A 56,511-nucleotide genomic window follows, 5' to 3' on the forward strand; every position below is an offset into this window, starting at 1 on the left:
GAAGGTGGTCGTCGACTGCGGTAACGGCGCGGCCGGCGTGATCGCCCCGCAACTGATCGAAGCGCTGAACTGCGAAGTCATCCCGCTGTTCTGCGAAGTGGACGGCAACTTCCCGAACCACCACCCGGACCCGGGCAAGCCTGAAAACCTCGTGGACCTGATCGCCAAGGTCAAGGAAACCAACGCTGACATCGGCCTGGCCTTCGACGGCGATGGCGACCGCGTCGGCGTGGTGACCAACACCGGCAGCATCGTCTACCCGGACCGCCTGCTGATGCTGTTCGCCCGCGACGTCGTGGCGCGCAACCCGGGCGCCGAGATCATCTTCGACGTCAAATGCACCCGTCGCCTGATTCCGCTGATCAAGGAATACGGTGGCCGGTCGTTAATGTGGAAGACCGGTCACTCGTTGATCAAAAAGAAAATGAAACAATCCGGCGCCCTGCTGGCTGGTGAAATGAGCGGGCACATCTTCTTCAAGGAGCGCTGGTTCGGTTTCGACGACGGCATTTACAGCGCCGCGCGGTTGCTGGAAATCCTCAGCAAGGAAAAATCCTCGGCCGAAGAGTTGTTCGCGACCTTCCCGAACGATATTTCTACGCCGGAAATCAATATCCATGTGACCGAAGAGAGCAAATTCAGCATCATTGATGCATTGCACGATGCGCAGTGGGGCGAAGGCGCCGACCTGACCACCATTGACGGCGTGCGAGTCGACTATGCCAAAGGCTGGGGCCTGGTACGCGCATCCAACACCACACCGGTGCTGGTGCTGCGTTTCGAGGCCGATGACGAGGCTGAATTGCAACGCATCAAGGACGTTTTCCACGCCCAGCTGAAGCGTGTTGCACCTGATCTCCAACTACCGTTCTGATTCACCCGGAGCCCTGAATGACCCTCGAACGCGAAGCCGCCGCCAACACCGCCAAGGTCCTGTCCGAAGCGCTGCCTTACATCCGCCGTTATGTCGGCAAGACACTGGTGATCAAATACGGCGGCAACGCGATGGAAAGCGAGGAGCTGAAAACCGGCTTCGCCCGCGACATCGTGCTGATGAAGGCCGTGGGCATCAACCCGGTGGTGGTTCACGGTGGCGGCCCGCAAATCGGTGACCTGCTCAAGCGCCTGTCGATCGAGAGCCATTTCGTCGACGGTATGCGCGTCACCGACGCGGCGACCATGGACGTGGTGGAAATGGTCCTCGGCGGCCAGGTCAACAAGGACATCGTCAACCTGATCAACCGTCATGGCGGCAGCGCCATCGGCCTGACCGGTAAAGACGCCGAGCTGATTCGCGCGAAGAAGCTCACCGTTACCCGCCAGACGCCGGAAATGACCACCCCGGAAATCATCGACATCGGCCACGTGGGCGAAGTGGTCGGGATCAATACCGACCTGCTGAACCTGCTGGTCAAGGGTGATTTCATCCCGGTGATCGCGCCCATCGGCGTCGGCGCCAACGGCGAGTCGTACAACATCAACGCTGACCTGGTGGCCGGTAAAGTCGCCGAAGCGTTGAAAGCCGAGAAGCTGATGCTGTTGACCAATATCGCCGGCCTGATGGACAAATCGGGCACGGTCCTGACCGGCCTGACAACCCAGCAAGTCGACGACCTGATCGCCGACGGCACCATCTACGGCGGCATGCTGCCGAAGATCCGTTGCGCACTGGAAGCGGTCCAGGGCGGCGTGGGCAGCTCGCTGATCATCGACGGTCGCGTTCCAAACGCGATCCTGCTGGAAATCTTCACCGATACCGGCGTGGGCACCTTGATCAGCAATCGCAAGCGTCCTTAATCGCTAGCGCATACAAAAAGACCCCGCTCGGCCTGGCTGAGCGGGGTCTTTTTACTTGTGTCGCTTTCCCTGTGGGAGCGAGCTTGTTCGCGATAGCTATTTATCAGCCGACATAGCCGTCGACTGACACTCCGTCATCGCGAGCAGGCTCGCTCCCACAGGGGAATGCAGTTACACGCCGAACTGGGCGCGGTACGCTTCCACGGCTGGCAGATGCTGTTTGAGCTGCGGGTCATCCGCCAGGAATTCCAGCACCTGGTTCAGCGAAACGATGCTGATGACCGGGATGCCGAAGTCACGCTCGACTTCCTGGATCGCCGACAACTCGCCATTGCCACGCTCCTGACGGTTCAGGGCGATCAGCACGCCGGCGGCCTTGGCGCCGTCCTGGGAGGCGATGATCTGCATCACCTCACGGATCGCGGTGCCAGCGGTGATCACGTCGTCGATGATCAGAACGTCGCCGGTCAGCGGTGCGCCAACCAGGCTGCCGCCTTCGCCGTGGGCCTTGGCTTCCTTGCGGTTGAAGCACCATGGCAGGTCACGATTGTGATGCTCGGCCAGGGCCACGGCGGTGGTCGCCGCCAAAGGAATGCCCTTGTAGGCCGGGCCAAACAGCACGTCGAAGGCAATGCCGCTCTCGGCAATGGCAGCGGCGTAGAAGCGACCCAGCTGCGCCAGGGCCGAACCCGAGTTGAACAGGCCCGCGTTGAAGAAGTATGGACTGGTGCGTCCGGACTTCAGGGTGAACTCACCGAAGCGCAAAACGCCGCGATCGATGGCAAAACGGATGAAATCGCGCTGATACGCTTGCATGAAAAAACCCCAAATACCACGGATTTAGCTAATTAGCTTGACGCCGTGTATCATACACGCACGCGATTTTTGGGGCCATTTATGCGGATCATCAGTGTGAACGTCAATGGTATTCAGGCTGCAGTCGAGCGTGGTTTGCTCAGTTGGCTGCAGGCACAGAATGCCGACGTCATCTGCCTGCAGGACACCCGCGCCTCCGCCTTTGAACTGGACGATCCAGCCTTCCAACTGGATGGATACTTCCTTTATGCCTGCGATGCCGAAGTTCCCGCCCAAGGTGGCGTGGCTTTGTATTCGCGGCTGCAACCGAAGGCTGTCATCAGCGGTCTCGGTTTCGAGACGGCCGACCGCTACGGGCGCTACCTGCAAGCCGATTTCGACAAGGTCAGCATCGCGACCTTGCTGCTCCCTTCGGGGCAGAACGGCGATGAAGACTTGAACCAGAAGTTCAAGCTAATGGACGACTTCGCCCGTTATCTGGATAAACAGCGACGCAAGCGTCGCGAGTACATTTATTGTGGCTCGCTGTACGTGGCGCAACAGAAGCTGGATATCAAGAACTGGCGCGACAGCCAGCAATCTCCGGGCTTCCTGGCACCTGAACGTGCCTGGATGGACGAGATTGTCGGCAACATGGGTTATGTCGACGCCCTGCGTGAAGTCAGCCGTGAAGGCGACCAGTACAGCTGGTGGCCGGACAACGAACAGGCGGAGATGCTCAACCTCGGTTGGCGCTTCGACTATCAGTTGCTGACCCCTGGCCTGCGCCGCTTCGTACGTAGCGCACGCCTGCCACGCCAGCCGCGGTTCTCGCAACACGCGCCGCTGATCGTGGACTACGACTGGACGCTGACCATTTAAGCGTCGTTTCGCAGACACAAAAAAGCCGACAGCAATGTCGGCTTTTTTGTGGGTACTTGTTTTTGCTTTTCTGTGGGAGCGAGCTTGCTCGCGATGACGATGTATCAGATACCGATGCAGTGGCTGTCAGAACGCTATCGCGAGCAGGCTCGCTCCTACAGGGGATCTTCGTTGATCGTTATTTGATCAACCGCCAGGTGAACGGGTACCGGTAAGGCTGCCCTTCATTGGCCTTCACCCCGGCGATGATCGTCAGCACCAGCGCACCGATCGCGACCAAGCCAAACAGGAAGAACCCGATTATCACCACCATCAGCAGGAAACAGATAGCCGAGGCGATCGCCACGGTTAACTGAAAGTTCAGTGCTTCCTTACCCTGAGCATCGATGAACGGGTCCATCTCGCGCTTCATCTGCCAGAGAATCAGCGGGCCGATGATCGTGCCAAACGGAATCCAGATCCCCAACAAGGCGGACAAGTGACAAAACATCGCCCACTGGCGAACCTCACGACTCGGCGCAGGCAGCGGCAATTGCTCATCACTCATAACGCCCTCCTTGTGTAGTGCAGTCCGGTCAGTCGGCCAGTGCGGCCTTTTGCAGTTCGAAGATCTCGCTCATGCCTTTCTTCGCCAGTTCCAGCATGGCGTTCAGCTCTTCTGGCTGGAACGGCGCGCCTTCGGCAGTGCCCTGGACTTCGATGAAACCGCCAGCGCTGGTCATCACCACGTTCAGGTCGGTCTCGGCGGCCGAGTCTTCCAGGTAGTCGAGGTCGAGCACAGGCTCACCCTTGTACATGCCCACGGAAACCGCAGCGATCATCTGCTTGACCGGGTCGCCGCCCTTCAGGCCGCCACGCTTCTTGATGACTTTCAAGGCGTCGATTAGCGCAACCATGGAGCCGGTGATCGAAGCCGTGCGGGTGCCACCGTCAGCCTGGATCACATCGCAGTCGACGTACAGAGTGACATCGCCCAGCTTGGACATGTCCAGCGCAGCGCGCAGGGAGCGACCGATCAGACGCTGGATTTCCAGGGTGCGACCGCCTTGCTTGCCACGGCTGGCTTCACGCTGGTTACGCTCGCCGGTAGCGCGCGGCAGCATGCCGTACTCGGCGGTCAGCCAGCCCTGGCCCTGACCTTTCAGGAAACGCGGTACGCCCGGTTCAACGCTGACGGTGCAGATGACCTTGGTATCGCCGAACTCGACCAGCACAGAACCCTCGGCGTGTTTGGTGTAGTTGCGGGTGATGCGGATCGAGCGGAGCTGATCGGCAGCGCGACCACTTGGACGTATCATAGGGAGTACCTGTACTGGGGACGGAAAACTGCGGAGCATTATAGAGCCGACGGCCGCCACTGGGCACTTCTAAAAAATTCCGCCGACGACCGAGGGCTCTGTACCGCGCGTCGATGCAGGCCTGCCGTGTTTTGTCACACCGTGTGTTTGGGCGCATCCGCGCCACTGCGCTACAATCCTGCGCCTTTGCTGCCAGTCGGCTTTAATTCATTGATATCGGATTCCCGGAACCTCGGTTCTGTGCCGATCCGCCTTGCGAGGTACCTCCATGGTGCACAGCATGACCGCCTTCGCCCGCGTCGAGAAAGCCGGCGTCCAGGGCACCCTGAGCTGGGAACTGCGGTCGGTCAACAGCCGCTACCTGGAACCGCACCTGCGTCTGCCTGAGTCCTTTCGCGACCTTGAGGGCGCCGTTCGTGAGGCCCTGCGCCAGGGCGTATCCCGGGGCAAGCTTGAATGCACCCTGCGTTTCACCGAAGAAAATACAGGCAAAGCACTGCAAATCGATCAGGAGCGCGCAGCGCAACTGGTCGCCGCCGCCGAGACCATCGCCAGCCTGATCAAGAGCCCGGCAGCGCTGAACCCGCTGGAAGTCCTGGCCTGGCCCGGCGTACTGGTAGGTGACGCCACCGATCCGCAAGCCTTGAACGCCGAGGCGCTGGCACTGTTCAACCAAAGCCTCAAGGAACTGAAAGCCGGCCGCGAGCGCGAAGGCGCCGAACTGGCGCGGCTGATCAACGAACGCCTGAGCTCCATTGAAGAAGACGTGGTGACCCTGCGCGAACTGGTCCCGCAAATGCTCGCCACCCAGCGCCAGAAAGTCCTCGACCGCTTCGCCGACATGAAGGCCGAGATGGACCCGCAGCGCCTGGAGCAGGAAATGGTCATGCTCGCGCAAAAAAGCGACGTCGCCGAAGAACTGGATCGCCTGAGCACTCACATCATCGAAGTTCGCCGGGTGCTCAAATCCGGCGGCGCCGCCGGTCGGCGCCTGGACTTCCTGATGCAGGAACTCAACCGCGAAGCCAATACACTGGGCTCCAAAGCCTTCGACCCGCGCAGTACCCAGGCGGCGGTCAACCTCAAGGTGTTGATCGAGCAGATGCGCGAACAAGTGCAGAATATTGAGTAAGGCTACCCCCGACATGACACACAGCACCGGCACCCTGTACATCATTTCCGCCCCTTCGGGCGCGGGCAAAAGCAGCCTGGTCAAGGCCCTGACCGACGCCAATCCGGAGATCCGCGTCTCGGTCTCCCATACCACCCGCGCCATGCGCCCGGGCGAAGTGGATGGCGTGAACTACAACTTCGTCGCGCGCGAACAGTTCGTGAAGATGATCGAACACGGGGATTTCCTCGAGCGCGCCGAAGTCTTCGGCAATCTCTACGGCACTTCGCAAAGCCACCTGCAGCAGACCCTGGACGAAGGCCACGACCTGATTCTGGAAATCGACTGGCAAGGTGCCGAGCAAGTGCGCAAGCTGATGCCTCAGGCCCGTTCGATCTTCATTCTGCCGCCGTCATTGCAGGCCCTGCACCAGCGCCTGACCAATCGCGGCCAGGACAGTGACGAAGTAATCGACGGCCGGATGCGCGAAGCCGTGAGCGAAATGAGCCACTATGTCGACTACGACTACCTGATCATCAACGACGATTTCGCCCACGCGCTGCACGATCTGAAGGCGATTTTCCGCGCCAATCAGCTGATTCAAAAGCGTCAGCAGCAGCGTCACGGCAAATTGCTGGCTGAATTGCTCGGTTAATCAGCTCTTCCCAAAACCGCTGCAAGGGCTTTACATTGGCACTTGTAGCGCGTTGAAGGGCTTGGTCAAAAAATCAGCGCTTCCCTAAACGCTGGTGATTTTTTAAACTGTCGAGTCCGCTCGCCCATCCGGGCAGCGCGCATATTGCATTTGCTACGAGGAAGACCATGGCCCGCGTAACCGTTGAAGACTGCCTAGAACACGTGGATAACCGCTTTGAGCTGGTCATGCTCTCTACCAAGCGTGCCCGTCAACTGGCCACCGGCGGCAAAGAGCCGAAAGTAGCATGGGAAAACGACAAGCCTACCGTCGTCGCCCTGCGCGAAATCGCTGAAGGCCTGATCGACTACGCAGCTATCGCCGAAGCCGAAATCGTTGAAGATGAACCGCTTTTTGCTGCATTCGAGGACGAGTCCAACGAGGCCGTCTAAGCCTATGCCTGGTCGACGTAGCACGGCGCGGGATAAAAGCTTACGGCAGGAGACATCATGCCGAGCATAGACGCCCTCGCCGATCGCTTATCGACCTACCTCGGCAAAGACCAGGTCAACCTGGTCCGCCGAGCGTATTTCTACGCCGAACAAGCCCACGACGGCCAACGCCGCCGTAGCGGTGAGGCGTACGTCACGCATCCTCTTGCCGTGGCCAATATTCTTGCCGACATGCACATGGACCATCAGAGCCTGATGGCCGCCATGCTGCATGACGTGATCGAAGACACCGGTATCGCCAAGGAAGCGCTGCAAGCGCAGTTCGGCGAAACCGTGGCCGAACTGGTCGATGGGGTCAGCAAACTGACCCAGATGAACTTCGAGACCAAAGCTGAAGCCCAGGCCGAAAACTTCCAGAAAATGGCCATGGCCATGGCGCGCGATATTCGCGTGATCCTGGTCAAGCTGGCCGACCGCCTGCACAACATGCGCACGCTGGAAGTGCTATCCGGCGAAAAACGCCGGCGCATCGCCAAGGAAACCCTGGAAATCTATGCGCCCATCGCCAACCGGCTGGGCATGCACGCCATCCGCATAGAGTTCGAAGACCTCGGCTTCAAGGCCATGCACCCGATGCGTTCCGCGCGGATCTACCAGGCGGTCAAGCGCGCCCGGGGCAATCGCAAGGAAATCGTCAACAAGATCGAAGAATCCTTAAGCCACTGCCTGGCCATCGATGGCATCCAGGGCGAGGTCAGCGGCCGCCAGAAACACCTCTACGGCATCTACAAGAAAATGCGCGGCAAGCGTCGGGCCTTCAACGAGATCATGGACGTCTACGCGTTCCGGATCATCGTCGACAAGGTCGATACCTGCTACCGCGTGCTGGGTGCTGTACATAACTTGTATAAACCGCTGCCGGGGCGCTTCAAGGATTACATCGCGATCCCCAAGGCCAACGGCTATCAGTCGCTGCACACCACGCTGTTCGGCATGCACGGTGTTCCGATCGAGATCCAGATCCGCACCCGTGAAATGGAAGAGATGGCCAACAACGGCATCGCCGCCCATTGGCTGTACAAATCCAGCGGCGATGAGCAGCCCAAAGGCACCCATGCCCGCGCCCGCCAGTGGGTCAAGGGCGTGCTGGAAATGCAGCAACGTGCTGGCAACTCGCTGGAATTCATCGAAAGCGTGAAGATCGACCTGTTCCCGGACGAGGTCTACGTGTTCACGCCCAAAGGCCGGATCATGGAGCTGCCCAAGGGTTCCACGGCGGTCGACTTCGCTTACGCGGTACACACCGACGTGGGCAACAGCTGCATCGCCTGCCGGATCAATCGTCGTCTCGCGCCGCTGTCCGAACCGCTGCAAAGCGGCTCCACGGTCGAGATCGTCAGCGCCCCCGGCGCGCGGCCGAACCCGGCCTGGCTCAACTTCGTGGTCACCGGCAAGGCGCGCACGCACATTCGCCATGCGCTGAAACTGCAACGCCGCTCCGAATCCATCAGCCTCGGCGAGCGCTTGCTGAACAAGGTCCTCAACGGCTTTGACAGCTCGCTGGAGAAAATTCCGGCCGAACGCGTCAAGGCCATGCTCGTCGAGTACCGTCTCGAACTGATCGAGGATTTGCTCGAAGACATCGGCCTGGGCAATCGCATGGCCTATGTAGTGGCCCGTCGACTGCTGGGCGAAGGCGAACAGCTGCCAAGCGCGGAAGGCCCGCTGGCGATTCGCGGCACCGAAGGTCTGGTGCTCAGCTACGCCAAGTGTTGCACGCCGATCCCGGGCGACCCGATTGTCGGCCACCTGTCCGCCGGCAAAGGCATGGTCGTGCACCTGGACAACTGCCGCAATATCAGCGAAATCCGCCACAACCCGGAAAAATGCATCCAGCTCTCGTGGGCCAAGGATGTCACCGGCGAATTCAACGTCGAGCTGCGCGTCGAGCTGGAACACCAGCGCGGCCTGATCGCCCTGCTGGCCAGCAGCGTCAACGCCGCCGACGGCAACATCGAGAAAATCAGCATGGACGAACGCGACGGTCGCATCAGCGTGGTCCAGTTGGTGGTCAGCGTGCACGACCGCGTGCACCTGGCCCGCGTGATCAAGAAACTGCGCGCCTTGACCGGGGTGATTCGCATCACCCGCATGCGCGCCTAAGCCCCTAATTACAAGGAGTCCTACATGACCAAGACTGTTATCACCAGCGACAAGGCCCCGGCCGCCATCGGTACTTACTCCCAGGCGATCAAGGCTGGCAACACCGTTTACATGTCGGGTCAGATTCCCCTGGACCCAAAAACCATGGAACTGGTCGAAGGCTTCGAAGCCCAGACCGTCCAGGTGTTCGAGAACCTCAAGGCCGTGGCTGAAGCCGCCGGCGGTTCGTTCAAGGACATCGTCAAGCTGAACATCTTCCTCACCGACCTGAGCCACTTCGCCAAGGTCAACGAGATCATGGGCAAGTACTTCGACCAGCCTTACCCTGCCCGCGCCGCCATCGGCGTAGCAGCCCTGCCAAAGGGTTCGCAGGTTGAAATGGATGCCATCCTGGTCATCGAGTAATGCGTACGGCGCAGCCTCGAGCTGCGCCGACTGCTCTGCTGTAAAGAATGCCTGAAAGGATTCCACCCATGCGCAACGCGCTTGCTCTCTCGCTGCTCGCCCTGTTTCTGGGCGGATGTGCCAGCAACCCTGCCGACCGCGACATCAGCGGCACCTGGATCAACCAGGTAGCGATCGATGCTGCCGCCAAAGGCGTCCCCTTGCGTGAAGCGCTCCAGGCCTATGGCCCGAACCTGGAATGGGACATCAACACCAAAGCCGGTCAGGCCCGCTACACCAACGGTTTTGAAAATGTCGACGGCAAGCTGCTGGGTGAACAGTCCGGTGCCTGGAGAGTCGACTTTTATGGCAGCTCGGCCAGCGAGCTGAAGCGTGACGGCAAGCAACTGAGCCAGTCCGCCAGCGACAATGAGCCTGAGCAAGTCTTCGACCGCGTACAGATCCAGGTACCGGATGGCGCACCGATGGGCGCCAGCTTCGAACGTGCGCTGTATTCCGCCTACATGGGCGGCGGCTGGACAATCGTAAACGGCCCGGGCGAAGGCAACACAGTTCAATTCCAGCCCGACGGCCAGGTGACCGGCCTGCCAGGCAGCGATCGCTATGCGTTGTGCCTGGCCGGTGATTGCGCCTCCATGAGTGGCGGCAATGACAACATGTGGCTGCAGCTCAATGGCCAGGGCAACGCCTGGATCTTTGCGCGCAAGGGCAAGGAGCTGGAGATTTTCCAGACCGTGAACACGGCACAGGCGGACGAGATGCCCTCGTTCACCCCGGGTGAGCGCAAGTGGTTGCTCGAGAAGCAGTAAGCAACGCATTACCCCTGTAGGAGCGAGCCTGCTCGCGATGGCGCAATGACAGTCAACTATGATGTTGAATGTTACGACCTCATCGCGAGCAGGCTCGCTCCTACAGTTGCTTTTGGGTGACTGTGAGTCAGCAGCGCCCTTCAATGATCGCCGCATACCCCTCGCGAAAACTCGGGTATTTCGGCGTCCAGCCCAATGCCTTGGCCCGCGCATTACTGCACCGCTTGCTGCCAGTGCGACGCACGCTGTCGTCATCGGCCCATTCAGTCACACCCAGATACTCACGCAACCAGCCCACCACATCGGCCAGCGCTGCCGGTGCGTCATCGACACCGATGTAGACATCATCCAGCGCCACGCCACGCCGATCCGCCTCAAGCAGGCACGCCATCAACCCGGCTGCGTCATCGGCATGAATCCGATTGGCATACAACGGCGGATCGGTTGCCACGCGATACCCCCGACGAACCTGAGTCAGCAACCACTCACGGCCCGGACCATAAATGCCGGTCAGACGCACGATGCTCGCCGGAATGCCGCTTTTGAGGGCGAGTTGCTCGGCTTCGAGCATCACACGTCCGGAATAGCCCGCCGCCACGGCGGGTGAAGACTCGTCGACCCATTCGCCATTCTGCTGACCGTAAACACTGCTGCTGGAAACGAACAACAGGCGATTAGGCACCTGCCCGTAGTCGTTCAGCCACTCCAGCACATGCTCCAGCCCCTGGACATACGCAGCGCGGTAACCGGCTTCGTCGTGATCGCTGGCCGCGGCGCAATACACCAGGTAGTCCACGGCGCCGATTGGCCAGGTAGCCGGGCAGTCTTTGTTGAACAGATCACCGGCTACGCCGATGACGCCCTTGGGCAGGCGTGAAACGTCGCGTCGCAGGCCATGGACTTCCCAACCCACCGCCAGCAATTGCGTCGCCAGGCGGCTGCCGACATCACCGCAGCCGGCGATCAAAACAGTAGGCGCAGACATCAGATAACTCCCATCGGAAAGCCACAGACTAGCGCCGGCAATAGACAGGCGGCTAGCAATGCAGGAAAAAAAGAGACGCTATTACTTTTGTTAACAAGAATTAATTGCAATAATACGGACCACTTTTGTTCTCGGCCTTTCGAGGCCTGGAAGAACATCACCCGTTTATTCTCTCAGGTCCGGCCAGCATGACACGCAATCAATTCTCCGCTCCGCCAACCAAACGACCTCGCGCCTGGAGCGCGGTGGCCGCCCTGTTCCTCAGCCTGATGCTCGCGCCAGTCGCCGCTTTCGCCGATGCCCAGGTGCCAGCCACACCAGCCGCCACCGCGCCGGCTCCAGCAGATCACGTCGCACCGGCCGTTACTCCGGCCCAGGCAGCACCGGTAGAAACATTGGGTGAAGACGTCCCTGAAGTCCTCGAAGCCGACAACACCCTGGGCATGGCCCACGACCTGTCGCCGTGGGGCATGTACAAGAATGCCGACATCATTGTGAAAATCGTGATGATCGGCCTGGCCATCGCCTCGATCATCACCTGGACCATCTGGATCGCCAAGGGTCTTGAGCTGATGGGCGCCAAGCGTCGTCTGCGCGGTGAAATTGCCCAGCTGAAAAAGTCCGCCTCCCTCAAGGAAGCCAGCGCCACCGCGGCAAAGGAAGGTACTCTCGCCAACCTGCTGGTGCATGATGCTCTCGAAGAGATGCGCCTGTCGGTCAACAGCCGTGAGAAAGAAGGCATCAAGGAACGCGTCAGCTTCCGTCTTGAGCGCCTGGTCGCCGCCTGCGGTCGCAACATGAGCAGCGGTACCGGCGTGCTGGCCACCATCGGCTCCACCGCGCCGTTCGTCGGCCTGTTTGGTACCGTGTGGGGCATCATGAACAGCTTCATCGGCATCGCCAAGACCCAGACCACCAACCTCGCCGTCGTCGCTCCCGGCATCGCCGAAGCCCTGCTGGCTACCGCGCTGGGCCTGGTTGCAGCGATCCCTGCAGTCGTGATCTACAACGTCTTTGCCCGCTCCATCGCCGGTTACAAGGCTCAGGTGTCCGATGCGTCGGCACAGGTCCTGCTGCTGGTCAGCCGCGACCTCGACCACCAGCCTGAGCGCAGCTCGCAACCGCACATGGTGAAAGTGGGGTAATCGGCCATGGGCCTGCATTTGAAAGAAGGGGCAGACGACGATCTGTCCGAAAACCACGAAATCAACGTTACGCCGTTCATCGACGTGATGTTGGTGCTGTTGATCATCTTCATGGTGGCAGCCCCGCTGGCCACCGTGGACATCAAGGTCGACCTTCCCGCCTCCACCGCCAAGCCGGCGCCGCGACCAGAGAAACCGGTGTTCCTCAGCGTCAAGGCTGACCAGCGCCTGTTTCTCGGTGAAGACGAGGTGAAGGCCGAAGCACTCGGCGCCACCCTCGACGCCAGGACCCAGGGCAAGAAAGACACGACAATCTTCTTCCAGGCCGACAAAGGCGTGGATTACGGCGACCTGATGAGCGTGATGGACAACCTGCGTTCTGCCGGTTACCTGAAGGTAGGTCTGGTCGGACTCGAGACGGCAGCCAAGAAATGATCACGACGCGCCATAAGCTGACGCGTTACAGCGGTAGCCTGGCCGTGGTGCTGGGCGTTCACGCGCTGGCCATCGCGCTGGCGCTGAACTGGTCCACCCGTCCGCCCATCGAATTGCCTCCCCAGGCAATGCTGGTCGAACTGGCTCCGATTCCAGCCCCGCCACCGCCTGCTCCGCCGAAGGTCGTCACTCCGCCGCAGCCACCGGCTCCGGTTGAAGAACTGCCGATACCCAAGCTCGCTGAAGCGCCGAAAGCTGAAATTGCCGTGCCCAAGCCCGTCAAGCCAAAGCCCAAGCCGCAGCCGCCCAAGCCGGTAGAGAAGAAACCCGAGCCGCCGAAGGAAAAACCGGCCGAAGAAAAGCCGGCCGAAACCCAGCAGACCCAGACACCGACGGAGAAATCCGCCCAGCCTGCGCCGGGCCCATCGCCGGCTCAAATGGCGGCCAAGGCCAGCTGGCAAGGCACGCTGTTGGCACACCTGCAGAAGTACAAGAAGTACCCCGCAAGTGCCCAGGCGCGGGGCAAGGAAGGCATGAACCGTCTGCGTTTCGTCGTGGATGCCGAAGGCAATGTGTTGTCGTTTGAGCTGGTAGGCGCCTCGGGCACTGCCGATCTGGACCGGGCCACCCTGGAAATGATCCGCCGCGCCCAACCGCTGCCCAAACCACCGGCCGATATGCTGACCAATGGCTCCATCGAAATCGTTGCACCGTTTGTGTATTCACTGGAAAAACGCCGCCGTTGAAAACCGCTGAACCACTGTAGGAGCGAGCTTGCTCGCGAATGAGGCGAACGATAACGCTTGAAGCCTGACACCCCGGGGCGATCTCAGGTTTTTCGCGAGCAAGCTCGCTCCTACGTCTGATAACGTGCGTCTATCGATTGCAGCCGGTATGCTTGGCCCGCAACTACATGGACGCTTGCTATGACCCTCACAGAATTACGCTACATCGTCACCCTCGCCCAAGAGCAGCACTTCGGCCACGCGGCCGAGCGTTGCCACGTCAGCCAGCCGACCCTGTCGGTGGGCGTGAAAAAGCTTGAAGACGAACTCGGTGTGCTGATTTTCGAGCGCAGCAAAAGCGCCGTGCGCCTGACCCCGGTCGGCGAAGGCATCGTCGCCCAGGCGCAGAAAGTGCTGGAACAAGCCCAGGGCATCCGCGAATTGGCCCAGGCTGGCAAGAACCAACTGACCGCCCCGCTGAAAGTCGGCGCGATTTACACCGTCGGCCCGTACCTGTTTCCACACCTGATTCCACAACTGCACCGGGTCGCCCCGCAGATGCCGTTGTACATCGAAGAAAACTTCACCCACGTGCTGCGCGACAAACTGCGCAACGGCGAGCTCGACGCGATCATCATCGCCCTGCCGTTCAATGAAGCCGACGTGCTGACCCTGCAACTCTACGACGAGCCGTTCTACGTATTGATGCCGGCGCAGCACCCGTGGACGCAAAAAGAATCCATCGACGCCAGCCTGCTCAACGACAAGAGCCTGCTGCTGCTCGGCGAAGGTCACTGCTTCCGCGATCAGGTACTGGAAGCCTGCCCGACCCTGACCAAAGGCAACGACGGCGCCAAGCACACCACGGTGGAATCCAGCTCCCTGGAAACCATTCGCCACATGGTCGCCTCGGGCCTCGGGATTTCGATCCTGCCGTTGTCGGCGGTCGACAGCCATCACTACGCCCCCGGCGTGATTGAAGTGCGTCCGTTGTCGGCACCCGTACCGTTCCGCACCGTGGCCATTGCCTGGCGCGCCAGCTTCCCGCGCCCGAAAGCGATTGAAATCCTCGCTGACTCCATTCGCCTGTGCTCGGTGGCCAAGCCAGCGGCGCAAGTCGCTGCGGGCTAAGTAACGGTCATGAGCGAGTTGTCGCAAGTGTCGGTGACGGCACTCAAGGGTGTCGGTGAAGCCATGGCCGAGAAGCTGGCCAAGGTCGGCCTGGAGAACCTCCAGGACGTGCTGTTTCACCTGCCCCTGCGTTATCAGGACCGCACTCGCGTGGTGCCGATCGGCGCACTGCGGCCCGGGCAAGATGCGGTCATCGAAGGCACCGTCAGCGGTGCCGATGTGGTCATGGGCCGGCGGCGCAGCCTGGTGGTGCGGTTGCAGGATGGCACCGGGGGCTTGAGCCTGCGGTTCTACCATTTCAGCAACGCGCAGAAAGAAGGCCTCAAACGCGGCACGCGGATTCGCTGCTACGGCGAGGCGCGGCCTGGTGCTTCGGGGCTGGAGATCTACCACCCGGAATACCGCGCCATCACCGGCGACGAACCGCCGCCGGTGGATGAAACCCTGACCCCGGTCTACCCGCTCACCGAAGGCCTGACCCAACAGCGCTTGCGCCAGTTGTGCATGCAGACCCTCACCCTGCTCGGCCCCAGCAGCCTGCCCGACTGGCTACCGAACGAACTGGCCCGGGATTACCAATTGGCGCCGCTGGCCGATGCTATCCGCTACCTGCACAACCCGCCCGCCGATGCCGACGTCGATGAACTGGCCCTCGGTCACCACTGGGCGCAGCACCGTCTGGCTTTCGAAGAACTGCTGACCCATCAACTGTCGCAACAACGCCTGCGCGAAAGCATGCGCGCCCTGCGTGCGCCCGCGATGCCCAAAGCCACACAATTGCCGGCCAAATACCTGGCCAACCTCGGATTCAGTCCGACCGGTGCCCAGCAGCGGGTCGGCAATGAAATCGCCTACGACCTCAGCCAGCACGAACCGATGCTGCGGCTGATCCAGGGCGACGTCGGCGCCGGTAAAACCGTGGTCGCCGCCCTTGCCGCGCTGCAAGCGCTGGAGGCCGGTTATCAGGTTGCGCTGATGGCACCCACCGAAATTCTCGCCGAACAGCACTTCATCACCTTCAAGCGCTGGCTCGAACCGCTGGGCATTGAAGTCGCCTGGCTGGCCGGCAAGCTCAAGGGCAAGAACCGCGTAGCCGCACTGGAGCAAATCGCCAGCGGCACGCCGATGGTGGTCGGCACCCACGCGCTGTTCCAGGACGAAGTGCAATTCAAGAACCTGGCGCTGGTGATCATCGACGAACAGCACCGTTTCGGCGTGCAACAGCGGTTGGCGTTGCGGCAGAAAGGCGTCGGCGGGCGCATGTGCCCGCACCAGTTGATCATGACCGCCACGCCGATTCCGCGCACGCTGGCCATGAGCGCCTACGCCGACCTCGACACCTCGATCCTCGACGAACTGCCCCCCGGCCGAACCCCGGTCAACACCGTGCTGATCACCGACACCCGGCGGGTCGAAGTCATCGAACGGGTGCGCAGCGCTTGCGCCGAAGGGCGCCAGGCCTATTGGGTGTGCACGCTGATCGAAGAGTCGGAAGAGCTGACCTGCCAGGCAGCGGAAACCACTTTTGAGGACCTCACTGCCGCCCTCGGCGAGTTGAAAGTCGGGTTGATCCACGGCCGCATGAAGCCTGCGGAAAAAGCTGCGGTGATGGCCGAATTCAAGGCCGGCAACCTGCAACTACTGGTCGCGACCACGGTGATCGAAGTCGGCGTGGACGTGCCCAATGCCAGCCTGATGATCATCGAAAACCCCGAGCGCCTGGGCCTGGCGCAACTGCACCAGTTGCGCGGCCGTGTCGGCCGGGGCAGCGCCGTCAGCCATTGCGTACTGCTCTACCATCCGCCGCTGTCGCAGATCGGCCGCCAGCGCCTGGGCATCATGCGCGAAACCAACGATGGTTTCGTCATCGCCGAAAGGGATCTGGAACTGCGCGGCCCCGGCGAAATGCTCGGCACCCGGCAGACTGGCTTGCTGCAATTCAAGGTCGCCGACCTGATGCGCGATGCCGATCTGCTGCCCGCCGTGCGGGATGCCGCCCAGGCATTGCTCGAACGCTGGCCGACCCACGTCAGCCCACTGCTCGACCGATGGCTGCGTCATGGCCAACAATACGGCCAGGTGTGACAACCGTCACGGTTTCTGAGGCGTGGTCCCAAGCAAGCTGGTTATACTCCTGCAATTGTTTAAGCACGGATACAGACCATGACCGAAGTTGCCTTCGCACCCGACACCCCGCACGCTCCGTCGGTTATTCGGCTGATGCTGGGCAAGTTAGCCATTGCCTACGAAGAAGTGCTGGACCGTCACGGCCTCAATGCCGCGCGCAAAGTGCAGGCCGTTCTGCTGGAAGACAACGTTGGCGTACTGATGGTGCTGTTCCCGCAGAGCCAATTGCTGGACCTCAATCGCCTCACTGAACTCACTGGTCGCCGCCTCGCCGCCGTACCCATCGAACGCCTGAAAAAAATGCTCGGCAAGCACAACCTCAGCTTGCTGCCGGGCCTGCCGGCGCTGACCAGTTCGCCGTGCCTGTACGACGAAAGCCTGCTGCGCGAGCCGAAGTTGCTGATCAACTCCGGTGAGCCGGGCGTGCTGCTGGAAATTTCCAGCGAAGACTTCAAGGCGACCATGCTGACCAAGGCCAGCGCCGCCAACTTCGGCGAAAATCTGACCAGCATCCGTCCCAACCTCGACCGCCCCGATGACGACCGCGAGGAAATTACCCAGGCCGTCCAGGCGTTCACCGCGCGACGCATCCAGCAGCGTCTGGAAGCGACCATCGAGATTCCGCCGCTGGCCGAAACCGCGCAAAAAATCATCAAGCTGCGCGTCGACCCCAACGCCACCATCGACGACATCACCGGCGTGGTCGAAACCGACCCGGCGCTGGCCGCACAAGTCGTGAGCTGGGCGGCATCGCCCTACTACGCCTCGCCGGGCAAGATCCGCTCCGTGGAAGACGCCATCGTGCGGGTGCTGGGCTTTGACCTGGTGATCAACCTGGCGCTGGGCCTGGCCCTGGGCAAAACCCTGAGCCTGCCCAAGGACCACCCACAACACTCCACCCCGTACTGGCAACAATCGATCTACACCGCCGCCGTCATCGAAGGCCTGACCCGCGCCATGCCGCGCGCCCAGCGTCCGGAAGCCGGCCTGACCTACCTGGCCGGCCTGCTGCACAACTTCGGTTACCTGCTGCTGGCCCACGTCTTCCCGCCGCACTTCTCACTGATCTGCCGCCACCTGGAGGTCAACCCGCACCTGTGCCACAGCTTCGTGGAACAACACCTGCTGGGCATCAGCCGCGAACAGATCGGCTCATGGCTGATGCGCTACTGGGACATGCCTGAAGAACTGGCCACCGCCCTGCGCTTCCAGCACGATCCGCACTACGACGGCGACTTCGCCGAATACCCGAACCTGGTGTGCCTGTCGGTGCGTCTGCTGCGCAGCCGAGGCATCGGCTCCGGCCCCGACGAAGACATCCCCGACGCCCTGCTCGAACGCCTTGGCCTGAGCCGCGAAAAGGCTAATGACGTGGTCAGTAAGGTACTTGAAGCGGAAGTGCTGCTGCGTGAACTGGCGTCGCAATTCACTCAGTCATAAAAAACGGCTCCCACACTCGGTCAAGTGTGGGAGCCGGTTTGCTCGCGAAGAGTCCCAGTAAACTTACTGACGCATTCAAGCCAGATAACGCAGCACCCAACCACCATCAGCCTCACTAAACCCACAGACTACGACTCGACCGTCTTGCGTTATTGCCATATCAGAAAAGTGATTGTTTTCAAGGCTTCCTGGCTCATCTTTATAAAAGTTCCAACCTTTACCATTAAACATCGGGTCCAGGGTTCCATCAGGCAGGAAGCGGGCTATCGGCACCCGAAGATTTATTGCATTAAAATCTAATCCAAGCGTACCACTGACGACGATGGCTCCATCCTCTTGAATTTGGCAGCGCCGCCAACGCGTTTCCTCACTATTCAGATTGGTTAACAACGGCTTCCCTTTATTGAAAATCTGATTGAAAGATCCGCTGGCATTCAGTACAAGAATCATCCCTGCATCAACACGATTTTCTCTATAAAAACCTCCAATAACAATCCTTCCATCACTGGCTCTGACGGTCATTCTGAGTCCGAAGACCCTATAAGGAAATTTCCTGAGGATCAAAGCGCGTCCTTCATTGAAATCTCTATCGACACTTCCGTCCTGGTTATAGCGCATCAGATACAGATTACTAGCTCCCGGGTCTCCTCTCTCGTCATATTCAGCAAGTACCAAAATTTTGCCGCATTCCAATTGCGTCGAGTCCTGAAGAGTATTGTGCTCATACTCAAAGCCCACAGGCTTGATGGGTACATAACCAGTACCGTTTAAAGTTTTATCCAGCGTGCCATCTGGATTCAAGCGCCAAACAGCAGGTGCGCTCGGATTGGGCCAATCGAGCCCTCTGCCGCTGAAGATAATTTTCCCCATCAACCGGTCAATCGCACAGCCCTCCTCGCTACCTGCCATATGGGTACTTTCTTCACTGTTTTGATTTCTTGTAACTTGCACAGCCGCCGGGACTGGAACTGAAAGTACCTCAGGAGATTCGTACATGACGACCCGTATGCCCCCCACTCCAAACGACTCATCCAGCGCGCCATCCGGACGCTGCCGAGAAGTGACTCTTCCCCCTTCAATCGGATAAGTTATAAACCATCCACCATCCATGGCCGGAAGGATGCGAAGAGCTAGATCGAAGTATAGCGGCAGCTCTACAACCCCCTCGTCACCAAACTTGTGATCAAGTGTTCCATCCACATTCAATCTGACGGTTTTTAATTGAAAGCTTTCCGGTTCTGATGTAACAACGATCACTTTGCCCTGAGGTAACGGCAAAACGCCTGTGGGTCTTGCTATGAATACTCTACCGTTGCTGCCAAATGATGGATCGAGTGTTCCTTCGTTTGCTATTGCATTCAAGTCATTCATGGTGGCATTACTCTGGGTGATTGAGTGTCCGCGAAGGACGCCACCTCAATGAAGCTCCGCAAAACATCAAGAATCACCTGTCAATAATGACAGTTTGACAGTCATCAGAAGCCAAAGAAGTGACCTGTTAAGCCACCCTGAGCAGGAGCAACTACTTTTTTCGAGGCTTCAAATACTTGGTCAACCCCTGGAACCAGATCACCAACGCCGGGTTGCCCTTGATCTGAATCGACTTGTCCTGAATCCCCGTCATGAACGCCAGTTGCTTGTTCTTCGCCTGCATCGTAGCAAAGCCGTACGCAGCGTCTTTAAAGGCAATCGCAAACGCGGGCTCGGCATGCACACCCGATTGGCTGGTGATGCGCTGGTCCTTCACGCGGAAATGCCGCGCCACTTTCCCGTCCAGGGTCTGCAACTGAAACACCAGGTCCTTGTCACCCAACTGCTGTTGAAACGCCGGATTGGTCCGGCTGGCCTTACCCATCAACAAACCCAGCATCCACAGCAGAAAACGAAATTTCATGCGTACAGCCTCAGAAGAAAAATGAACGGCTGGGCAGTTTAACGGCTTCAGGCAATAACACCAGTATCGGCTTGCGTTAGAAGAAGATCAGAACCATTACCCTCACGATGACCACCAAGTCACAATTATCAAAACTTCCCTCCAGACCACTCCAGACGCCACTCCTACACCAAACGAAACACATTCTGTAGGAGCTGCCGGAGGCTGCGATTTTTTGATCTTCAACCCTGCAAACCTATCGGACATTTCCTTCAATACGCTGGGCTATACATGAACTAGGCGTATTTGGACGGCACCGATAACCTCTCCCAGTCACTGCAAAGTTGGTGACTCGGACGTGCAAGTCCGGACTCGTCATGCAATCGGTTATGGCTATTCACCGGGTGTTTTTTTATCCTCGCGAATCGTTATGGCGGCTGTGTGTGGGAGTCCTTCGGGTCTGCCGGCAACCGAGTCCGGTCTTGCACACCTATACACAGCTGCCACCTTTTTCGAAGCAAGCGAAACTGCGTGAGCTCCATAACTCGGTGATTCAAATGTTCAAACCAACACCTAACCCGCCAGAAGATCCGGCCACATCCCCCTACGAATCCCTCGATTCAAAAAAACTCCACGAAGCCGCCGAACGCGCCCTCGATCACTATCTCGCCCCAAAACAAACACCAACGAAACGCAGCGGCCAACTCTTCAGTGTCTGCCCGGACATCAATACCGAAGCACTCCTGGCCAACGCCTCGGAAGATCTGCTGTCCATCAGCGCCATCGCCGCTGACCTGGCCGATGATGTAGACGGCTCGCGCCGCTCAGTAGCCCTGGCGATCAGTCGCGTGGCTGAGGGGGCGCACTTGCTGGTAGAGCGAGCACTGGATCATCTGGATGAGCCGCAAATGGCGGCGATTCTCGCCAAACAGCAAAGCGGGCTCGGCTGATTCGCCACCCACAAAAAATGGGCACCCAACCCTGGTTGGCGTGCCCATTTTTTATTCCACTCCCCCGCTACGCGGGAGGTGAAAGCGGATTACGGATTAACGCTGTCTTTCAACGATTTGCCTGGCTTGAACGCTACGGTGTTGCTGGCCTTGATTTTGACGGGCTCACCGGTTTGCGGGTTTTTGCCGGTGCGGGCACCGCGATGGCGTTGCAGGAAGGTGCCGAAGCCCACCAGCGTCACGCTGTCTTTGCGGTGCAGGGCACCGGTGATTTCTTCAAGAACGGCGTTGAGAACGCGGTTGGCTTGCTCTTTGGTGAGGTCTGCCTTTTCAGCAATGGCTGCGGCGAGGTCTGGTTTACGCATGTGAGTGAAGCCCCTTTGACGGTTTGTTGTTGTTATGTCCGTGCTGCCCTCTATGGAGCAGCGCCAAAAGCGCCGCAGATGCTCTACTCTGCGGCAGACGGGAGTGAGGATGGCACGCAGTGAGGCCCCGCGCCAGTATCGGCGCGGCCATTGTTAGGGCAAAAGGGGGGTGATTCCGACAGAACGACCGGTATTTATGCCAACAGGGCCGGAAGCTCTTTGTTCAGGGCCAGTTTTTCCATCACGGCGGCACCGGTGAGGGCGTAACCGAGCAGCTTGCCCGCGGCATCGCGACACAAAACCTTGATGTCGGCGCCCTGCCCTTCGACTGTCCAGATGCCCTCAGCGCCCCGTGGCGGCGGGGACACCACCAGCGGGCAGACCGGGGTTTTGACGGTAATCGGCATCGGCCCATAGGTGACGGCGGTCGGGTTGCCGGCCAGGGTTTGCGCCAGCGCCCTCGCACAGCTCATCAGGGGCATCACGTACAGCAGGTTCAGCCCGTCGACCTCGGCGCAGTCGCCCAGGGCGTAGATGTTGGCGTGGGAGGTCTTCAGGTGCCGATCGACCATGATGCCGCGGCTGACCTGCAAACCGGCCGCTGCCGCCAGGTCGACGCGCGGGCGCAGGCCAATGGCTGAGACCACCACGTCGCACGGGATCACCTGGCCATCGGACAGGTGCGCTTCCAGGCCGTCAGCCACGCGTTGCAGGCGGTTGAGTACCGGGCCGAGATGGAAGCGCGCGCCGAGGCTTTCGAGGCCTGCCTGCACCGCAGCGGCGGCCGCCGGGTGCAGCAGGGTCGGCATGACTTGTTCGCACGGCGCAACCAGCTGCACTTCGTAGCCGCCCAGGGTCAGGTCGTTGGCAAACTCGCAGCCGATCAGGCCGGCGCCGAGCAGCAGCACGCGGCGCTTGCCGGTCGCCGCCGCACGGAAGCGTGCGTAGTCTTCCAGGTCGTTGATCGGGAATACGCAGTCCGCCGCATCGCCTTCAATGGGCACCCGCACGGTTTCGGCGCCCCAGGCCAGGATCAGGTCGCGGTAGATCACCGCTTCTTCACCGATCCACAGGCGCTTGTGGCCCGGGTCGATGCCGCTGATGCGCGTGTGGGTGCGTATTTCGGCCTTGAGCTGTTCGGCCATGGCGCCGGGTTCGGCCATGCTCAGGCCGTCGGCATCCTTGTTTTTGCCAAAGCCAGTGGAGAGCATCGGCTTGGAGTAGGAGCGCCCGTCATCGGCGGTAATCAACAGCAGCGGGGTTTCGCTATCGAGTTTGCGAAACTCGCGGGCCACGTTATAGCCCGCCAGGCCGGTGCCAATGATGACGACAGGTGCGTTCATTCCTTACTCCTCAATTATTCAGGCAGCGATTTCGATCATTTCAAAATCCATTTTGCCCACACCGCAGTCCGGGCACAGCCAGTCTGCCGGGACGTCTTCCCAACGGGTGCCCGGCGCAATGCCGTCATCCGGCCAACCGTCGGCTTCGTTGTAGATCAGGCCGCAGACAATACATTGCCACTTTTTCATCAGGTACTTCCTCAGGGTTCAGGCGTTTTGCCGGCCGGACGGTCGATGGTTGCAGCACTGCCGTCCAACTCAGCGCGTTTTGTACTGATCGGGGCCGTCGGATGCAAGCCTGTTCGGCGCAACGGCAGGCCATTTCAATCGATATCGGCGGCTGACATGTTAAGCTCGCCGCCTCATTTGCTGCCAATAATGACTCATTGTGCATCACACAGAATCCCCCTCTCCAGCTCCTCTCTGGCTCTCGCGCAGCGAACTGACGCCCCTCCCCGATGCCACCACCCTCGACTGGCTATTCGATGAAGGCTCGCTGACCAGACGTCTGATTCATCTGTCGAATGACGCCTTCAGCGTCTCGCCGATGTTCGAAGGCTGGCAGCCCCTGCGTGCCGACGAATGCGCCGCACTGGACCTGGCCGATGGCAGTGAGGGCTGGGTGCGCGAGGTGTATTTGCGCGGTCATGGCCAGGCGTGGGTATTTGCGCGCAGCGTGGCGTCACGCAGTGCCTTGCAAGGCGACGGCTTGCACATGGACGAACTGGGCAGCCGCTCGCTGGGCGAATTGCTGTTTTGCGATCAGGCCTTCCAGCGCCGGGCCATCGAGGTTTGCCATTATCCTCAAGCGTGGCTGCCCGCCGAAGTGCAATCGCCTGGGCTGTGGGGCCGCCGTTCGCGCTTTGATCGCGGTGCGCTGAGCGTGCTGGTGGCCGAAATTTTCCTGCCTTCCCTGTGGGACGCCGCCTGCGCCCAATCGGAGAACCGTTGATGTACCAGAGCCTGCTCAAGTCCTTGAACCGCTTGAACCCTCGGGCCTGGGATTTCATTCAGCTGACCCGCATGGACAAGCCGATCGGCATTTACCTGCTGCTCTGGCCAACGCTGTGGGCGCTGTGGATTGCCGGCAAGGGTTCGCCGTCCCTGGCCAACATTGTGATTTTCGTCCTCGGCGTGGTGCTGACCCGCGCCGGCGGCTGCGTGATCAACGACTGGGCGGACCGCAAGGTCGATGGTCATGTGAAGCGTACCGAGCAGCGACCGCTGGTGAGCGGCAAGATCAGCTCCAAAGAGGCGCTGGTGTTCTTCGCATTGCTGATGGGCGTGAGTTTCCTGCTGGTGCTGTGCACCAATGCCGCGACCATATGGCTGTCGTTTGGCGGTCTGGCGCTGGCATTCAGTTACCCGTTCATGAAGCGCTACACCTATTACCCGCAAGTGGTGCTGGGCGCCGCATTTTCGTGGGGGATGCCGATGGCGTTCACTGCGGAAACCGGTGAATTGCCGGCTGTCGCGTGGTTGCTGTGGATCGCCAACCTGATGTGGACCGTGGGTTACGACACGTATTACGCGATGACCGACCGCGATGACGACCTGAAGATCGGCGTGAAATCCACGGCAATCCTGTTCGGCGACGCAGACCGGGTGATCATCCTGACCCTGCAAGGGCTGGCACTGGGCTGCCTGCTGCTGGCGGGGTCGAAGTTCGACCTTGGTGGCTGGTTCCACCTCGGATTACTGGTGGCGGCGGGCTGCTTTGCCTGGGAATTCTGGTACACCCGCGGCAAAGACCGGATGCGTTGCTTCAAGGCGTTTTTGCACAATCACTGGGCGGGATTGGCGATTTTCATCGGGATTGTGCTGGATTACGCGTTGCGTTGACCGATAAAAAGATCGCAGCCCTGGGTAGCTGTACCCTAAGGCTGCGATCTTTTTGCGGTATTACATATGCTCGCGAACAACGTGCCAGACGTCTTTCTTCTTGTCACCCGTCATGTCTCCAGGTTTTTTGTCGTCCTCGTAGTAGTACAGCGGCTTGCCGTCATAGGCCCATTGCATCTTGCCATCGTCACGCTTGATGACTGTCCATTTACCTTCGGCCTTGGCACCCGCCGGCGCCATCATTGGCGGCCAGTATTTGGCGCAGTCGCCGTTGCACATCGACTTGCCGCCCGTGTCCTTGTCGAAGGTGTACAGAGTCATCCCTTTGTGGTCGGTCATCATGCCGTCCTTCATCATCGCCGGTTCAGCGGCGAAGGCCATCGAAGGCAATGCCAGGGCAGCAGCCAACAGCAAGGCCTTGAGGGATTGCGAGTGTAGATTCATTTGAAGCCTTCCTTTGTGGTTGTCAGGATTCGGACTTAAAGCTTAGCCCAGGATCCAGCCAATCGCCGGTCGACTAAAATACTGTCACACGACTGCAATAATTCCGTTATCTAATGCGGCGCAAGACAGTTAAATGACAAGAGGAATAACGGCATGGTTGGCAGGAGCATTCTGATCGTCGACGACGAAGCGCCTATTCGCGAAATGATCGCCGTTGCGTTGGAAATGGCCGGCTATGACTGCCTGGAGGCTGAAAACTCCCAGCAGGCCCACGCCATTATCGTCGACCGCAAACCAGACCTGATCCTGCTCGACTGGATGTTGCCCGGCACTTCCGGCATCGAGCTGGCCCGTCGCCTCAAGCGTGATGAACTGACCGGGGACATCCCGATCATCATGCTCACCGCCAAGGGTGAAGAGGACAACAAGATCCAGGGTCTGGAAGTCGGCGCCGACGACTACATCACCAAGCCGTTTTCCCCCCGCGAGCTGGTCGCACGCCTGAAGGCCGTTCTGCGCCGTGCCGGTCCGAGCGATGGCGAAGCGCCAATCGAAGTCGGCGGCCTGCTGCTGGACCCGATCAGCCACCGCGTGACCATCGACGGCCGTCCCGCCGAGATGGGCCCGACCGAATACCGCCTGCTGCAATTCTTCATGACCCACCAGGAGCGCGCCTACACGCGTGGCCAGTTGCTGGATCAGGTCTGGGGCGGCAACGTCTACGTCGAAGAGCGTACTGTTGACGTGCACATTCGGCGCCTGCGCAAAGCCCTCGGCGATGCTTACGAAAATCTGGTACAAACCGTGCGCGGCACCGGTTACCGCTTTTCTACCAAAGCCTGACCCGGACCTTCACCGCCCGACAAGCTGACAAGGACGCGCGTCAAGTGAACCAAAACTGGCATGGCACCCTGATTCGCCACATGCTGCTACTGGTCACCGCCTGCCTGGTGATCGGCCTGATCACCGGCTATTACGGCTGGAGCCTCGCCGCGGGCCTGGGTCTTTACCTGGCCTGGACCCTCAAGCAATTGCTGCGTCTGCACGAGTGGTTGCGCCTGCACAAACCCGATGAAGCACCACCCGACGGCTATGGCCTGTGGGGCGAGGTGTTCGACAGCATCTACCACTTGCAACGCCGTGACCAACGAGTACGTGGGCGCCTGCAAGCGGTGATCGACCGGGTTCAGGAATCCACCGCGGCGCTGAAAGACGCAGTGATCATGCTCGACACCGATGGCAACCTGGAATGGTGGAACCGCGCCGCCGAAACCCTGCTGGGCCTCAAGACCCCGCAGGACAGCGGTCAACCGGTGACCAACCTGGTGCGCCATCCGCGCTTCAAGGAATACTTCGAGCAGGACAGCTACGCCGAGCCGCTGGAAATTCCTTCGCCGACCAACGACCGCGTGCGCATCCAGCTATACATCACCCGTTATGGCAACAACGAACACTTGATGCTGGTGCGCGATGTGACGCGCATCCATCAGCTTGAGCAAATGCGCAAAGACTTCATCGCCAACGTTTCCCATGAACTGCGCACGCCGTTGACGGTGATCTGCGGTTACCTGGAAACCTTGCTCGACAACGTCGACGAAGTGAACCCGCGCTGGGGCCGTGCCTTGCAGCAGATGCAGCAACAAGGCGGACGCATGCAGACCCTGCTCAATGATCTGTTGTTGCTGGCCAAGCTGGAAGCCACCGATTATCCGTCGGACAACCAGCCAGTGCCGATCGACGGCTTGCTGCAATCGATCAAGAGCGACGCGCAGCAGTTGTCCGGTCAGAAAAACCAGAAAATCACCCTGGAAGCCGATCCGACGATTCTGCTCAAGGGCAGCGAAGCGGAGTTGCGCAGCGCGTTTTCCAACCTGGTGTTCAACGCGGTGAAATACACCCCGGCCGAAGGCAATATCCGCATTCGCTGGTGGAGCGATGACCAGGGGGCGCACCTGAGCGTGCAGGATTCCGGGATCGGCATCGATGCCAAACACCTGCCGCGCCTGACCGAACGTTTCTATCGCGTCGACTCCAGCCGCAACTCCAACACCGGGGGCACCGGCTTGGGGCTGGCGATCGTCAAACACGTCCTGTTACGACATCGGGCACGGATGGAAATCAGCAGCGTACCGGGCCACGGCAGCACCTTCACCTGCCACTTTGCCCCGGCCCAGGTCACCAAATCCCGGGTTATCAGCACCGCTGACTGATACCGGTCAGCACGCGCCACTAGGCAACTGGCCAGTCAGCCGCTACATTGGCTGACTTGCGCCTGCCTTTCAGGCGCGGTTTTTTACTTCCCTCTCGAATATACGGAACCCGCAAAACTCCATCATGGACCCTTCCCCTGGTTTGACCCTCGCTACCATTTTCGCCGACTTCGGCATGATTCTTTTTGCTCTGATCCTGGTTTTGCTCAACGGATTTTTCGTTGCGGCGGAATTTGCCATGGTCAAGCTGCGCTCGACCCGGGTCGAGGCCATCGCTGACAAAAACGGCTGGCGCGGGCACATCCTGCGTACCGTGCACAGTCAGCTCGATGCCTATCTCTCGGCCTGTCAGCTCGGTATCACCCTCGCCTCCCTGGGCCTGGGCTGGGTCGGTGAACCTGCGTTTGCGCACCTTCTGGCGCCTGTACTGAGTGCCGTGGGCGTAGATTCCGCTGAAGTGGTCAAGGCTGTTTCATTCTTCACCGCGTTCTTCATCATTTCCTACCTCCACATCGTGGTCGGCGAACTGGCTCCCAAATCCTGGGCGATCCGCAAACCCGAGTTGCTGTCGCTGTGGACCGCCGTGCCGCTGTACCTGTTCTACTGGGCCATGTACCCGGCCATCTACCTGCTCAACGCCAGCGCCAACCAGATCCTGCGCATCGCAGGCCAAGGTGAGCCCGGCCCGCATCACGAGCACCACTACAGCCGTGAAGAACTGAAGCTGATCCTGCACTCCAGCCGTGGCCAGGACCCGAGTGACCAAGGCATGCGCGTGCTGGCCTCGGCGGTGGAAATGGGTGAACTGGAAGTGGTCGACTGGGCCAACTCCCGCGAAGACCTGGTGACACTGGAGTTCAATGCGCCACTCAAGCAGATCCTGGCAATGTTTCGTCGCCACAAGTTCAGCCGCTACCCGGTGTACGACAGCGAACGTCAGGAGTTCGTCGGCCTGCTGCACATCAAGGATCTGCTGTTGGAACTGGCGGCGCTGGACCACATTCCCGAGTCGTTCAACCTGGCCGAACTGACTCGCCCGCTGGAGCGCGTGTCGCGGCACATGCCGCTGTCGCAGTTGCTGGAACAGTTCCGCAAGGGCGGCTCGCACTTCGCCGTGGTCGAAGAGGCCGATGGCAACATCATCGGCTACCTGACCATGGAAGACGTGCTGGAAGTGCTGGTGGGCGACATCCAGGACGAACACCGCAAGGCCGAGCGCGGGATCCTCGCGTATCAGCCGGGCAAGCTGCTGGTGCGGGGCGATACGCCGCTGTTCAAGGTTGAACGACTGCTGGGCATCGACCTCGACCACGTCGAAGCCGAAACCCTTGCCGGGCTGGTCTACGAGAGCCTCAAGCGCGTTCCCGAAGAGGAAGAAGTGCTGGAAGTCGAAGGCCTGCGGATCATCATCAAGAAGATGAAAGGGCCGAAGATCGTCCTGGCCAAGGTGTTGATGCTGGACTGATCGAGATATCCGGATTCGAGTCGATACCATCGCGAGCAAGCTCGCTCCCACACTGGAATGCATTTCAACAGTGGGAGCGGGCTTGCCCGCGATGGCGTCAGACCAGACAACGCCTCACTGCTTACCCAACGCAAAGTTGGGCAGCGCGCTGACCGGCTGGTTGAACTGGTATGGAATCGACACCAGTCCCAGCCCGGTATTGCGCTGCACCACGAAGTGCAAATGCGGCCCGGTGCTGTTGCCGGTGTTGCCGGACAACGCCAACGCACTGCCGACCGTTACCCGCTGACCTTCCCGAACGCAGACCGAGCCTTTCTTCAGGTGCAGGTAAACACTCATGGTCCCGTCATCGTGTAGCACCCGTACGAAATTACCGGATGCATCGGTGCCGCGTCCGCTCTGCCTGTTTTCGGTTTTCACCACCACCCCGCCTCGCGCGGCAATGATCGGTGTGCCCTCAGGCATCGCGATGTCTATGGCGTAACGGCTCTTGGGCCCGAAGTGGCTGTAGGGGCCATTGGCGCCCTGACTGATCCGGAACGGCCCGCCACGCCAGGGCAACGGATACCGATAGCCCACCGTGGGCCCTGAGGGGTCGCCCAGGGAGTATTTGAACTTTGGAACATACGCGAGGGGCCTTCCACCTTTAGTCGCCGTAAGCTGCGCCAGGCGAACGCTGCTGCGCAGCGGTATCACGCGCCGAATCGTCCCTCCCGGCACACCGTTGGCGTTCTTCACCCCGGCAAAACTCAATTCGACTTCTACCGGCGCATACAGGTCATTGCGTACGTACACGCTGTGCACGCCGTTCTTCTTCATGATGACGAGGCGCACCTGACGCTCAAGGTGCTCGACCATGCCATCGCGAAAAACGAACACATGGGCGCCTTTGCTGGGGCGGTCGCTGTAGGAAACCACGCCATAGGCATCTTTGGATTTGTAGATGGTCATGGCCATGGCCGAAGTGGCGACCATGAGCAGGCCACATAAAAGCATCAGGCGCGTGAACATGAGCAAGGATTCTGTCGAGTGAGATCTGGGATTGAGCCTAGCAGCTGCAATGGACCCGGGTAGTCGGCAGATGTTTCAGAAAAGGTGTTCAGCAGATGTGCGGTATCAGTGATGACCCCTTCGCGAGCAGGCTCGCTCCCACAAGGAAACGCATTCCAATGTGGGAGCGAGCCTGCTCGCGAAAGCGGACTGTCAGGCGACGCGCCTCAAGCGCCAGGAATGAAGTGCTTCTGCGCCGTACCCCGCGCAATCAGGCGCGAAATGTAATCGAGCTTCTGCGCATCCTGGTCGACAAAGCGGAAGGTCAGCTGCAGCCAGTCGCTGTCGGGCTTCGGTTCGTGGGCCACGACGGCGTGCAGGTAACCGTTGAGGCGGGCGATCTCGGCGTTATCGCCCTGCTCCAGATCCAGCACGGCGCTGTCGAGGATCTGCGGCAGGGTCTCGGTACGCTTGATCACCAACAGGGCTTCCTTGAGGCTCAAGGCCTTGATCACGCATTGTGCGATACCGTTCGGCAAACGCAGTTGACCCTGGCCACGGCCACTGGTGGGTGCCGAAGAGGCCGCAGGCGCCTTGACCGGCGGGCTGCTGAGCAAGCCTTTGGACGGTGCGGGTGCGGCCGTTGGCGTGACGACGGGCGCCTTGCCGCCAGTCAGGGCGGCGAGGGAGTCGTTAGCGAATGCAGGGCTGGTCTTGGTCGCGGCCACGTTGATCAAGGCGTCGAGTTTGCCGACCTTGTGCAGCGCCTGCTTGACCTTGGTGATCAACTGTTCGTTGGTGAACGGCTTGCTGACGTAACCGGAAACACCGGCCTGGATCGCCTGGACAACGTTCTCCTTGTCACCACGGCTGGTCACCATCACGAAAGGCATGGCCTTGAGGCTGTCTTGCTCGCGGCACCAGGTCAACAGTTCCAGGCCGGACATTTCCGGCATTTCCCAGTCGCACAGGACCAGGTCGAAGGCTTCCTTGGCCAGCATGGCCTGAGCCTTTCTGCCGTTGATCGCATCTTCGATCCGCATGCCCGGGAAATAATTGCGCAGGCACTTTTTCACCAGGTCACGAATGAACGACGCGTCGTCCACGACCAACACACTGACCTTACTCATCCAAAACCCCTTTTAAAAATCCCGGCCAGCATACCGCCTTGCTGATGGCACATTGCCAAAAATCTTTCAGTCACGCCGGACTTTTCGTTCGCGGGGTGCTGCTTTTCGAATTCGTGAAGCGCAAACAAAAACGCCCGGCCAAAAGGCCGGGCGCTTTACTTGGGCAACCTTACTTATCGTCAGTTTTGCCCGGAACATTAGCGCTTTCGCCGGTTGTTCCTTCGACTTCTTCCTTCATGCGCTTAAGACCCAGGTGCCGCACGTCGGTGCCGCGTACCAGATAGATCACCAGCTCCGAGATATTGCGCGCGTGGTCGCCGATACGCTCCAGCGAACGCAGCACCCAGATAATGCTCAGAACCCGCGAAATGGAACGCGGATCTTCCATCATGTAAGTGGCCAGCTCACGCAGCGCGGTCTTGTATTCGCGGTCGATGATCTTGTCGTACTGCGCCACCGACAAGGCCAGTTCGGCGTCGAAACGGGCAAAGGCATCCAGTGCGTCGCGAACCATGTTGCGTACCTGGTCACCGATATGGCGCACTTCGACGTAACCGCGCGGCGCTTCGCCTTCTTCGCACAGCTGGATAGCGCGACGGGCGATCTTGGTCGCTTCGTCACCGATGCGCTCCAGGTCGATCACTGACTTGGAAATGCTGATGATCAGGCGCAGGTCGGACGCTGCCGGTTGACGACGGGCCAGAATGCGCAGGCATTCTTCGTCAATGTTGCGTTCCATCTGGTTGATCTGGTCGTCGATCTCGCGCACCTGCTGGGCCAGGCCGGAGTCGGCCTCGATCAGCGCGGTCACCGCGTCGTTGACCTGCTTCTCCACCAGCCCGCCCATGGCCAGGAGGTGACTGCGCACTTCCTCGAGCTCGGCGTTGAATTGCGCGGAAATGTGGTGGGTAAGGCCTTCTTTACTAATCATCTTTTTCGCTCCGCGAAAGTTGCAAGCTTCAAGCTGCAAGCTTCAAGCAGTTATGTACAAGTCCTGGAATCGCACCGGTTCTTTCTTGCCGCTTGCAGCTTGTAGCTCGCGGCGGCCTCAACTAGCCGTACCGACCCGTGATGTAGTCTTCGGTCTGCTTCTTCGCCGGATTGGTGAACAGGGTGTCGGTGTCGCCGAACTCAACCAGCTTGCCCATGTACATGAACGCCGTGTAGTCGGAAACCCGCGCGGCCTGTTGCATGTTGTGGGTCACGATGACGATGGTGAACTTGGATTTCAGTTCGTAGATCAGCTCTTCGACTTTCAGGGTGGAGATCGGGTCGAGTGCCGAGCACGGTTCGTCGAGCAGCAGTACTTCCGGCTCAACGGCGATGGTGCGGGCGATCACCAGACGCTGCTGCTGACCACCGGACAGGCCCAGTGCCGACTCGTGCAGACGGTCCTTGACCTCGTCCCACAGCGCCGCGCCTTTCAACGCCCACTCAACGGCTTCGTCGAGCACGCGCTTCTTGTTGATGCCCTGGATGCGCAGGCCGTAGACCACGTTTTCGTAGATGGTTTTCGGGAACGGGTTGGGCTTCTGGAACACCATGCCGACGCGACGACGCAGCTCGGCCACGTCTTCGCCCTTGCGGTAGATGTTGTTGCCGTACAGGTTGATCTCGCCTTCAACACGGCACCCGTCAACCAGGTCGTTCATGCGGTTGAAGGTACGCAACAGCGTCGACTTGCCACAGCCGGACGGGCCGATGAAGGCGGTCACGCGCTGTTTCGGGATGTTCATGCTGACGTCGAACAGCGCTTGTTTATCGCCGTAGAACAGGCTCAGGCCCGGCACTTCGATGGCTACGGTTTCCTGTTCGAGATTCAGGCTCTGTTTGTCGCGACCCAGGGCCGACATGTTGATGCCGTGGGTATGTGCTTCGTGCTGCATGGGAGGCTCCCTGTGCTAACAAATTCGGTTCGTTTTCCGCTGGCCTTGGCCTGCGGTTACACAATTCTTACTGTAGGAGCGAGCTTGCTCGCGATGGTCGTTCAGACACAGAAAATGTGTCGGATGTACCTTCTTCGCGAGCGGGCTCGCTCCCACAAGGTCCGCGCCGACCAATTAACTATCCAGCGCCTTGTACTTCTCGCGCAGGTGGTTACGGATGTACACCGCCGACAGGTTCAATGTCGCGATCACCAGCACCAGCAGCAGCGCCGTGGCGTACACCAGCGGTCGTGCGGCTTCGACGTTCGGGCTCTGGAAGCCGACGTCATAGATGTGGAAGCCCAGGTGCATGATCTTCTGGTCCAGGTGCAGGTACGGGTAGTTACCGTCCACCGGCAGCGACGGCGCCAGTTTCACTACACCCACCAGCATCAGCGGCGCCACTTCACCCGCGGCGCGGGCCACGGCGAGGATCATGCCGGTCATCATCGCCGGGCTGGCCATCGGCAGCACGATCTTCCACAAGGTTTCAGCCTTGGTCGCGCCGAGGGCCAACGAGCCTTCACGCACGGTGCGAGGAATCCGCGCCAGGCCTTCTTCAGTGGCCACGATCACCACCGGCACCGCCAGCAGCGCCAGGGTCAGCGAAGCCCAGAGCAGACCCGGTGTACCGAAGGTCGGTGCCGGCAGTGCTTCCGGGAAGAACAGACGGTCGAGCGAGCCACCCAGCACGTAGACGAAGAAACCCAGGCCGAACACGCCGTAAACAATGGCCGGAACGCCCGCCAGGTTGTTCACCGCGATGCGGATCACCCGGGTCAGCGCGTTCTGCTTGGCGTATTCACGCAGGTACACCGCCGCCAGCACGCCGAACGGGGTCACGATCATCGCCATGATCAGGGTCATCATCACGGTGCCGAAGATGGCCGGGAAGATCCCGCCTTCGGTGTTCGCTTCACGCGGGTCGTCGCTCAGGAACTCCCAGACCTTGCTGAAGTAGAAACCGATCTTGGTGGTCGTGCTCATGGCGTTCGGCTGATAGGCGTGAACCACTTTGCCGATGCCGATCTCGACTTCCTTACCGTTCGCATCGCGGGCGGTCAGGCTGTCGCGGTTGAACTGCGCATGAAGATCGCTCAGGCGCGCTTCAACTTCCTGATAACGAGCATTGAGTTCGGCGCGCTCCGATTCCATGTCTGCTTGTGCAGTGGCGTCGAGCTTGCCATCCAGCTCCAGTTTGCGACTGTGCAAACGGATGCGCTCGAGACCGGCATTGATCGCGCCGATGTCGGTCTTTTCCAGGTTCTTGAGCTGTGCAGCCAGCTTGTTGACACGGTCGACACGGGCCTGCAACTCAGGCCATGCGGCTTCGCCTTCAGCGACAACCTTGCCATCCTGTTTGACGTTGACCAGGTAACCGTAGAAGTTGCCCCACTCACGGCGCTCGATGGCCATCAGCTCAGGCGGCGTCGTCTGCTTGGTCAGCCACTCGCCGACGATCCAGGTGAAGTCATTGCCGTTCAGGTCACGGTTGCCGACCTTGATCAGCTCGCGGGTCATGAACTCCGGGCCTTCGTCAGGCACCGGCAGGCCGGCGCTCTTCAGACGGGCACGTGGCACTTCTTCCTTCTGTACGATTTCGCCGATCACCAGGTGATTGGCCTGGCCCGGTACGTCGTAACTGGCATGCACCAGATCCGCCGGCCAGAAGTGACCCAGGCCGCGCACGGCAATCACTGCCAGCAGGCCAATGGTCATGATGACCGCGATGGACACCGCGCCACCGCTGATCCAGACGCCGGGGGCGCCGCTCTTGAACCATCCTTTCAAGGAGTTCTGTTTCACAGACTTCTACCTTTGCTTAAAGCGACGAGTATTTCTTGCGCAGACGCTGACGAATCAGTTCTGCGAGGGTGTTCATGACGAAGGTGAACAACAGCAGTACCAACGCCGAGAGGAACAGCACGCGATAGTGGCTGCCGCCGACTTCCGATTCGGGCATTTCCACTGCAACGTTGGCTGCCAGGGTGCGCAGGCCTTCGAACAGGTTCATTTCCATGACCGGGGTGTTACCGGTGGCCATCAACACGATCATGGTTTCACCGACCGCACGGCCCATGCCGATCATCAGCGCCGAGAAGATGCCTGGGCTCGCGGTGAGGATCACCACGCGGGTCATGGTCTGCCACGGCGTGGCACCGAGAGCCAGGGAGCCCAGGGTCAGGCCGCGAGGCACGCTGAACACGGCGTCTTCGGCGATGGAGTAGATGTTCGGGATGACCGCGAAGCCCATGGCCAGACCGACCACCAGAGCGTTGCGCTGGTCGTAGGTGATACCCAGGTCGTGGGAGATCCACATGCGCATGTCGCCGCCGAAGAACCAGTTCTCCATGAACGGGCTCATGTACAGCGAGAGCCAGCCCACAAACAGGATCACCGGGATCAGCAGCGCACTTTCCCACCCGTCCGGAACTTTCAGGCGGATCGACTCAGGCAGGCGGCTGAAAGTGAAACCGGCGACCAGGATGCCGATCGGCAGCAACATCAGCAGGCTGAAGATGCCCGGCAAATGCCCTTCCACATACGGCGCGAGGAACAGGCCGGCGAAGAAACCGAGGATCACCGTCGGCATCGCTTCCATCAACTCGATCACCGGCTTGACCTTGCGGCGCATGCCTGGGGCCATGAAGTACGCGGTGTAGATCGCAGCGGCGACGGCCAGTGGAGCGGCTAGCAGCATGGCGTAGAACGCGGCTTTCAGGGTACCGAAGGTCAGCGGCGACAGGCTTAGCTTGGGTTCGAAGTCAGTGTTGGCGGCGGTCGATTGCCAGACGTATTTAGGCTCGTCGTAGTTCTCGTACCAGACCTTGCTCCACAGCGCGCTCCACGAGACTTCCGGGTGCGGGTTATCGAGCAGCAACGGGTGCAACTTGCCGCCGGCCTCCACGATCACGCGGTTGGCACGAGGCGACAGCCCGAAAATGCCCTGGCCTTCAGCGACCGGCTCCACCAGCAAGGTGCGGTGGGCGGTGCTGTGGAACACGCCGAGCTGGCCGGAAGCGTCGAGGGCAATGAAGCCCTTGCGGCGTTCTTCGGCAGTGATTTCAACGATAGGCGTGGTGCCCATCTGGAAGGTGCGGATCTGCTTCAGGCGTTGTTCGCCATCCGGATCGCGGGCCATGAACCACTGGGCCAGGCCACCCTTGGAGTCACCGATGATCAGCGAGATACCGCCCACAAGTTGGGTGCTGGCGGTGACTTGCGCTTCACCGTCTTCAAGCAGTTTGTAGCGACCGTTGAGGCTCTTGTCGCGCAGGCTGAATACGTCGGCCTGGGCACGCCCGTTGACCACGTAAAGCCACTGCTGACGCGGGTCGACGAAGATGTTCTTCACCGGCTCGGTCATTTGCGGCAGTTCGATGCGCTTCTGCTCGTTGGTGACTTCGCCGGTCATCATGTTCTCTTCGCTGGTCAGCGACAGGACATTGAGTTGCGAACCGGTGGAGCCGACCAGCATCAGGGTCGAATCGTTGGCGTTGAGACTGACATGCTCAAGCGCACCGCCGGCTTCGTTCAGGGCGATTGGCGCTTCGCCATACGGGTACTCGACGGCTGGGGTGATGGTTTTCTTGCCCTCCGGGTAACTGACTTTATAGGTGTGACGGAACACCAGCGCCTGGCCGTTGGACAGGCCCACCGCCACCAGCGGGTGACCTGGCTGGTCTTCTCCGATGGAGGTCACGGTGGTGTCGGCCGGGATCGACAGATCGACGCGCTTCAATTCAGCGCCACTGTCGATGTCGAAGAACAATGCCTGGCCCTTGTCGGAAACCCGCATCGCAACCTGGTTCTGCTCTTCCAGGGAGATCATCAGCGGCTTGCCGGCGTCCTGCATCCAGGCTGGCGTGATGGCGTCCCTGGACGTCAGGCTGGCACCCTGGAACAGGGGCGCGACGACGTAGGCAAGGAAGAAGAAGATCAAGGTGATCGCGCCCAGAACAGCGAGGCCGCCAACGAGGACGTACCAGCGGGTCAGGCGATCTTTGAGCGCGCGAATGCGGCGCTTGCGTTGTAGCTCAGGCGTATTGAAATCAATTCGCTTGGGGGGATTAGTAGTCATGTTGGAATTGGCCAGATCATTCATGCGCACACCCTAGCGATCCTGTATGACAGAAAGATGACAATGCAGTGACGCAACAAATCCGCCGCTGACGGTAACCAGCAGTGGATAGAGAATTAGAGGTGTATGGGGGCGGCTCCTGCCGCCCCCATGTGAGTCCAGAGGGGTCACTCTAGACTCAATTTGTTACTTTTTTGCGACTTCAGCGCCGCCTTCCGCCAGACCCAGGTCAGCCAGAGCTTTGGCAGCTACTTTGGCTGGCAGTGGGATGTAACCGTCTTTCACTACGACTTCCTGACCCTGTTTCGACAGAACCAGTTTCACGAACTCGGCTTCCAGCGGGGCCAGAGGCTTGTTCGGGGCCTTGTTGACGTACACGTACAGGAAGCGGGACAGCGGGTACTTGCCGTTCAGGGCGTTTTCTTCAGTGTCTTCGACGAAGTCCTGGCTGCCTTTCTTGGCCAGGGCAACGGTTTTCACGCTAGCGGTCTTGTAACCGATGCCCGAGTAACCGATACCGTTCAGCGAGGAGCTGATCGACTGCACGACCGAAGCCGAACCTGGCTGCTCGTTCACGTTAGGCTTGTAGTCGCCTTTGCACAGGGCTTCTTCCTTGAAGTAGCCGTAGGTGCCGGATACCGAGTTACGACCGAACAGTTGAACCGGCTTGTTGGCCAGGTCGCCGGTCACGCCCAGGTCACCCCAGGTCTTGACTTCGGTTTTAGCGCCGCACAGACGAGTGGACGAGAAGATCGCGTCAACTTGCTCCATGGTCAGGTGCTGGATCGGGTTGTCCTTGTGTACGAATACCGCCAGGGCGTCCACTGCAACCGGGATAGCGGTTGGCTTGTAGCCGTACTTCTGCTCGAAGGCAGCCAGTTCGGTGTCCTTCATCTTGCGGCTCATCGGGCCCAGGTTGGAGGTGCCTTCAGTCAGCGCAGGTGGCGCAGTGGCGGAGCCAGCGGCCTGAATCTGGATGTTTACGTTCGGGTATTCTTTTTTGTAGTTCTCAGCCCAGAGGGTCATGAGGTTGGCCAGGGTATCGGAGCCGACGCTGGACAGGTTGCCCGACACACCAGTGGTCTTGGTGTAGCTCGGGATAGCAGGGTCAACAGCGGCAACCGCGTTGGCAGTCGCAACGCCAGCAGCGACAAAAGTCATTGCCGCCATCAAACGCTTCAGTTTCATGCCTTACTCCTAGCAGATAGGGTGTGTTATTCGGGGCCAAGTATCAGCAGGCCGTGTGAACACTCTATGGCTGAAATATGACAATTGGATGAAAGGCCAGTATTCGGGTTTTTACTGGATGATTCACGGCGCCCTCAGTCGCTAGCAGGCTAGCTCCCACAGTTGAAACGCATTCCAATGTGGGAGCTAGCCTGCTAGCGATGTGGCCTTTATAGACGATGTAAAAAGTCGAGATTAACGACCCTTCTTCCAGAGATATGCCCCCACCAGAATCCCGACCCCACACAGCACCGCCACATAATAAGCAGGCCCCATCGCACTCTCCTTGAGCAACAGGCTGACGATCATCGGCGTCAGGCCACCGAAAATCGCGTAGGCGACGTTGTAGGAGAACGACAGGCCGCTGAAACGCACCACCGGCGGGAAGGCCTTGACCATCACATACGGCACCGCACCGATGGTGCCGACCAGCAGACCGGTCAGGGCATACATCGGGAACAACCAGTCGGGATGATCGGCCAGGCTGTGATAGAAGGTCCAGGAGCTGGCAAGCAGCGCGGTACAGCCGATCACGAAGACTCGTCCCGCACCGAAGCGGTCGGCCAGTGCGCCGGCAATGATGCATCCAAAACTCAGGAACACGATCGCCACGCTGTTGGCCTGCAGGGACGTGGTTGGCGAGAAGTGATAGACCGTCTGCAACACCGTCGGGGTCATCAGGATCAACACCACGATGGCGGCCGACAGCAACCAGGTCAGCAGCATCGAAATGGCAATCGCGCCACGATGGTCACGCAGCACCGCACGCAACGGCACTTCTTCGGCCAGGGCCTTGCGCTGTTGCAGTTCGGCAAACACCGGAGTTTCGTGCAGCCAGCGACGCAGGTACACCGAGAACAGACCGAACACGCCTCCGAGCAGGAACGGAATCCGCCAGGCGTAATCCGCAACTTCCACCGGGGTATAGAGGCTGTTGATCGCCGTGGCAACCAGCGAGCCGAGCAGGATGCCCGCCGTGAGGCCACTGGTCAGGGTGCCGCAGGCGTAGCCGACATGCCGCTGCGGAACGTGCTCGGAAACGAAGACCCATGCCCCCGGCACTTCACCACCAATGGCCGCGCCCTGGATCACCCGCATCAGCAACAGCAGAATCGGCGCCCACATGCCGATCTGCGCGTAAGTCGGCAGCAAACCCATGATCAAGGTCGGCACCGCCATCATGAAAATACTCAGGGTGAACATTTTCTTGCGACCCAACAGGTCGCCGAAGTGCGCCATCACGATGCCGCCCAACGGCCGCGCCAGGTAGCCGGCGGCGAAGATACCGAAGGTCTGCATCAGGCGTAGCCACTCAGGCATGTCCGCCGGGAAGAACAGCTTGCCCACCACCGTGGCGAAGAACACGAAGATGATGAAATCGTAGAACTCCAGCGCGCCGCCCAAGGCAGACAGCGATAGAGTCTTGTAGTCGTTGCGGGTCAGCGGACGTGCGGGTTGGTCTGGCTGCGCGATGCTCGAGGGCGCTGTGGTCATGGCAAGGGCTTCTCTTATAGTCGGATCTGCAACCTCAACAACGCTGGCTGAGGTTTGGGCAGGTCCGGCACGATAGCAAATTGTTCGAAAAAGCACATAGAGGTGCGTTTTTGACAGTCAAAATGAGAACCGGACGGTCGTCGCGGAGTCTACCGACCGATATACTCAAAGCCTGCTCCGGTTTTTGAGGGGTTGCTGTGCGAAAGCGCCTGTCAGGTTCATAGGCGATTTCGCAGAGTTTCCCTTTAGGCGCCTGATGGAAAACGTGACGAACGTAGTATGTTCGGTGCTGAATCGTTTTTCCCGAAGACGGCTACCACCAGCAATACCAACGAAGAGTCACGGGTCAGAGGCACCCCCGGAATGATAGAGCTCGAACAAGAAGATCCGATCCCGCAAGGCGACCTGGCCCTGCAAATCACCGCGCTTCCTCGCGAAACCAACGGCTTTGGCGATATTTTCGGCGGCTGGCTGGTGGCGCAGATGGATTTGGCGGGCACCGCGATGGCCAGCAAGGTCGCCGGAGGGCGCGTTGCCACCGTTGCAATCGACCGTATGGCGTTTCTGGTTCCGGTGGCGGTGGGCGCTCAGCTCTCCTTTTATACCCAGGCCCTGGAAATCGGCCGCAGCTCGATCAAGATGATGGTCGAGGTCTGGAGCGACGATCCACTGTCCAGCGAGTGGCGTAAAGTGACCGAAGCGGTGTTTGTGTTCGTTGCCATCGACGGCAGCGGTCGCACCCGTTCGGTTCCGCCCCGGGCTCGCTGAAAGAGCTTCCAAACCTGGTAGCCGTTTTGCGGTCGATAGTCGTCCACGTTACTGATCGAGAGCTGTCCCATGAGCATGCCCAATGTTGAAGCCGTAAAACTGGATGAACTGAACTGCTGGCGCATCCGCCACGGTCAGGCCGAATTACTGGTGGCCCAGCAAGGCGCGCACATCCTCAGCTATCAATTGGCCGGCCAGCCGCCGCTGATCTGGCTCAACGACGAGGCTGTGTTCAAGACCGGCAAGAGCATCCGTGCCGGCGTGCCGGTGTGCTGGCCATGGTTCGGCAACTTTGCGCGCAACCCGCAAAGCGTTCAGGCGATGCGCACCAGCAATGAAGCGCCGTCGGCTCACGGCTTCGTGCGAGCGATGGATTGGGAGTTGGGCGGCATCGAAGCGGAAGGCGAAAGCCTGAAGGTCGAATTCCTCCTGCCCTACCCCGAAGGCGGCTTTCCCGGCTGGCCGCACCAGGTGGATCTGACGCTGAGCATTCGCCTCGACGAGCAATTGCACATCCATCTGATCAGCCACAACCGGGGCACTGAAACCGTCAGCATCAGCCAGGCGCTGCACAGCTATTTTGCCGTCAGCGATGTGCGTGAGGTGCATGTCGAAGGCGTGGATGGCTTGAGCTACATCGAAACCCTGGAAGACTGGAAAACCAGGCAACAACTCGGTGATCTGTGCTTTATTGGGGAGACCGATCGCATCTATCTCGATGCCCCGCCACTGTTGAGCATCGTCGACCCGACCTGGGAGCGACGCATCGAACTGACCAGCAGCGGATCACGTACGGCGGTGATCTGGAACCCGTGGATCGACCGCGCCGCCGCGTTCAGCGACATGGCCGACGATGGCTGGCAGCGCATGCTATGCATCGAGACGGCGAACGTGATGGGCGATGTGGTGAACCTGAAACCAGGTGCCAGCCATATGCTGGGCGTGAGCGTCGGTAGCAAGCCGCTCTAAGCAACACCACAAAACCAATGTGGGAGCGAGCTTGCTCGCGATGAGGTCACCACATCCAACATCATCGTTGGCTGTCAGGCCGCTATCGCGAGCAGGCTCGCTCCCACATTTGGATCTCCTTACAGATCCGACTCTTCCACCACACGTACCTTCTGCGCATCCAGCGCATACGCCGCATCGGCCAGGTCATTGCTGACCTTCTCGACTTTCAGCGTGCCGGTGACCCACAGCGGCGAGTAGATATCGTTCAACTTCAGGCCCTTTGGATAGCGCACCAGCACCAACTGGTTGGGCGGCGGCGGTGGCACATGGATGCACGCGCCCGGATACGGCACCAGGAAGAACAACGTACTGCGGCCCTTGGCATCGGACTCCAGCGGCACGGGGTACCCGCCAATGCGGATGTTCTTGTCGTTCATCGACGCAACGGTCTTGGTCGAATACATCACCGCTGGCAAGCCTTTGGCCTGCTTCATCCCACCCTTGTCGGTGAAAGTGCCGTTGGCTTCAGGGGAGTTGTGGTCGATTTCAGGCATGGCCTCGAGGGCCTTCTGGTCCGACTTGGGCATCAATTCGAGCCAATCGGTTTCCGGCAATTCGCCGGCATGGGCAAAGCCCGAACCCAGTAAAACAAGAGTCAGTAAAAGACGGCGCATGAAGGTGCTCGGTAAAGGGAAGAACAGGGAACACCAAGCATTCTAGCCCTCCCGGCCGGTTTGGCGGAGAGGGCTTGTCGCCTGGATCAGTTCTTTTTGACCAGTCCGTAGATCACCAGCAACACAACGGCGCCCACCAGCGCACCGATGAAGCCTGCGCCTTGGCCAGCCTGATAGATGCCCAGAGCTTGACCGCCGTAAGTGGCCGCCAGCGAACCGCCGATACCGAGCAGGATGGTCATGATCCAGCCCATGCTGTCATCGCCCGGTTTCAGAAACCGCGCCAGCAGGCCGACAATCAAGCCGATAAAGATGGTTCCGATGATTCCCATGGCATTTCCCTCTGATTGAATTGGCTGAGTCCTAGCCAAAGCCTAGTCAGACTTTGGCATCCTGCCATGAGAGAACGGCGGTCCCTGAATGGTTCCGCCGCTGCCACATGAAACTATTCGGCGATCAGCGCTTCGACCTTGAGGATCTGCGCGGTGAGCGTTTCGCGATCCGCGCATCGCAGGTTGGCGTGACCGACCTTGCGGCCGACCTTGAAGGCCTTGCCGTAGTGATGCAGATGGCAATCGGCGATGGCCACGACCTTCTCGGTGTCCGGCACCTTGCCGATGAAGTTGAGCATCGCGCTTTCGCCGACCTTGGCGGTCGAGCCCAACGGCAGACCGGCAACGGCTCGCAAGTGGTTTTCGAATTGGCTGCACTCGGCGCCTTCGGTAGTCCAGTGCCCTGAGTTGTGCACCCGGGGGGCAATTTCGTTGGCCTTGAGGCCACCGTCGACTTCAAAGAACTCGAACGCCATCACGCCGACGTAATCCAGCTGCTTGAGCACACGGCTGGAGTAGTCTTCGGCCAAGGCTTGCAACGGGTGATCGCTACTGGCCACGGACAGTTTGAGGATGCCGCTTTCGTGGGTGTTGTGCACCAGCGGATAGAACCGGGTCTCACCGTCGCGGGCACGCACGGCGATCAGCGAAACTTCACCGGTGAACGGCACGAAACCTTCCAGCAGGCAGGCCACGCTGCCCAGTTCGGCAAAGGTGCCAACCACATCTTCAGGAGTGCGCAGGACTTTCTGGCCCTTGCCGTCATAACCCAGGGTACGGGTCTTCAGCACCGCCGGCAGACCGATGGAAGCCACGGCGGCGTCGAGATCAGCCTGAGACTGAATGTCGGCGAACGCTGGCGTAGGAATTCCCAGGTCCTTGAACATGCTCTTCTCGAACCAGCGATCGCGGGCGATGCGCAGCGCTTCGGCACTCGGATAGACCGGGACGAATTGCGACAGGAAAGCCACGGTCTCGGCCGGCACGCTTTCGAACTCGAAGGTCACCAGATCGACTTCATCGGCCAGCTGACGCAGGTGATCCTGATCGCCGTAATCGGCCCGCAGGTGTTCGCCCAAAGCGGCTGCGCAAGCATCCGGCGCCGGGTCCAGGAAAGCGAAGTTCATGCCCAGCGGAGTGCCCGCCAGCGCCAACATGCGACCCAACTGGCCGCCACCGATTACACCGATCTTCATCGTCAACAACCTCAGGCGATGCGTGGGTCTGGATTTTCCAGGACGCTGTCTGTCTGCTCAGCACGGAAGGTTTTCAGCACCGCGTGGAACTGCGGGTGCTTGGCGCCAAGGATACTCGCCGACAGCAGCGCTGCGTTGATCGCGCCCGCCTTGCCGATGGCCAGGGTGGCGACCGGAATGCCTGCTGGCATCTGCACAATGGAAAGCAGCGAATCAACACCTGACAGCATTGCCGATTGTACGGGTACGCCCAGCACCGGCAGGTGGGTCTTGGCCGCACACATGCCAGGCAAGTGGGCCGCGCCACCGGCACCGGCGATGATCACCTCGATGCCACGCGCCTCGGCTTCTTCGGCGTACTGGAACAGCAGGTCCGGGGTGCGGTGGGCAGAAACCACTTTCACCTCGTAGGGGATGCCGAGCTTTTCCAGCATATCGGCGGTGTGGCTAAGGGTGGACCAATCGGACTTGGAGCCCATGATCACGCCAACCAGTGCACTCATCGTCGTGCCTCTTCTCTCTGGGCGCCCGCAGGCGCGTCAAAAAACAACAAGCCACGCAGGATGCGTGGCTTGATTGTACGAATTATGGCCGGTCGTAACCGGCCGAAGGCCGCGCAGTATACCTCAATGAGGCAGATAAACAGCCCCTGTTGCGACCATCTGTCATTCACCTCAAAGCGGCGTATTTATTGACTCAAAGGTCAGCCGACATACCTCCTCTGGAAGAAGACGATTCAGCCAGCCGAACGCGCAACTTTCCACATTTCTAAAAGATCTTAAACCCACGTCTTATAATAGTCAGCACTGCGCAATAGAAAGAAATAAACGTTCACTCGAAAATACATCACAGCACCGCTAATTTAATCATCGCAAGCCTATTTAAATCCAGGCATACATACCAACCAGCAAAAGCTGAATGCCTATCAATATTGAGCGCACCTTGAAAGGAGCTCAATTACCGAACAGCAAAACAAAAAAAGCCATCACCACTTAAACTTTCAAGAGAACTACCATGCCAAAACGTCAAATCATGTTGACCGTCTTCGTCCATGAAGACCTGACCGGCTACAACGAAGACAAGCTCTACCTCGATCATTTTGACTGGATAGCAGATACAATTGCACGGATTTCTGCCCGTACAATGGACGTCACATTTGTCCCCCCATCAGATGCCCCATTTATAAGCAACCTCGACTATAAAACCGAGGACCTGGCCAATCTGTTAAATACACTACAGGATAAAATCCTGGAGTACGTCGAGTCACTCCAGCCCGATGACTACCTTCACAAATTTTTGCTATTAACGCGTGACGACATCAACGATAAAACCTTGGGAGTTGCCTATGCCCCGGGTATTGCAGGAGTCGCTTCGACTACATATAAAGTCACCGCCGCTCACGAGATTGGTCATATGTTCAATGCGAACCATGAAGATGCCGAAGAAAGTGTCTCTACTTACTATGGCCCCGCTAAATCTACCATGTACGCTACTGCAGATGGACCTATTGCGTTCCGCTTCAGCAAAACAAACGAGGAGAACATCCGTCGCTACCTCAATCAAGCCGATTGATTCTGAATAACACTTCCTTCGGCATATCAACCGCTGAGGCCAAAGCCTCTTGGAGGCTCTTCAATGCCACGTCCATTGTTGCTACTTGTTTTCATCCACAAAGACCTTTCTGACTACAAGACCAATGAACTTTATGAGAACCACTTCAACTGGCTATCAGAGGAATTCGAAACACTATCCGGACGGCCATTTGCGATCATCTTCATACCTCCCTCAGATGCGCCAACGCTTAGTGACCACTCTTATAAAATTGATACGCCTGAACAAGCGCTTCATGACTGGTATCTAAAAGTCGAGGAACAAAAAATGACCTACACCTATGGCAGCTACGACGATCACACTCGAAAGTTCCTTCTGCTGACACGCGACAACCTCAACAGCTCTACTGCCGGAATTGCCAGCCCCAAGGGCTATTGTGCAATTTCATCTATTCGCGGCAACCAGACTCCCGCCCATGAAGCGGGTCACATGTTCGGTGCAACACATGAGGACTATGAGGTTTATTACAACGGCTGGTGGGACGAAACCATCATGGCGCCGGGTACAGGTTTTTCCGCGCTCAGGGGGGACGCCAAGCGCTTCAGCGACAAAAACAGGGAAAACATCCGTAATTATCTCGAAGAGTACGCTTGAGACGCTTTGAATCACGGCAAAGAGTGAAAACAGAAATGGCTTTCACTCTTTACTCTCCTTCAGCTACTTGAGCCCGCCGCCCCACCCTCCAGCTTGCGCCACAACAACCGCACGTTGGCCTTGCGCACCAGCGCACAGCGGTACAGACGAATCTCCAGCGGCACATGCCACTGCGGCCCGCCGCAGACCACCAGCTCACCCCGCGCCAGCTCGGCACGCACACTCAGTTGCGGCACCCAGGCGATGCCCAGGCCTTCCAGAGCCATGCTTTTCAGGCTGTCGGCCATGGCGGTTTCGTAGATGGTGGTGAAGCGTAGCGCCCGTTGACGAAGCAGCATGTTCACCGAACGGCCGAGAAACGCACCGGCGCTGTACGCCAGTAGCGGCACGCTCCCTTCACCTTCCAGATCGAACAGGGGTTTACCGTCCGCGTCGGCGGCGCAGACCGGCAGCATCTCGGTGTGGCCAAGGTGCAACGAAGGGAAGATTTCCGGGTCCATCTGCATGGCGGCGTCCGGGTCGTAGAACGCCAGCATCAGATCGCAGCCGCCTTCGCGCAAGGCATGCACCGCGTCACCGACGTTGGTCGCCACCAGCCGCGTGGCGATGTTCAGGCCTTCGTTGCGTAACTGCGCGATCCAGCGCGGAAAGAAACCGAGCGCAAGGGAGTGCGCGGCAGCGACCTGCATCACTTCACCCTGCCCGCCTTCCAGGTGATGTAGATGGCGCAGCACTTCGCCCAGTTGCTCGACCACGGTGCGTGCGGTAACCAGAAACAATTGCCCTGCCGCCGTCAGCTCCACCGGCGTGCGTGAACGGTTGACCAGGGTCAGCCCCAACGCCGCCTCCAGGCTGCGGATTCGCCGGCTGAACGCGGGCTGCGTCACGAAGCGCCGCTCGGCGGCCTGGGAGAAACTGCGGGTGGCGGCCAAGGCACTGAAGTCCTCCAGCCATTTGCTTTCCAGATTCATCACGTCCTCCCGGACACGCACCAATTTAGGTCACACGTTCGCCATCAAGCCAGCGTCACACGGGCATTATGCCGAATATGCATAGCCTAGTGTTTAACAGCATTGGCCCAAAATTCTCCACAGGCCTAGCATTCGCAGCGTTCCGGCACAGACCGGGTTCATATTGAGATGATTTCTATCATGTCCTCCGCTGCATCATTCCGCACAGAAAATGACCTGCTTGGCGCCCTCGAAGTACCGGCTCAAGCGTATTACGGTATCCAGACCCTGCGAGCGGTGAATAACTTCCGCCTTTCGGGCGTTCCGATTTCGCACTACCCGAAACTGGTTGTCGGTCTGGCCATGGTTAAACAGGCCGCTGCTGACGCCAACCGTGAGCTGGGTCACCTGAGCGAAGCCAAGCACGCTGCCATCAGTGAAGCCTGTGCACGCTTGATCCGCGGCGACTTCCACGAAGAGTTCGTGGTGGACATGATTCAAGGCGGCGCTGGCACTTCGACCAACATGAATGCCAACGAAGTCATCGCCAACATCGCGCTGGAGGCCATGGGTCACCAGAAAGGCGAGTACCAGTACCTGCACCCGAACGATGACGTGAACATGGCGCAGTCGACCAACGACGCTTACCCGACGGCAATCCGTCTGGGGCTGTTGCTGGGTCACGACGCTCTGCTGGCCAGTCTCGACAGCCTGATTCAGGCGTTCGCGAACAAGGGTCAGGAATTCAACCACGTCCTGAAGATGGGTCGTACCCAACTGCAAGACGCCGTGCCGATGACCCTGGGTCAGGAATTCCGTGCGTTCGCCACCACCATGGGCGAAGACCTGGCCCGCCTGAAGACGCTGGCCCCGGAACTGCTGACTGAAGTGAACCTGGGCGGCACCGCGATCGGTACCGGTATCAACGCCGACCCGCGTTATCAGGCTCTGGCTGTTCAGCGTCTGGCAGTGATCAGCGGCCAACCGCTGGTACCGGCCGCCGACCTGATCGAAGCCACCTCCGACATGGGCGCCTTCGTGTTGTTCTCCGGCATGCTCAAGCGTACCGCGGTCAAACTGTCGAAAATTTGTAACGATCTGCGCCTGCTGTCCAGCGGCCCGCGTACCGGCATCAACGAGATCAACCTGCCGGCGCGGCAGCCAGGCAGTTCGATCATGCCAGGCAAAGTCAACCCGGTAATTCCGGAAGCGGTCAACCAGGTGGCGTTCCAGATCATCGGTAACGACCTGGCCCTGACCATCGCGGCCGAAGGCGGCCAGCTGCAACTGAACGTGATGGAGCCGCTGATCGCCTTCAAGATCTTCGACTCGATCCGCCTGCTGCAACGCGCCATGGACATGCTGCGCGAGCACTGCATCGTCGGCATCACCGCCAACGAAGCCCGCTGCCGCGAACTGGTCGAGCACTCGATCGGCCTGGTCACCGCACTGAACCCGTACATCGGCTACAAGAATGCCACCCGCATCGCCGGCATCGCCCTTGAAAGCGGCCGCGGCGTGCTGGAACTGGTGCGCGAAGAAGGTCTGCTCGACGAAGCCATGCTTGCCGACATCCTGCGCCCGGAAAACATGATTGCTCCGCGCCTGGTGCCTCTGAAGGCATAACCCGACGCGTTACTTGTAGCACCGCTCACCAGGTCGAGGGACTAGACACCTCTCACCTTTTGAGGGCTTGGGGATTTAGTCCCCAGGCCCTTTTTTTTAACTGTTTTGTAGGAGCGAGCTTGCTCGCGAAGATGTTTAACGATAACGCGTAAACCTGATGGCCAACGGCGCCCTTGAGTTTTTCGCGAGCGAGCTCGCTCCTACAGGAGCCCGGCGCCGGTAACGTCGGGTGTTTCAAAGGCTTCGCTTCACCGAATGGACCACAACCGTGCAGACGGACGGCACTGTCATCGGTATAGTGCCGCCCCTCTTCGTGTGAGCGGTCGTCGGTAGCGAGGCCACAACCCATGCGAAACCCGAACTAATAACAAACCCGCGATATGAAACCGGGACGAACGTCGAACCGCCCATTGTGCCGTGCGCCAAGGGATGTAACTCGATGTGTCTATCCGGCCAGCATTTGCCTACACAAAAAACAGCGAGGAATAATCCATGCTCGAAGTCATCAACGACTTCCTCTCAGGGAAAGTACTGATCGTGCTCATTGTCGGGCTCGGTAGCTACTTCACGATCCGCTCGCGTTTCGTTCAATTGCGTCACTTCTTCCACATGTTCGCGGTGTTCCGCGACAGCCTCAAAAGCAGCGCCGGACAACTGAGTTCGTTCCAGGCCCTGATGCTCAGCCTCGCCGGCCGCGTCGGTGCGGGCAACATCGCCGGTGTCGGCATTGCCGTGACCCTCGGTGGCCCCGGCGCCGTGTTCTGGATGTGGGTGACCGCGCTGGTCGGCATGTCCAGCAGCTTCTTCGAATGCTCCCTCGGCCAGCTCTACAAGCGCTGCGACTCCGAAGGCCAGTTCCGTGGTGGCCCGTCCTATTACATCCAGCACGGCCTGCAAAAACGCTGGTTGGGCATGCTGATGGCATTCCTGCTGCTGGTGACGTTCGGCTTCGCCTTCAACGGCCTGCAAGCCCACGCCGTGACGCACTCGCTGAACAACGCGTTCGGCCTCGACACCACTTACACCGGTATCGGTCTGGCGGTGCTTTTGGGCCTGGTGTTCATCGGCGGGATCAAGCGCATCGCCAAGGTCGCCGACTTGTTGGTGCCGGTGAAAACCCTGGTGTACATCGGCGTGACCCTCTACGTGATCGTGCTGCAGTTCGACCATGTGCCGGGCATGCTGATGACTATCGTCAAGAGCGCCTTCGGTCTGGACCAGGCCTTCGGCGGCCTGATCGGCAGCGCTATCGTCATGGGCGTGAAGCGGGGCGTGTTCGCCAACGAAGCCGGCCTGGGCAGTGCGCCGAACGTGGCGGCGGTCGCGGCGGTCGAGCACCCGGTGGCACAAGGTGTGGTTCAGGCGTTCAGCGTGTTCCTCGATACCTTCGTGATCTGCACTTGCACCGCGCTGCTGATCCTGCTCTCCGGCTTCTACACCCCGGGCTTCGAGGGTGACGGCATTGCCCTGACCCAGAACTCGCTGGCCGCCGTGGTTGGTGACTGGGGCCGGATGTTCATCTCCGTGGCCCTGGCGTTGTTCGTGTTCACCTCGATCCTCTACAACTACTACCTGGGCGAGAACAACCTGCGCTTTTTGATCGGTGAAAACCGCAAGGCGCTGATGGGCTATCGCGCGCTGGTACTGGTGTTGATTTTCTGGGGCGCCATCGAAAACCTCGGCACCGTATTTGCCTTCGCCGACATCACCATGACCATGCTCGCGTTCGTCAACCTGATCGCGCTGTTCCTGCTGTTCAAGGTCGGCATGCGCATCCTGCGTGACTACGATGACCAGCGCGCCGCTGGCATCACCACACCGGTATTCGATTCGAGCAAATTCCCGGATCTGGATCTGGATCGCCAGGCATGGCCGGCCAATCCGCCAGCCGCTCAGGCTGAAGCGACGCTAAAGGCCGCGACCGCAGCGCAACACTGATCGGTTAAAGTGCGGAAATCCCATGTGGGAGCGAGCCTGCTCGCGAATGCGGACTGACATTCAATATTGATGTCGACTGACACACCGCTATCGCGAGCAGGCTCGCTCCCACAAGGAAGTCATCGATTTCGGAGATTCCCATGAATTCCTCGACCTATCCTGCCGCCCAACACGTCATGGTGCTCTACACCGGCGGCACCATCGGCATGCAGGCCAGCGCCAACGGCCTGGCCCCGGCGTCCGGTTTCGAAGCGCGAATGCGCGACTACCTGCACAGCCAGCCCGAGCTGGTTGTGCCGCAATGGCGCTTTCGCGAGATGTCGCCGCTGATCGACAGCGCCAACATGACCCCGACGTACTGGCAGCAGTTGCGTGAAGCGGTGGTCGATGCGGTGGATGTTCAAGGCTGCGACAGCGTGCTGATCCTGCATGGTACCGACACCCTGGCCTACAGCGCGGCCGCCATGAGTTTTCAATTGTTGGGCCTGCACGCCCGCGTATGCTTCACCGGCTCGATGCTGCCGGCCGGCGTCACCGATAGCGATGCCTGGGAAAACCTCGGCGGCGCGCTGGTCGCACTGGGCCAGGGCCTGGCGCCGGGTGTGCATCTGTACTTCCATGGCGAACTGCTGGACCCGACCCGCTGCGCGAAGGTGCGCAGTTTTGGTCGGCATCCTTTCAAGCGCCTGGAGCGTCAGGGCGGTGGAGTGAAAGTGCCTTCGCTGCCAACACAGTTGAATTACAACCAGCCCAAACAATTGACGAACGTCGCGGTGCTGCCGCTCTTCCCCGGCATCAGCGCCGAGGTGCTGGATGGTTTGCTCGACAGCGGCATTCAGGGCCTGGTGCTGGAGTGCTACGGCAGCGGCACCGGCCCGAGCGACAACCCCGGGTTTCTCGCCAGCCTTGGCCATGCGCGGGACAAAGGCGTGGTCGTGGTAGCGGTCACGCAATGCCACGAAGGCGGGGTTGAACTGGACGTCTATGAAGCCGGCAGTCGTTTGCGCGGTGTGGGCGTATTGTCCGGTGGCGGCATGACCCGTGAAGCAGCGTTCGGCAAGTTGCATGGGTTGTTGGGTACAGGGCTTGATACGGATGAAGTCCGTCGGCTCGTCGAACTCGACCTGTGCGGCGAGCTGAGCTGAGCCCCCTTGTAGGAGCGAGCCTGCTCGCGATAGCGGTCTACCATTCACATTGATGTGACTGATCCACCGTCATCGCGAGCAGGCTCGCTCCCACAGGGACATCACCCGGCATACAACTTGCTGCGCTCCAGCCATCCCCAGGCTGGAAGTCCTCATGCTCCACTCCCACCTCACCACGCTCAACGCGGTCTCCCTGGTACTCGATGCCTTCAAGGCACAAGGCTTGTCCAGCGAAGCGCTGCTGGCCGGAAGCGGCATCAGTGCGGCGGATCTGAACCGTGCCGACACGCGCATCACCACCAACCAGGAAATGCAGGTCTGCGCCAACGCCGTTGCCCTCAAGCGTGACATTGGCCTGGAACTGGGCCGACGGATGCACGTTTCCTGCTATGGCATGCTCGGTTACGCCCTGCTCACCAGTGCCACCTTCGGTGACGCTTTGCGTCTGGCGATACGCTATCCGGCGCTGCTGGGAACACTTTTCGAACTGAGCCTGGAAGACGATGGCGAGCGCATCTGGTTCGCCGCCGCCGATTATCGCGAGAGCCCGGCCATGGCGGTGTTCAATGCCGAGTTCTGCCTGGTGTCGCTGAAAGTCACCTGCGACGACCTGCTCGGCCATCCCCTGCCCTTGCTCGGCGCGCGCTTCGAACATGCCGCGCCCGACTACGAAGCGACCTACGCCGAACACTTCAACTGCCCAGTGCACTTCGGCGCGCGGAACAACGCCTTCGCCTTCGACAAACGCTGGCTCGACCAGCCGCTGCCGCTGGCCGATGTCATCACCCATCAAGCCATCGCCGAACGCTGCCGCAAACAGAACATCGAGTTCACCGGGCGCCAGGCCTGGCTGGGGCGGATCCGCCAATTGCTCAGCGCCCAACTGAATGCCGCGCCCGGGCTGGAAGGGCTGGCCGAGCAAATGAACTGTTCGGCGCGGACCTTGCGCCGCCATCTCAAGGACATGGGTTGCAGCTACCAGGAACTGCTCGACGAGCTGCGCTTCGAGCAGGCCAAGCAAATGCTGTGCGAGGATCAATTGCCGATCTACCAGATTGCCGAAGCCTTGGGTTTCAGCGAAACGGCGAGTTTCCGTCATGCGTTTGTGCGCTGGAGTGGTGTGGCGCCCAGCCAATTCCGGCCACACGGATAATCCTGTGGGAGCAAGGGGCGAATTTCGGTCAGATGTTTTGGCCATATCAATCCCCTTTTGGCCTTTCCTGCCGTTCTCCGATTCGCCGTGCGCCGCAACACTGGGGGCAACCGAATCAGCCCTGCGGAGAACAAGAAATGCTGACGATCTACTCGGACGATCACCACCTGCACCACGGCCGCTGCGAACTCATCGACGGCCAGCTCAAGCCCTGCTTCGAGATGCCTTCACGCGCCGACCACGTGCTGCAACGGGTGAAAAACCAGAACCTGGGGCCTGTAGAAGCACCCAAGGATTTCGGCCTGGCACCGATTGCGCGCATCCATAGCCGCGACTACCTCGATTTCTTCAAAGGTGCCTGGGCACGCTGGACCGAATTCAACACCGACGGTGACCTGCTGCCGTATACCTGGCCTGCACGCACCTTGCGCCCGATCAAACCGACCAGCCTCCACGGCCAACTCGGCTATTACAGCTTCGACGGCGGCGCCCCGATCACCGCCGGCACTTGGCAGGCGGCGTACAGCGCAGCACAAGTTGCCCTCACCGCCCAAACTGAAATCCAGCGTGGCGCCCGCTCTGCTTTCGCCTTGTGCCGTCCACCGGGACACCACGCCGCCAGCGATTTGATGGGGGGTTATTGCTACCTCAACAACGCCGCCATCGCCGCCCAGGCGTTCCTCGATCAAGGCCACAAAAAGGTCGCGATCCTCGACGTCGATTACCATCACGGTAACGGCACCCAGTCGATTTTCTACGAACGCAGCGACGTGCTGTTCACCTCTATCCACGGTCATCCGGAAGCCGAGTTCCCGTTCTTCCTCGGCTATGAAGATGAGCACGGCGAAGGCGCTGGCGAAGGGTTCAACTTCAACTACCCGCTGGCCGCAGGCTCAGGCTGGGACACCTGGAGCGCAGCGCTGGAACAAGCCTGCAAAGAGATCGAAAGCTACGGCGCGGACATCATCGTCGTGTCCCTGGGCGTCGATACCTTCAAGGACGATCCGATCTCGCAATTCAAGCTCGACAGTCCGGACTACCTGGCCATGGGCAAGCGCATCGCCGGCCTCGGCGTACCGACGCTGTTCGTGATGGAAGGCGGTTATGCCGTCGAAGAAATCGGCATCAATGCCGTGAACGTTCTCGAAGGTTTTGAAAGCGCTTGTTGAGGAAGTAGAAAAATGAAAAGTCTTAAGCGTTTCATCGTGCCGACGCTGTGTGCCTCGGTGCTCAGCGTTGCCGCCCACGCCGAAGAGCGAACGTTGCGCGTCTACAACTGGTTCGACTACATCACCCCCAAGGCCCTGGAAGACTTCAAGGCCCAGAACTCCCAGACCAAACTGGTCTATGACATCTTCGACACCAACGAAGCACTGGAAGCCAAGCTGTTGACCGGCAACTCCGGCTACGACGTGGTGGTGCCGTCCAACGTGTTCCTCGCCAAGCAAATCGAAGCCGGAGTATTCCAGCCTCTGGACCGCAGCAAGCTGCCGAACTGGAACCACCTCGATCCCAAGCTGATGAAATTGATCGAAGCCAACGATCCGGGCAACAAGTTCGCTGTGCCGTACATGTACGGGACCATCCTGATCGGGTTCAACCCGGACAAGGTCAAGGCCGCCCTGGGCGCCGACGCTCCGGTAGACAGCTGGGACCTGATCTTCAAGGAAGAGAACATCAGCAAGCTCAAGCAGTGCGGCGTCGCCCTGCTCGACTCACCCTCAGAGATCCTGCCACTGGCCCTGCAACACCTCGGCCTGGACCCCAACAGCAAGAAGCCTGCGGACTACGCCAAGGCTGAAGCACTGCTGATGAAGATCCGCCCGTACATCACCTACTTCCACTCGTCCAAGTACATGGCCGATATCGCCAACGGTGACATCTGCGTCGCGGTCGGTTACTCCGGCAGCTTCTCGCAAGCCGCCAACCGCGCCAAGGAAGCCAAGAACGGTGTGGTCGTCGACATGCGTTTGCCGAAGGAAGGCGCGCCGATCTGGTTCGACATGCTGGCGATTCCGAAGGGGGCGAAAAACCCCGAAGACGCCTACACCTTCATCAACTACCTGCTGCAGCCGCAAGTAATTGCACCGGTCAGCGACTTTGTCGGTTACCCGAACCCGAACAAGGACGCCACGGAACTGGTCGACCCGGCGATTCGCAACAACCCCAACCTGTATCCGACCGATGCGGCGATGGGCACGCTCTACACCCTGCAACCGCTGCCGCGTGATGCCGAACGTGCACGGACCCGGGCCTGGACCAAGATCAAGTCCGGGACCTGAAACCCACCGCTATCCAGCTGTCATCAGGACCTGCGTTCGCGCAGGTCTTTTTTTGCCCACGATATTTACTTACCGCCAACCGCACACTGATGCACCCTCGCGATTGGACTGAACAGACCGCCCGCTTCAGAGCACCTGCCACACCCTGCGCAACCGCTCCAATGCAGACTCGATCGCCTTTTCAGGTACGGCGGCAAAGCCCAGTACCAGTCCCGCACGTTGATCCATCGGAGTCACGGATTCCGGCAGCCAGTAACTGCTCAAGCCGTTGACCTCGACATCGACACTGCTCGCCAATTCAATCAGCTCGCGTTCGCGGGCCACGCTGTCGACCGGTACGGTCATATGCAGTCCCGCCGCGACGGTGGGCAGTTTGCCGATGCCTGGAATATCCAGCGGCCAACCATTGAGCAAGGTATTGCGCCGACTCAGCGCCGCACGCCGCATGCGTCTTATGTGCCGCTGAAAATGCCCGGCTGCCATGAACTCGGCCATCACCGCCTGGGTGCTGACTTCAGAATGCCGCACGTCCACCGCACGTCGTTGCGCAAAGGCCTGCACCAGCCCCGGCGGCAGCACCAGATAACCGAGACGCAAAGCCGGAAACGCGACCTTGCCGAACGTGCCGACATACAACACCCGCCCGTGACGATCGAGCGCGGCCAAAGGCGCCAATGGCGCACCGCTGTAGCGGTACTCGCCATCGTAATCATCCTCGACGATCCAGCCTTGGGTGCGCTCGGCCCAGGCCAGCAACTCCAGGCGCCGCGCCAGGCTCATGACCACGCCGGTGGGATACTGGTGGGACGGCGTGACGTAGGTCAGCCGGCAATCATCGAGCCCTGCCAGTTCGCTGCAATTGATGCCCTCGCTGTCCACTGCCACCCCGTGCAGTCGCGCCCCCGCCACGGCGAACGCATGTCCAGCCGCCCGATACCCCGGATTTTCAATCGCCACCCCGTCACCGGGCTCCACCAGCAACTGTGCACAAAGGCTTATTCCCTGCTGCGCGCCACTGGTGATCAGAATTTGTTCAGCCGTGCATTGCATGCCCCGCGAGCTGCGCAGGTACGCCGCGATCATCCCGCGCAATCGCCTATCACCTGCCGGGTCGCCGTAGCACAACTGCTGGAAATCCGGTTTACGCCAGAAAGCCGCATTCAGCTTGGCCCAAACCTCGAACGGGAAGAGATCGAACGCCGGAACACCAACCCGAAAAGCCTTGGGCGGACCGCTGGGCGGCATGGGTAAATGGTTCTTTTCAACGCGAGTCAGTGCACCGCTGTGGATAACTTTGCTGGATAAATCAACAGGTAAATCGAGCCATTTTGTGGATAAGGTTGTGGGTAAGCCTGTTGAAAACCCTGTGGATACTTTTGTGGATAATTTTTTTGCCGGCAAGGTTGTCTGGGGCAATTTCGCGACATAAGTCCCGTCGCCCACTCGCCCTTCGATAAACCCTTCGGCGTACAGCTGATCGTAGGCGCGCACCACGCTGTTGCGGGAAATCGCCAGCGCGGCGGCCAGATCACGACTGGCAGGCAGACGCGTACCGCTGGCCAGTCGCCCGTCCAAAACACGCGTGCGCAATGCCTGGTAGAGCTGACGACTCAGCCCT

The 56,511-nt window shown here is 59.8% G+C and carries 54 protein-coding genes and 1 pseudogene (2 of these 55 only partly in view); 31 read left to right on the top strand and 24 right to left on the bottom strand.

Annotation, left to right across the window (positions count from 1 at the left end; all coding sequences use genetic code 11):
• Nucleotides 1-874, top strand: a pseudogene (locus BSF44_RS10195) (phosphomannomutase/phosphoglucomutase); its annotated part reaches 503 nt to the left of the window's first position; the annotation flags it as partial.
• 17 nt (nt 875-891) lie between these two features.
• Complete coding sequence (gene argB, locus BSF44_RS10200) at nt 892-1,797, top strand: acetylglutamate kinase (RefSeq protein ID WP_008047078.1); 906 nt, start codon at nt 892-894, stop codon at nt 1,795-1,797.
• 171 nt (nt 1,798-1,968) lie between these two features.
• Here argB and pyrE read toward each other — a convergent pair whose 3' ends face one another.
• Nucleotides 1,969-2,613 (bottom strand): orotate phosphoribosyltransferase, encoded by a 645-nt coding sequence (gene pyrE / locus BSF44_RS10205; RefSeq protein WP_008047079.1) that lies wholly within the window; start codon nt 2,611-2,613, stop codon nt 1,969-1,971.
• A gap of 81 nt (nt 2,614-2,694) precedes the next feature.
• Between pyrE and BSF44_RS10210 the strand changes: the two genes are divergently transcribed.
• Nucleotides 2,695-3,474: an exodeoxyribonuclease III gene (locus tag BSF44_RS10210; RefSeq protein WP_003176915.1), complete on the top strand. Its 780-nt coding sequence runs from the start codon at nt 2,695-2,697 to the stop codon at nt 3,472-3,474.
• A gap of 178 nt (nt 3,475-3,652) precedes the next feature.
• Here BSF44_RS10210 and BSF44_RS10215 read toward each other — a convergent pair whose 3' ends face one another.
• Together BSF44_RS10215 and rph are read right to left on the bottom strand one after the other, a co-directional pair.
• Complete coding sequence (locus BSF44_RS10215) at nt 3,653-4,021, bottom strand: DUF4870 domain-containing protein (protein ID WP_095943399.1); 369 nt, start codon at nt 4,019-4,021, stop codon at nt 3,653-3,655.
• 28 nt (nt 4,022-4,049) lie between these two features.
• Nucleotides 4,050-4,772 (bottom strand): ribonuclease PH, encoded by a 723-nt coding sequence (gene rph / locus BSF44_RS10220; protein WP_095943400.1) that lies wholly within the window; start codon nt 4,770-4,772, stop codon nt 4,050-4,052.
• Between the two features lie 268 nt (nt 4,773-5,040).
• Between rph and BSF44_RS10225 the strand changes: the two genes are divergently transcribed.
• The 6 genes from BSF44_RS10225 to BSF44_RS10250 all read left to right on the top strand — a co-directional run bounded on the left by BSF44_RS10225 (nt 5,041) and on the right by BSF44_RS10250 (nt 10,346).
• Entirely contained in the window at nt 5,041-5,904 is an 864-nt protein-coding gene (locus BSF44_RS10225; RefSeq protein ID WP_095943401.1) for a YicC/YloC family endoribonuclease, read from the top strand.
• Between the two features lie 13 nt (nt 5,905-5,917).
• Nucleotides 5,918-6,538 (top strand): guanylate kinase, encoded by a 621-nt coding sequence (gene gmk / locus BSF44_RS10230; protein WP_095943402.1) that lies wholly within the window; start codon nt 5,918-5,920, stop codon nt 6,536-6,538.
• A 167-nt stretch (nt 6,539-6,705) separates the two neighbouring features.
• The gene (rpoZ, locus tag BSF44_RS10235; protein ID WP_007921129.1) at nt 6,706-6,969 is read left to right on the top strand and encodes a DNA-directed RNA polymerase subunit omega; all 264 of its coding nucleotides are present in this window, start codon (nt 6,706-6,708) and stop codon (nt 6,967-6,969) included.
• Nucleotides 6,970-7,026: 57 nt separating this feature from the next.
• Nucleotides 7,027-9,132 carry a bifunctional GTP diphosphokinase/guanosine-3',5'-bis pyrophosphate 3'-pyrophosphohydrolase gene (gene spoT / locus BSF44_RS10240; RefSeq protein WP_095943403.1) on the top strand — a complete coding sequence of 702 codons (2,106 nt, stop codon included), beginning with the start codon at nt 7,027-7,029 and terminating at the stop codon, nt 9,130-9,132.
• Nucleotides 9,133-9,156: 24 nt separating this feature from the next.
• Nucleotides 9,157-9,537 (top strand): RidA family protein, encoded by a 381-nt coding sequence (locus BSF44_RS10245; protein ID WP_003229509.1) that lies wholly within the window; start codon nt 9,157-9,159, stop codon nt 9,535-9,537.
• A 68-nt stretch (nt 9,538-9,605) separates the two neighbouring features.
• A complete protein-coding gene (locus BSF44_RS10250; RefSeq protein WP_095943404.1) occupies nt 9,606-10,346 on the top strand; it encodes a hypothetical protein in 741 nt (246 codons plus the stop codon).
• Between the two features lie 127 nt (nt 10,347-10,473).
• Here BSF44_RS10250 and BSF44_RS10255 read toward each other — a convergent pair whose 3' ends face one another.
• The gene (locus tag BSF44_RS10255; RefSeq protein WP_095943405.1) at nt 10,474-11,331 is read right to left on the bottom strand and encodes an SDR family oxidoreductase; all 858 of its coding nucleotides are present in this window, start codon (nt 11,329-11,331) and stop codon (nt 10,474-10,476) included.
• Between the two features lie 188 nt (nt 11,332-11,519).
• Here BSF44_RS10255 and exbB point away from each other — a divergent pair, with 188 nt between their 5' ends.
• The 6 genes from exbB (at nt 11,520) to BSF44_RS10285 (ending at nt 18,334) form a co-directional block, all read left to right on the top strand.
• Nucleotides 11,520-12,476: a tonB-system energizer ExbB gene (gene exbB, locus BSF44_RS10260; protein ID WP_095943406.1), complete on the top strand. Its 957-nt coding sequence runs from the start codon at nt 11,520-11,522 to the stop codon at nt 12,474-12,476.
• A 6-nt stretch (nt 12,477-12,482) separates the two neighbouring features.
• The gene (gene exbD, locus BSF44_RS10265; RefSeq protein WP_007975187.1) at nt 12,483-12,911 is read left to right on the top strand and encodes a TonB system transport protein ExbD; all 429 of its coding nucleotides are present in this window, start codon (nt 12,483-12,485) and stop codon (nt 12,909-12,911) included.
• Nucleotides 12,908-13,657: an energy transducer TonB gene (locus tag BSF44_RS10270; protein ID WP_095943407.1), complete on the top strand. Its 750-nt coding sequence runs from the start codon at nt 12,908-12,910 to the stop codon at nt 13,655-13,657. The genes exbD and BSF44_RS10270 overlap by 4 nt, the downstream gene beginning before the upstream one ends.
• A gap of 180 nt (nt 13,658-13,837) precedes the next feature.
• Entirely contained in the window at nt 13,838-14,767 is a 930-nt protein-coding gene (locus tag BSF44_RS10275; RefSeq protein WP_008047093.1) for a hydrogen peroxide-inducible genes activator, read from the top strand.
• A 9-nt stretch (nt 14,768-14,776) separates the two neighbouring features.
• Nucleotides 14,777-16,852, top strand: coding sequence for an ATP-dependent DNA helicase RecG (recG, locus tag BSF44_RS10280; RefSeq protein ID WP_095943408.1), 2,076 nt, complete (start codon nt 14,777-14,779; stop codon nt 16,850-16,852).
• Nucleotides 16,853-16,930: 78 nt separating this feature from the next.
• Complete coding sequence (locus tag BSF44_RS10285; RefSeq protein WP_095943409.1) at nt 16,931-18,334, top strand: aminoacyl-tRNA deacylase and HDOD domain-containing protein; 1,404 nt, start codon at nt 16,931-16,933, stop codon at nt 18,332-18,334.
• A gap of 75 nt (nt 18,335-18,409) precedes the next feature.
• Here the strand turns inward: BSF44_RS10285 and BSF44_RS10290 are convergent, their stop codons facing one another.
• Both BSF44_RS10290 and BSF44_RS10295 read right to left on the bottom strand, forming a co-directional pair.
• On the bottom strand, nt 18,410-19,705 hold the full coding sequence (locus BSF44_RS10290) for a hypothetical protein (protein ID WP_095943410.1): 1,296 nt from the start codon (nt 19,703-19,705) through the stop codon (nt 18,410-18,412).
• Between the two features lie 151 nt (nt 19,706-19,856).
• Entirely contained in the window at nt 19,857-20,228 is a 372-nt protein-coding gene (locus BSF44_RS10295; protein WP_095943411.1) for a helicase, read from the bottom strand.
• Between the two features lie 536 nt (nt 20,229-20,764).
• Between BSF44_RS10295 and BSF44_RS10300 the strand changes: the two genes are divergently transcribed.
• The gene (locus BSF44_RS10300) at nt 20,765-21,157 is read left to right on the top strand and encodes a DUF6124 family protein (RefSeq protein ID WP_095943448.1); all 393 of its coding nucleotides are present in this window, start codon (nt 20,765-20,767) and stop codon (nt 21,155-21,157) included.
• A gap of 89 nt (nt 21,158-21,246) precedes the next feature.
• On the opposite strand, the gene BSF44_RS10305 is transcribed toward BSF44_RS10300, so the two are convergent.
• The 3 genes from BSF44_RS10305 to BSF44_RS10315 all read right to left on the bottom strand — a co-directional run bounded on the left by BSF44_RS10305 (nt 21,247) and on the right by BSF44_RS10315 (nt 23,054).
• On the bottom strand, nt 21,247-21,522 hold the full coding sequence (locus tag BSF44_RS10305) for an HU family DNA-binding protein (protein WP_003195589.1): 276 nt from the start codon (nt 21,520-21,522) through the stop codon (nt 21,247-21,249).
• Between the two features lie 194 nt (nt 21,523-21,716).
• A complete protein-coding gene (locus tag BSF44_RS10310) occupies nt 21,717-22,865 on the bottom strand; it encodes an NAD(P)/FAD-dependent oxidoreductase (RefSeq protein ID WP_095943412.1) in 1,149 nt (382 codons plus the stop codon).
• 18 nt (nt 22,866-22,883) lie between these two features.
• Nucleotides 22,884-23,054 carry a rubredoxin gene (locus BSF44_RS10315; protein ID WP_007995385.1) on the bottom strand — a complete coding sequence of 57 codons (171 nt, stop codon included), beginning with the start codon at nt 23,052-23,054 and terminating at the stop codon, nt 22,884-22,886.
• Nucleotides 23,055-23,253: 199 nt separating this feature from the next.
• On the opposite strand from BSF44_RS10315, the gene BSF44_RS10320 reads away from it, so the two are divergent.
• Nucleotides 23,254-23,817, top strand: a complete 564-nt coding sequence (locus tag BSF44_RS10320; protein WP_095943413.1) for a chorismate lyase — start codon at nt 23,254-23,256, stop codon at nt 23,815-23,817.
• Nucleotides 23,817-24,707 (top strand): 4-hydroxybenzoate octaprenyltransferase, encoded by an 891-nt coding sequence (gene ubiA / locus BSF44_RS10325; RefSeq protein WP_095943414.1) that lies wholly within the window; start codon nt 23,817-23,819, stop codon nt 24,705-24,707. Before BSF44_RS10320 ends, ubiA begins: the two co-directional genes overlap by 1 nt.
• Before the next feature lie 60 nt (nt 24,708-24,767).
• On the opposite strand, the gene BSF44_RS10330 is transcribed toward ubiA, so the two are convergent.
• The gene (locus BSF44_RS10330; RefSeq protein ID WP_095943415.1) at nt 24,768-25,151 is read right to left on the bottom strand and encodes a hypothetical protein; all 384 of its coding nucleotides are present in this window, start codon (nt 25,149-25,151) and stop codon (nt 24,768-24,770) included.
• A 153-nt stretch (nt 25,152-25,304) separates the two neighbouring features.
• On the opposite strand from BSF44_RS10330, the gene phoB reads away from it, so the two are divergent.
• The 3 genes from phoB to BSF44_RS10345 all read left to right on the top strand — a co-directional run bounded on the left by phoB (nt 25,305) and on the right by BSF44_RS10345 (nt 28,826).
• Nucleotides 25,305-25,994 (top strand): phosphate regulon transcriptional regulator PhoB, encoded by a 690-nt coding sequence (phoB, locus tag BSF44_RS10335; RefSeq protein ID WP_095943416.1) that lies wholly within the window; start codon nt 25,305-25,307, stop codon nt 25,992-25,994.
• Nucleotides 25,995-26,074: 80 nt separating this feature from the next.
• Nucleotides 26,075-27,361, top strand: coding sequence for a phosphate regulon sensor histidine kinase PhoR (phoR, locus tag BSF44_RS10340; protein ID WP_256589043.1), 1,287 nt, complete (start codon nt 26,075-26,077; stop codon nt 27,359-27,361).
• A gap of 124 nt (nt 27,362-27,485) precedes the next feature.
• The gene (locus BSF44_RS10345; RefSeq protein WP_095943418.1) at nt 27,486-28,826 is read left to right on the top strand and encodes a hemolysin family protein; all 1,341 of its coding nucleotides are present in this window, start codon (nt 27,486-27,488) and stop codon (nt 28,824-28,826) included.
• Between the two features lie 114 nt (nt 28,827-28,940).
• On the opposite strand, the gene BSF44_RS10350 is transcribed toward BSF44_RS10345, so the two are convergent.
• The 8 genes from BSF44_RS10350 to BSF44_RS10385 form a co-directional block, all read right to left on the bottom strand.
• Nucleotides 28,941-29,837 (bottom strand): peptidoglycan DD-metalloendopeptidase family protein, encoded by an 897-nt coding sequence (locus BSF44_RS10350; protein WP_095943419.1) that lies wholly within the window; start codon nt 29,835-29,837, stop codon nt 28,941-28,943.
• A 206-nt stretch (nt 29,838-30,043) separates the two neighbouring features.
• A complete protein-coding gene (locus BSF44_RS10355; protein WP_095943420.1) occupies nt 30,044-30,946 on the bottom strand; it encodes a response regulator in 903 nt (300 codons plus the stop codon).
• 169 nt (nt 30,947-31,115) lie between these two features.
• Entirely contained in the window at nt 31,116-31,877 is a 762-nt protein-coding gene (gene phoU / locus BSF44_RS10360) for a phosphate signaling complex protein PhoU (RefSeq protein WP_057712724.1), read from the bottom strand.
• Nucleotides 31,878-31,998: 121 nt separating this feature from the next.
• Nucleotides 31,999-32,832: a phosphate ABC transporter ATP-binding protein PstB gene (pstB, locus tag BSF44_RS10365; protein ID WP_095943421.1), complete on the bottom strand. Its 834-nt coding sequence runs from the start codon at nt 32,830-32,832 to the stop codon at nt 31,999-32,001.
• Between the two features lie 174 nt (nt 32,833-33,006).
• The gene (pstA, locus tag BSF44_RS10370; protein ID WP_095943422.1) at nt 33,007-34,677 is read right to left on the bottom strand and encodes a phosphate ABC transporter permease PstA; all 1,671 of its coding nucleotides are present in this window, start codon (nt 34,675-34,677) and stop codon (nt 33,007-33,009) included.
• Between the two features lie 16 nt (nt 34,678-34,693).
• Nucleotides 34,694-36,727: an ABC transporter permease subunit gene (locus tag BSF44_RS10375; RefSeq protein WP_172435331.1), complete on the bottom strand. Its 2,034-nt coding sequence runs from the start codon at nt 36,725-36,727 to the stop codon at nt 34,694-34,696.
• Nucleotides 36,728-37,138: 411 nt separating this feature from the next.
• The gene (locus tag BSF44_RS10380) at nt 37,139-38,140 is read right to left on the bottom strand and encodes a phosphate ABC transporter substrate-binding protein PstS (protein WP_095943424.1); all 1,002 of its coding nucleotides are present in this window, start codon (nt 38,138-38,140) and stop codon (nt 37,139-37,141) included.
• 234 nt (nt 38,141-38,374) lie between these two features.
• Nucleotides 38,375-39,673: an MFS transporter gene (locus tag BSF44_RS10385; protein WP_056726831.1), complete on the bottom strand. Its 1,299-nt coding sequence runs from the start codon at nt 39,671-39,673 to the stop codon at nt 38,375-38,377.
• A 363-nt stretch (nt 39,674-40,036) separates the two neighbouring features.
• Here BSF44_RS10385 and BSF44_RS10390 point away from each other — a divergent pair, with 363 nt between their 5' ends.
• Both BSF44_RS10390 and BSF44_RS10395 read left to right on the top strand, forming a co-directional pair.
• Nucleotides 40,037-40,441 carry an acyl-CoA thioesterase gene (locus tag BSF44_RS10390; protein ID WP_007942704.1) on the top strand — a complete coding sequence of 135 codons (405 nt, stop codon included), beginning with the start codon at nt 40,037-40,039 and terminating at the stop codon, nt 40,439-40,441.
• Nucleotides 40,442-40,510: 69 nt separating this feature from the next.
• The gene (locus BSF44_RS10395; RefSeq protein ID WP_095943425.1) at nt 40,511-41,410 is read left to right on the top strand and encodes a D-hexose-6-phosphate mutarotase; all 900 of its coding nucleotides are present in this window, start codon (nt 40,511-40,513) and stop codon (nt 41,408-41,410) included.
• A 119-nt stretch (nt 41,411-41,529) separates the two neighbouring features.
• Here the strand turns inward: BSF44_RS10395 and BSF44_RS10400 are convergent, their stop codons facing one another.
• The 4 genes from BSF44_RS10400 to purE all read right to left on the bottom strand — a co-directional run bounded on the left by BSF44_RS10400 (nt 41,530) and on the right by purE (nt 44,097).
• Nucleotides 41,530-42,066 (bottom strand): DUF3299 domain-containing protein, encoded by a 537-nt coding sequence (locus BSF44_RS10400; protein WP_095943426.1) that lies wholly within the window; start codon nt 42,064-42,066, stop codon nt 41,530-41,532.
• Nucleotides 42,067-42,152: 86 nt separating this feature from the next.
• On the bottom strand, nt 42,153-42,398 hold the full coding sequence (locus BSF44_RS10405) for a GlsB/YeaQ/YmgE family stress response membrane protein (protein ID WP_007928514.1): 246 nt from the start codon (nt 42,396-42,398) through the stop codon (nt 42,153-42,155).
• A gap of 113 nt (nt 42,399-42,511) precedes the next feature.
• Nucleotides 42,512-43,594: a 5-(carboxyamino)imidazole ribonucleotide synthase gene (locus BSF44_RS10410; protein WP_095943427.1), complete on the bottom strand. Its 1,083-nt coding sequence runs from the start codon at nt 43,592-43,594 to the stop codon at nt 42,512-42,514.
• A gap of 11 nt (nt 43,595-43,605) precedes the next feature.
• Nucleotides 43,606-44,097 carry a 5-(carboxyamino)imidazole ribonucleotide mutase gene (gene purE, locus BSF44_RS10415; protein ID WP_007971731.1) on the bottom strand — a complete coding sequence of 164 codons (492 nt, stop codon included), beginning with the start codon at nt 44,095-44,097 and terminating at the stop codon, nt 43,606-43,608.
• A 511-nt stretch (nt 44,098-44,608) separates the two neighbouring features.
• Here purE and BSF44_RS10420 point away from each other — a divergent pair.
• Complete coding sequence (locus BSF44_RS10420; protein ID WP_095943428.1) at nt 44,609-45,166, top strand: reprolysin-like metallopeptidase; 558 nt, start codon at nt 44,609-44,611, stop codon at nt 45,164-45,166.
• A gap of 63 nt (nt 45,167-45,229) precedes the next feature.
• A complete protein-coding gene (locus tag BSF44_RS10425; RefSeq protein ID WP_095943429.1) occupies nt 45,230-45,799 on the top strand; it encodes a hypothetical protein in 570 nt (189 codons plus the stop codon).
• A 59-nt stretch (nt 45,800-45,858) separates the two neighbouring features.
• On the opposite strand, the gene BSF44_RS10430 is transcribed toward BSF44_RS10425, so the two are convergent.
• Nucleotides 45,859-46,770, bottom strand: coding sequence for a LysR substrate-binding domain-containing protein (locus tag BSF44_RS10430; protein WP_095943430.1), 912 nt, complete (start codon nt 46,768-46,770; stop codon nt 45,859-45,861).
• A gap of 180 nt (nt 46,771-46,950) precedes the next feature.
• Here BSF44_RS10430 and aspA point away from each other — a divergent pair, with 180 nt between their 5' ends.
• The 6 genes from aspA (at nt 46,951) to BSF44_RS10460 (ending at nt 54,893) form a co-directional block, all read left to right on the top strand.
• On the top strand, nt 46,951-48,375 hold the full coding sequence (gene aspA, locus BSF44_RS10435; protein WP_095943431.1) for an aspartate ammonia-lyase: 1,425 nt from the start codon (nt 46,951-46,953) through the stop codon (nt 48,373-48,375).
• 492 nt (nt 48,376-48,867) lie between these two features.
• Entirely contained in the window at nt 48,868-50,313 is a 1,446-nt protein-coding gene (locus tag BSF44_RS10440; protein ID WP_095943432.1) for a sodium:alanine symporter family protein, read from the top strand.
• 140 nt (nt 50,314-50,453) lie between these two features.
• On the top strand, nt 50,454-51,458 hold the full coding sequence (locus tag BSF44_RS10445; protein ID WP_095943433.1) for an asparaginase: 1,005 nt from the start codon (nt 50,454-50,456) through the stop codon (nt 51,456-51,458).
• A 154-nt stretch (nt 51,459-51,612) separates the two neighbouring features.
• Nucleotides 51,613-52,611: an AraC family transcriptional regulator gene (locus BSF44_RS10450; RefSeq protein ID WP_095943434.1), complete on the top strand. Its 999-nt coding sequence runs from the start codon at nt 51,613-51,615 to the stop codon at nt 52,609-52,611.
• A 137-nt stretch (nt 52,612-52,748) separates the two neighbouring features.
• Entirely contained in the window at nt 52,749-53,780 is a 1,032-nt protein-coding gene (locus tag BSF44_RS10455) for a histone deacetylase family protein (protein WP_095943435.1), read from the top strand.
• Between the two features lie 12 nt (nt 53,781-53,792).
• Nucleotides 53,793-54,893 (top strand): polyamine ABC transporter substrate-binding protein, encoded by a 1,101-nt coding sequence (locus BSF44_RS10460; RefSeq protein WP_095943436.1) that lies wholly within the window; start codon nt 53,793-53,795, stop codon nt 54,891-54,893.
• A 126-nt stretch (nt 54,894-55,019) separates the two neighbouring features.
• Here BSF44_RS10460 and BSF44_RS10465 read toward each other — a convergent pair whose 3' ends face one another.
• A protein-coding gene (locus BSF44_RS10465; protein ID WP_095943437.1) for a PLP-dependent aminotransferase family protein crosses the window boundary here: on the bottom strand, nt 55,020-56,511 show its 3' portion. 62 nt of this gene lie beyond the right edge of the window; only the last 1,492 of its 1,554 coding nucleotides appear in the window; its start codon lies beyond the right edge, outside the window; it ends in the stop codon at nt 55,020-55,022.

Origin of the sequence: Pseudomonas sp. ACN8 (genome assembly GCF_002303925.1) — a bacterium.
Classification (GTDB): domain Bacteria; phylum Pseudomonadota; class Gammaproteobacteria; order Pseudomonadales; family Pseudomonadaceae; genus Aquipseudomonas.

Coding starts and splice junctions, on each gene's coding strand:
- rph (WP_095943400.1), bottom strand. CDS start 4,772: ATGATACGTCCAAGTGGTCGCGCTGCCGATCAGCTCCGCTCGATCCGC.
- BSF44_RS10255 (WP_095943405.1), bottom strand. CDS start 11,331: ATGTCTGCGCCTACTGTTTTGATCGCCGGCTGCGGTGATGTCGGCAGC.
- BSF44_RS10460 (WP_095943436.1), top strand. CDS start 53,793: ATGAAAAGTCTTAAGCGTTTCATCGTGCCGACGCTGTGTGCCTCGGTG.
- BSF44_RS10305 (WP_003195589.1), bottom strand. CDS start 21,522: ATGCGTAAACCAGACCTCGCCGCAGCCATTGCTGAAAAGGCAGACCTC.
- BSF44_RS10345 (WP_095943418.1), top strand. CDS start 27,486: ATGGACCCTTCCCCTGGTTTGACCCTCGCTACCATTTTCGCCGACTTC.
- BSF44_RS10450 (WP_095943434.1), top strand. CDS start 51,613: ATGCTCCACTCCCACCTCACCACGCTCAACGCGGTCTCCCTGGTACTC.
- BSF44_RS10250 (WP_095943404.1), top strand. CDS start 9,606: ATGCGCAACGCGCTTGCTCTCTCGCTGCTCGCCCTGTTTCTGGGCGGA.
- BSF44_RS10330 (WP_095943415.1), bottom strand. CDS start 25,151: ATGAATCTACACTCGCAATCCCTCAAGGCCTTGCTGTTGGCTGCTGCC.
- BSF44_RS10400 (WP_095943426.1), bottom strand. CDS start 42,066: ATGCGCCGTCTTTTACTGACTCTTGTTTTACTGGGTTCGGGCTTTGCC.
- BSF44_RS10375 (WP_172435331.1), bottom strand. CDS start 36,727: ATGCAGGACGCCGGCAAGCCGCTGATGATCTCCCTGGAAGAGCAGAAC.
- BSF44_RS10350 (WP_095943419.1), bottom strand. CDS start 29,837: ATGTTCACGCGCCTGATGCTTTTATGTGGCCTGCTCATGGTCGCCACT.
- aspA (WP_095943431.1), top strand. CDS start 46,951: ATGTCCTCCGCTGCATCATTCCGCACAGAAAATGACCTGCTTGGCGCC.
- BSF44_RS10285 (WP_095943409.1), top strand. CDS start 16,931: ATGACCGAAGTTGCCTTCGCACCCGACACCCCGCACGCTCCGTCGGTT.
- BSF44_RS10225 (WP_095943401.1), top strand. CDS start 5,041: ATGGTGCACAGCATGACCGCCTTCGCCCGCGTCGAGAAAGCCGGCGTC.
- BSF44_RS10310 (WP_095943412.1), bottom strand. CDS start 22,865: ATGAACGCACCTGTCGTCATCATTGGCACCGGCCTGGCGGGCTATAAC.
- BSF44_RS10410 (WP_095943427.1), bottom strand. CDS start 43,594: ATGAAGATCGGTGTAATCGGTGGCGGCCAGTTGGGTCGCATGTTGGCG.
- BSF44_RS10300 (WP_095943448.1), top strand. CDS start 20,765: ATGTTCAAACCAACACCTAACCCGCCAGAAGATCCGGCCACATCCCCC.
- BSF44_RS10425 (WP_095943429.1), top strand. CDS start 45,230: ATGCCACGTCCATTGTTGCTACTTGTTTTCATCCACAAAGACCTTTCT.
- exbB (WP_095943406.1), top strand. CDS start 11,520: ATGACACGCAATCAATTCTCCGCTCCGCCAACCAAACGACCTCGCGCC.
- BSF44_RS10440 (WP_095943432.1), top strand. CDS start 48,868: ATGCTCGAAGTCATCAACGACTTCCTCTCAGGGAAAGTACTGATCGTG.
- BSF44_RS10215 (WP_095943399.1), bottom strand. CDS start 4,021: ATGAGTGATGAGCAATTGCCGCTGCCTGCGCCGAGTCGTGAGGTTCGC.
- BSF44_RS10295 (WP_095943411.1), bottom strand. CDS start 20,228: ATGAAATTTCGTTTTCTGCTGTGGATGCTGGGTTTGTTGATGGGTAAG.
- BSF44_RS10430 (WP_095943430.1), bottom strand. CDS start 46,770: ATGAATCTGGAAAGCAAATGGCTGGAGGACTTCAGTGCCTTGGCCGCC.
- BSF44_RS10380 (WP_095943424.1), bottom strand. CDS start 38,140: ATGAAACTGAAGCGTTTGATGGCGGCAATGACTTTTGTCGCTGCTGGC.
- argB (WP_008047078.1), top strand. CDS start 892: ATGACCCTCGAACGCGAAGCCGCCGCCAACACCGCCAAGGTCCTGTCC.
- BSF44_RS10245 (WP_003229509.1), top strand. CDS start 9,157: ATGACCAAGACTGTTATCACCAGCGACAAGGCCCCGGCCGCCATCGGT.
- pstB (WP_095943421.1), bottom strand. CDS start 32,832: ATGCAGCACGAAGCACATACCCACGGCATCAACATGTCGGCCCTGGGT.
- purE (WP_007971731.1), bottom strand. CDS start 44,097: ATGAGTGCACTGGTTGGCGTGATCATGGGCTCCAAGTCCGATTGGTCC.
- BSF44_RS10445 (WP_095943433.1), top strand. CDS start 50,454: ATGAATTCCTCGACCTATCCTGCCGCCCAACACGTCATGGTGCTCTAC.
- BSF44_RS10420 (WP_095943428.1), top strand. CDS start 44,609: ATGCCAAAACGTCAAATCATGTTGACCGTCTTCGTCCATGAAGACCTG.
- ubiA (WP_095943414.1), top strand. CDS start 23,817: ATGTACCAGAGCCTGCTCAAGTCCTTGAACCGCTTGAACCCTCGGGCC.
- phoB (WP_095943416.1), top strand. CDS start 25,305: ATGGTTGGCAGGAGCATTCTGATCGTCGACGACGAAGCGCCTATTCGC.
- BSF44_RS10390 (WP_007942704.1), top strand. CDS start 40,037: ATGATAGAGCTCGAACAAGAAGATCCGATCCCGCAAGGCGACCTGGCC.
- pyrE (WP_008047079.1), bottom strand. CDS start 2,613: ATGCAAGCGTATCAGCGCGATTTCATCCGTTTTGCCATCGATCGCGGC.
- BSF44_RS10385 (WP_056726831.1), bottom strand. CDS start 39,673: ATGACCACAGCGCCCTCGAGCATCGCGCAGCCAGACCAACCCGCACGT.
- BSF44_RS10355 (WP_095943420.1), bottom strand. CDS start 30,946: ATGAGTAAGGTCAGTGTGTTGGTCGTGGACGACGCGTCGTTCATTCGT.
- exbD (WP_007975187.1), top strand. CDS start 12,483: ATGGGCCTGCATTTGAAAGAAGGGGCAGACGACGATCTGTCCGAAAAC.
- BSF44_RS10270 (WP_095943407.1), top strand. CDS start 12,908: ATGATCACGACGCGCCATAAGCTGACGCGTTACAGCGGTAGCCTGGCC.
- phoR (WP_256589043.1), top strand. CDS start 26,075: ATGCTGCTACTGGTCACCGCCTGCCTGGTGATCGGCCTGATCACCGGC.
- phoU (WP_057712724.1), bottom strand. CDS start 31,877: ATGATTAGTAAAGAAGGCCTTACCCACCACATTTCCGCGCAATTCAAC.
- BSF44_RS10210 (WP_003176915.1), top strand. CDS start 2,695: ATGCGGATCATCAGTGTGAACGTCAATGGTATTCAGGCTGCAGTCGAG.
- BSF44_RS10315 (WP_007995385.1), bottom strand. CDS start 23,054: ATGAAAAAGTGGCAATGTATTGTCTGCGGCCTGATCTACAACGAAGCC.
- recG (WP_095943408.1), top strand. CDS start 14,777: ATGAGCGAGTTGTCGCAAGTGTCGGTGACGGCACTCAAGGGTGTCGGT.
- BSF44_RS10405 (WP_007928514.1), bottom strand. CDS start 42,398: ATGGGAATCATCGGAACCATCTTTATCGGCTTGATTGTCGGCCTGCTG.
- BSF44_RS10275 (WP_008047093.1), top strand. CDS start 13,838: ATGACCCTCACAGAATTACGCTACATCGTCACCCTCGCCCAAGAGCAG.
- BSF44_RS10290 (WP_095943410.1), bottom strand. CDS start 19,705: ATGAATGACTTGAATGCAATAGCAAACGAAGGAACACTCGATCCATCA.
- BSF44_RS10395 (WP_095943425.1), top strand. CDS start 40,511: ATGAGCATGCCCAATGTTGAAGCCGTAAAACTGGATGAACTGAACTGC.
- spoT (WP_095943403.1), top strand. CDS start 7,027: ATGCCGAGCATAGACGCCCTCGCCGATCGCTTATCGACCTACCTCGGC.
- rpoZ (WP_007921129.1), top strand. CDS start 6,706: ATGGCCCGCGTAACCGTTGAAGACTGCCTAGAACACGTGGATAACCGC.
- BSF44_RS10455 (WP_095943435.1), top strand. CDS start 52,749: ATGCTGACGATCTACTCGGACGATCACCACCTGCACCACGGCCGCTGC.
- gmk (WP_095943402.1), top strand. CDS start 5,918: ATGACACACAGCACCGGCACCCTGTACATCATTTCCGCCCCTTCGGGC.